The following is a 41,277-nucleotide window of genomic DNA, read 5'->3' as shown; positions in this document are numbered from 1 at the left end:
AATTAAATATTTAAGTAATCCTCCTTAGCTCAGTCGGTAGAGCATGCGGCTGTTAACCGCAGTGTCGTTGGTTCGAGTCCAACAGGGGGAGTTTTTTTATGCCTGTAAACAAGGAATTGTTTACAGGCACTTTTTATATGTTTGTATAAATATCCCTTATATATCGTAATATTTAACCGAATCAAGTAATCCCCTATAGAATGTTTTCTGATAACAGACTGGAAACTATTTCGAAATCATGCTAGAATGAAATTGGTTTGGTTAAGAAAGAATAATTTATGAGAAAGAAGCAGAAAATGGAATTATTTGATATCATAGATGAAAACGGAAATCCCACTGGAAAGATCGTAGAACGGAGTATTGCTCACGCAGAAGGAATCCCTCATCGTACTGCTCATATCTGGATCATCCGTCGGAGGAATGAAAAAACAGAGATCCTTCTTCAGAAAAGATCAAGAAACAAGGACTCCTTTCCTGGAAAATTTGATACTTCATCTGCAGGTCACATACAGGCGGGAGATGAACCAATGGAATCGGCATTACGGGAACTGGAAGAAGAACTGGGAATCCATGCAGAATCAGCTGATCTGCAGTTTGCAGGAAAATTCCCCATATCTTTTGCCAGAGAATTTCATGAAAAAATATTCCGGGATGAAGAAATCGCTTTTGTTTATATTTACGATCACCCGGTAGAGATCGATCATCTTACACTTCAAAAGGAAGAAGTAGAAGAGGTACAGTGGTTTGATCTGGAAGAAACGTATCAGCAATGCAGTCAGCACAGAGATAAATTCTGTGTTCCGCTGGGAGGTCTGCAGCTTGTACGTCAATTTATAAAAAGTAACGGCAATACAATAAAGGAGTGAAAGATCATGAGAAAAGATTTCGGAGCAAAGCCTTACACTTATCCACAGCCGGTATTAATGATCGCTACATATGGTGAAGATGGAAAACCGGATGTTATGAATGCAGCCTGGGGAGGAATCAGCGATGATAAGGAAATTTCCATCTGTGTCAGTGAAAATCATAAAACAACTGAAAACATCCTGAAAAAAGGCGCTTTTACAGTAAGTATGGCAGATGTGGAGCATATGACAGCCTGCGACTATGTAGGAATTGTTTCCGGAAACAAAGAGCCGGATAAATTTGTAAAAGCCGGATTTACAGCAGAAAAATCTGAAAAAGTAGATGCACCTATTATCAAAGAGCTTCCAATCTGTATAGAATGTAAGCTGAAAAGCTATGCCAAAGACACCTGCCGGCTAATCGGTGAGATCGTAAATGTCAGCGTGGATGAGAGCGTTCTGGATGAAAATGGAAACGTAGATGTTGCAAAAGCAGCACCGATCACTTTTGATCCGTTCAACAATGCATATATCCGTCTTGGCGAAAAAGTCGGCGATGCTTTTAAAGCCGGAACGGCACTGAAATTTTTGTAAAAATAAAAAAAGGAGGTATCGACATGCGCTCAATGAGAGAAAAAAATGCATACAGGAGAGCTATATCTTCCTAATGATGATGAAATTTTCCAGGATCAGATCAAAAAACTGGATCGACTTTATGATTTCAATATGACACGTCCAACACAGTTGGATAAAAGAAAAGAAATAGCTGAAAGAGATGTTTGCGGAGATTGGTGAGGATTTTTATATTGAACCACCTCTCCATGCAAATATGGCAGGGGCTTATGTCCATTTTGGAAAAAATATCTATGCCAACTTTAACCTGACACTGGTAGATGACAGCCATATCTACGTAGGAGACTACACTATGATATAAGAGTGGAAGGAATGTCCGGCTTTTGAAAAATCAAAAAGAAGCAGGTTGATAGGAACAGGAATAGATGAGGACCTGTCTGATGCTGAAAGAAAAGAGGATAAATTATGGGAATGAATGAAACACCGTCAGCAGACCGTGTACATATCGGTTTTTTTGGCAGAAGAAATGCAGGAAAATCCAGTATCGTAAATAAGGTGACAGGGCAGGAGCTGGCTGTGGTATCCGATGTAAAGGGAACTACTACAGATCCGGTAAGTAAGGCCATGGAACTACTTCCTATGGGCCCGGTGGTGATCATAGATACACCAGGTATTGATGATGAAGGACATCTTGGAGAACTTCGCGTCCGCAAGGCGAAACAGGTGTTGAACAGAGTGGATGTAGCAGTTCTTGTAGTAGATGCCACTGTGGGAAAAACCAGTGTGGATGAAGAATTGATCCATATTTTTAAAGAGAAGGATATTCCATATCTGGTTGTTTATAACAAGGCAGATCTGCTGAAAACAAAAGATGGGAACCGGCTTTCTTCAGATAATAACTTAAACCGGAATACCCATGCGGGTGCGGTCAAAGAGAGCAGTGTCAGCCAGAAACAGGATCATGAAAACCAGAACACAGAGCAATCTATTTATGCCAGCGCCGCCACCGGTCAGAATATCTACGAATTGAAAGAAAAGATCGCTTCGCTGGCAGTAACGGATGAACTGAAATTGCGTCTGGTAGGGGATCTCCTTGAACCATCAGATTTTGCGATTCTTGTAGTTCCCATAGATAAAGCTGCACCAAAAGGGCGTCTGATCCTTCCGCAGCAGCAGACGATCCGTGATGTGCTGGAAGCCGGAGCAGCAGCTATCGTGATCAAAGAGGATGAGCTTTCCAATACACTGGAAACCCTGGGGAAAAAACCAAAGCTTGTGATCACAGACAGCCAGGTCTTTGCCAGAGTCAGTGAAGAAACTCCAGAAGACATCTGGCTTACTTCATTCTCTATTCTGTTTGCCAGATTTAAAGGAAATCTAAAGACAGCGGCAGCTGGGGCAGCAGCACTGGACCGGCTGAAAGACGGTGACAAGATCCTGATCTCAGAGGGATGTACCCACCACAGGCAGTGTGATGATATCGGAACAGTCAAGCTTCCACGCTGGATCCGTAATTATACGGGGAAAGAGCTGGAATTTGAGTATTCCTCCGGAAGAGATTTCCCGGAGGATGTGACGAAGTACAGTCTGATCGTGCATTGTGGCGGATGTATGCTTAATGAGAGAGAAATGCGTTACCGTCAGAAATGTGCATTGGATCAGGAGATTCCTATCACCAATTACGGAATTGCCATTGCCTACATGCAGGGAATCCTGAAACGTTGTGTGGAAATGTTCCCGGATGTGAGGAAAGAACTGGATCAGTAATTTTTTTCAGGTGTTTACATTTTTTCCGAAAAATGATATAGTAGCGATTGTTCATTTTATAAATTTGCAAAAGGTGACGATAAGGAGTTGCAGATACAATGATCGATCAGACACTTTCACAGGCCCTGCAGAAAGAAATCCCAATACTTACAGCTCAGATCCGAAGTCTCTATGCAGAATTCGATAAAAAATTTCATCTTAACGGAGCAAAGATCCCTATAACTTTTGGCATGGAGCCGGATCTGCTGGGATCTTATACAAGAGGCAGCTGCCACGAAAAAGAGCATTTCCATTTTTCTCTGCTGTTTATCGGCTATGCGGTAAAAAATCCTCTGAAAAAAGAAGACCGGCTGGATCTTTACAAACATGAATATGCTCACTATATGCAGTATAATTTTCACATTCCCTCAGAGTATCAGTGGCAGCACGGAACCCACGGAAGTGCCTGGAAATACTGCTGTTCCCTGACTGGTGCGGCACCAACGCCATATTATAAGGCAGGGGAAGCTCTGATGAAATACAACTATGAGAAAAAACTCCGAAGCCCGATCCATGACCGTACTGTAACGGTGCGGGATACTTACAGAAGAGAGCAGCAGCACAGGAGTACTCAGAACAGTATTGTACGCTATGAGATCGGAGAGGATGTCAGTCATCCGAAATTCGGAACCGGAAATATTGAGCATGTAGAGCAGCTTCCGGGTTCTGTAAGGCTTCACATCCGTTTTGGAGAAGAACTGAAAGTGATCGATCAGAAATGGCTTCTTCGGACAAAATATAAAAAGATCTGAATATAGTTTTATAAAAATAGACATCATCCTGGATATCAAAATAGATATCATATGGAGATGTTTATTTTTTTTATATCATTGATACAGTATAAAAAAATTCTCCGGTACAGAAAATCTGTGTTCCGGAGAATTTTAAGTCAGGCGGATATTTGCGATCCGCATTTAGCCAGTTGCCTGATTCGGTTAAAATCAGCTTATATTATTCAGAAACCTTCACAAACTGGCTGTTATAAAGATTCTGATAGAATCCGCCTTTTGCCATAAGCTCTTCATGGCTTCCCTGTTCGATGATGCTTCCGTTTTTCATGACAAGAATCTCATCTGCATTGCGGATGGTAGAAAGACGGTGTGCAACGATAAAGCTTGTTCGTCCCTGCATCATCCGGTCAAAGGCCTCCTGGATCAGCATTTCTGTTCGGGTATCAATACTGGAGGTTGCCTCGTCAAGGATCAGCATCGGCGGCAGACACAGCATGACACGGGTGATGCAGAGAAGCTGCTTTTGTCCCTGGCTTAAGCTGTCTTCATAAAGAATGGTATCCAGGCCATTTGGAAGACGGCGGATAAATTCCCAGCTGTGGGACATTTTAGCTGCCTGGATCACGTCCTCATCAGAAGAATCCGGCTTTCCGATACAGATGTTGTCACGGACAGTTCCATGCTTGATCCAGGTATCCTGGAGAACCATGCCATAGCTTCCGCGGAGGGCATGTCTGGAAACATCGGTGATGGGGGTTCCGTCCACGGAAATACTTCCACCGGTGACGTCATAGAACCGCATCAGCAAGTTGATAAAAGTTGTCTTGCCACAACCGGTAGGGCCTACGATGGCAATACGTCTGCCTGGTTCTGTATGAAGATTAAAGTTTTTAATGAGAGGTTTGTCCGCTTCGTAGCGGAAGGAAACATTCCGGATATCCACTGCACCTTTTACATCGACAAGAGCTCCGGTCGGATCCAGGCTTTCCGGCTCTTCCTCCAGAAGATCAAAGATCCTGGTAGCGCAGGCCAGAGCGTTCTGAAGCTCTGTGATCACGGAGCTGATATCGTTGAAGGGCTTCATATACTGGTTTGCATAAGCCAGCAGTACGGAAAGTCCACCAACAGTCAGATGACCGCCCGGGATCAGGAATGCACCTGCAAGAGCTACACCTGCGTAAATGATGTTGTTGACACATCGTGTGGACGGGTTGGTGAGGCTGCTGTAAAAAACAGCCTTCTGGCTGGCATCACGGAGTTCTTCATTGATCGCAGCAAAACGTTCGGAAGAACGATTTTCGTAACCAAAGGCCTGAACCACTTTTTGATTTCCGATCATTTCCTCGATCAGTGCAGTCTGACGTCCACGGGCATCACTCTGCGCACGGAACATCTGGAAGGAATGGGAGGAGATGAATTTCGCCACAAAAAAGCTTACAGGTGTCAGGACAATGATCATCAGAGTAATCCACACATTTTTGGAGAACATGAAGAGCAGGGTTCCGATGATGGTGATGACACCGGAAAACAGCTGTGTAAATCCAAGGAGCATACCATCGGAAAGAATATCCGTATCTGCGATGACACGGCTGATGATATCACCGGTGCTGTGTCCGTCCAGGTAGGACAGAGGAAGCTTCTGGATATGGCGGATGGATCTTGCACGGATATCCTGTACTGTGCGGTAGGTCATACGGTTGTTGATGACACTCATGATCCAGGTGGCAATACCGGAAAATACGATCATGACAAGAATACGGGAAAGATAGAATCCCATTCTTGTAAAATCAACTTCGTGGGCAGCAACGACCTCATCAATGGCATAACCAAAAAGTACGGGAACATACAGCTGCAAAATTACAGTGACTGCTGCCAGGATCACACTTAATACGAGAAGAAAACGGTATTTTCCAATGAAACGTAGTACCTTGAAAAAGGTTGCCATGCTGTTTTTGGCGGTTGTATCTGTTTTACTCATGCCAGGACCTCCTTTCCAGTCGCTTTTTCATATTTGGTACGCTCTTCCGGGAACTGTGAGAAAAAGATCTCACGGTAGGTTTCGCAGGTAGAGATCAGTTCCTGATGGGTTCCTTTTCCGGCAAGCTGACCATCGTCCAGTACCAGGATCAGATCGGCCTGGCGGATGCTGGCTGCTCTCTGGGATACCAGGAAGGTGGTGGTGTTTCCACCAAGCTGGTGAAGGGATTTCCGAAGTGCCGCATCTGTGGCAAAGTCAAGAGCACTGGCACTGTCATCCAGGATCAGAATCTCTGGCTTTTTCACAAGGGCGCGGGCAATGGTAAGTCTCTGACGCTGGCCACCGGAAAGATTCCGGCCGTTCTGTTCCAGACGGAAATCCAGCTGACCGTCCTTTTTCTCTACGATTTCACGAGCCTGAGCGGTGGTAAGTGCTTCCCACATTTCTTCGTCCGTGGCATCTTCCCGTCCCCAGCTTAAGTTATCGCGGATGGTTCCCTGGAAAAGTGCTGCTTTTTGAGGAACTACGCCGATTTTTTCCCTGAGTTCCTGCCTGGAATAGGTCTGTACATTCTGACCGTCGAGGGTAATGACTCCGGAGGTTGCGTCGTAGAAACGGGCAATCAGATCCACAAGAGTGGATTTACCGCTTCCGGTACCGCCGATGATTCCGATTGTAGAGCCTTTTTTTGCGGAAAAAGTGATATCAGAAAGGCTAGGTGCGCCGGTTCCTGAATAGGAGAAACTCACATGGTCAAAGGCAACTGCATAGTCACTGTTTTCCGCAGTCGGTAAGGAAGCTTTGTCCGGGTAAGTCATGGTGGAATCGACCTTCAGGATTCCGGCAACGCGCTCCGCACAGGCCATGGATTTGTTCAGGGTGATGATCAGGGACGCAAGCTTGATCAGTTCTACGATCATCTGTGCCATATAGTTGTAAAGAGCAACTATTTCACCCTGCTGCATGTTTCCGAGGTTTACCTGTACACCTGCAGTCCGGATCAGGATTACTGTTGCGATATTGATCAGTACATAAGTTGCAGGATTTAAAAGTGCAGAGATTTTTCCGACAAATTCGTTCAGTCTGGTAAGTGCAAGATTGCTTTCGTCAAACTCCGCAACGGCATCAGCTTCACGGCAAAATGCACGGATCACACGGACACCGGTCAGGTTTTCTCTGGTAAGACGGGTGACGGAATCCAGACGTCCCTGTACTTTTTTGAAAAGCGGGATACTTAAAAACATGATCACAAAGACAACCAGGAACAGTACCGGAATGGCAACAGCGAAGATCAGTGCACAGCGCACATTGATGGTAAAAGCCATTACCATAGAGCCTAGAACAATAAACGGGCTTCGAAGAAGAAGACGGAGTCCCATGTTTACTCCGTTCTGTACCTGATTGACATCGTCTGTAAGACGGGTGATCAGCGTGTCAGTGCCAAGGGTGTCCAGCTCCGTATAGGAAAGCTTCTGGATATGGTCAAATACAGCCTGACGCACTTCTGTGGCAAAGCCTACGCTGGCTTTTGCAGCAAAAAACTGTGCAGTAATGCTGACTGCAAGTCCTGCAGCAGCCATCAGTATCAGAATAAAAAACTTCTGAACGATATAGCCGTGGTCATTATTTGCAATTCCCACATCGATGATCTGGGCGATGACGACAGGCACCAGCAGATCAAATACAACTTCCAGAAACTTGAAAAAAGGAGCCAGAACGCTTTCTTTTTTGTAATTTCGAAGATATTTTGCGAGTGTTCGCATTTCTTTTTCTTCCTCCGTTTCCTTATTTTTCTATAATAAACCTCTGTTATTATACTCCTATGGAGATAATACGTATAATATTGTTTTTAATGTATGATAATATAATTTTGCTATTGCCTGGGACGGAAATCTGTGGGATGATAGAAGTATGGTTTTTCGGATAATTGCGTGGGAAAGATATTCATAGTATTTACAAAGTATTGCAGTTATAGTATTTCTTAACCGAATTAAGAAAGTACTCTGTGGGACAGCGAAAAGCAATAAGCAGTAGATGGGTTTTGCCTGTGTTATATACCAGATAAAGAAAGAAGGATTTATATATGGAAATCAGACAGCTGGAATATTTTCATGAGATCGCAGCAACAGGAAGCATCAATGAAGCCGCAAGGAGACTGAACATGTCCCAGCCGCCGCTGAGCTATCAGATCAAGCAGCTGGAAGCAGAGCTGAAGGTGAAGCTTTTTGAGCGGACCAGGGCAGGCGTGACACTGACAGAAGCCGGAAAGCTTCTTTATGACAGAACAGAGAACATTTTGAGCTACGTTCGTTCCACAGAACTGGAAGTATCCAAAGCAGGGAAAAAACAGGTTTTACGTATCGGGATCACGCCAACCACAGTGACCACCATTATGCCTTATATTTCCAGATTTTCCAGAGAAAATTGTGATGTAAACTTTGAGGTAAGGGATGCGATCACCTTTACACTTCTGAATTATCTGATGGATGGGATCATTGATGTTTCGGTAGTGCGTACACCTATCAAGCTGGAAGGTTTAAATTATCTGGAGCTGGATGAGGAACCCATGATCGCGGTCCTTCCTCCGGAGATCCCGGAAAATGAGACAAAAAAAGAGGGCATCAGCCTTAAAGAGCTGACCGGATGCCCTCTCATTATTTACCGGCGGTACGAAGAATTTCTGATGAAAGCTTTTGGAGAAAAAAATCTCCAGCCGGATATTTTCTGTGTCTGCGATGATCCCAGAGACGCCATGCTCTGGGTGCAGGAAGGTCTTGCAACCGCCGTTTTTCCAAGATCCATGGAAGATCTCTGTACAGATCTTCCGATCCGCATCATTGAAGAAGAGAAGCTGAAGACCAGGATCCTTCTTGCCTGGAAAAAGGATCGCAGGCCTTCTGCCGTGATGCAGGATTTTATCAATATCTGTGAGAAATATGCAGGAAACCCTGCAATCTGATCATGGACCTGGAAAGGGGATGTATGCAGAAATCAGTCTTTGAGATGCTCTTCCTTCCAGTGCTTCCATTTCTGAACAGCTTCCGGATTCTGCTTTTTCAGCCGTTCCTCCAGCTTTTTCCGGCGCTGTTCCAGTCGTTCCAGGACTTCCGGATGCTCGGCAAGGATTTTTTCTTTCAGCTTGCCACGGCGCTTTTCCAGAAGCTGAAGGATCAGTTTCCGGTCGGAAGTTAATTCCTCAGGCAGCTCATCCATATGTAATTCAATTCTTCGAAGCAGTTCATCCTCATCCAGAACACCCAGCCCATGCCAGTTATCCAGAAGCTCTTCCAGACCTTCTTCGGAGAGACGTTGGATATCCGGGATCTGGTGCAGCTGTTCAATAATGTGATGGACAGATTCTTCGATCTCTTTTACTGCATCATCACCAAAAGCCCAGGCGAACTCTTCCAGGGTATTTTCTTCCTCTGCCGGAAGAAAAGCGATACTGCGGCGCAGAAGCTTTGTCTCGTCTTCCTTTGGAACATCCAGTTCATAAGGGGCTTCGATCCCTGCGTCATGGAGAGCAGCAAGAATGGTACGGCGGACCATACCGTCCTTGATCATATGACCGATGCCGAACTGACGCAGCTGGTCATTGATCTGGGTGGAATGCTCTGTGAGGTAAAAACGGATCCCACGTTTTTTCAGGCTTGCGGAGATGGCATCCAGACGGTCTGCTGCTGTGACATCAATGCTGTTGATAGCACTGGCATCTATGATCACTACCCTGGTGTCTTTTCGGATGCTGTTCTCAATATCTTCCTGAAAAATCTTTATATTTGCAAAAAACAGGTTTTCACTGAAACGGTAGATCACAACGCCCTTAATAGGGTAGGCGAAACGGTTTTTGGACAGATCAAAATAAGAATCTCTTCCAGGGATCATACCACGGAAGGAGCGCGGCGGGTTGGTAGCCTTCAGGATCACAGCTACGAAAGAGAGCAGGATACCAATGATAACCCCATAAATGGTTCCAAGACAGAGCACACTGAAACCGGCAGCCATGAAGATGTAGAATTCTGTACGGCTTACTTTGAAAAGACGTACAGCCAGATGGGTTTCCACCACATCCATCAGAGCAGAGATCACAATGGCTGTCAGTACAGGAACCGGAAGATATCCGATAAAACCGGTGCCGAAAAGAAGGATCAGAGCCATGGTGATCCCGGCAGTGATGGAAACAGCCTGAGATTTTCCACCGTACTGTTCATTGAGGGAGGTGCGGGAGATACTGCCGTTTACCGGGCAGCAGCCTACTGCGGCGGCAGCAATATTTCCGGCGGCACAGGCCAGGATTTCCTGACGGTCGTTCAGCTTATAATCATTGCGGAACGCAAAGGTATTCTCTGCAAGAAGAGTTTCTGCCATAATGACAACAGCAACCATAAGACCGCGGCCTGCCGCCTGAGTCAGATCAACATTTCCGAAATCCGGGATCACCAGGGAGGGAAGTCCACGTTCTACAGACTGCAGGAGGACTATGCCTTTTTCGTCCACATGAAAAACAACGGTGGAAAGAACACCCAGAGCCATAATAACGATAGCCATGGGGAATTTCGGCGCCAGCTTTTTAAATGTGCGGATCAGCACCAGAGCACCAAGCCCCATGAAGAGGGAAAGCCAGCTGATATTTTTGGCAGCAGCGAAGATATGCTCTGCCAGTTCCAGGAGCTCTCCGGATCCTGCAGGACTTCCCATAAGTTTCGGGATCTGCATCAGGATGATGGTAACTGCGATACCGCTGATAAAACCGCCCATAACAGGTGTGGAGATAAAGTCCACGATCTTATCTGCGTGAAGCAGAAAGAAGATAAACAGCCACAGACCTGCAAAAAGTGCGATGGCAGGAACATAATCCATGGCAGCTTCTGACTCTGCAGCAATGCCAAGAGTGGACAGTGCACCACCTACAATGGCAGCAGGTGCCGCATCAACTCCGAAGATAAACTGTCTTGAAGTGGAAAATAGAGCAAACAAAAGGATCGGCAGAACAGAACCGTACAGTCCGTATACCGCCGGGATCCCGGAAATCTGGGCATATCCCATGGAGATAGGGATGGAAACAGCTGCCATGATGATGCCGGAGAAAATATCTTTGGGAAGGTATTCCTTCCGATATCCTTGCAGCGTGGAAAACAGGGAAAGCTTCATATAGTCACATCCTTTTCTGAAAAATATTTTCTATTATATACCAAAGAGAGCCTGCAGGAAAGAAGCAAAGCAAAGGTTCCGGGTGAAAAATCGTGGACAAAGAATAACTGCCATATTATAATAAATGCGAAATTGCAGTAACCGTAAGAGAATACATACTGCAAAGCTGAGAAATCATCAATCATCAGGAAAGGTTAAGATATAAATGAAAAAAGCGATCATAGCAATGAGCGGCGGTGTAGACAGCTCCGTGGCAGCTCTTTTGACAAAGGAATCCGGTGACGAGTGCATCGGCGCTACCATGAAACTTTACAACAACGAAGATATCGGTGTCCACAGGGAAAAGACCTGCTGTTCCCTGGATGATGTTGAGGATGCCAGAAGCGTAGCCTATCAGATGGATATGCCTTACTACGTGTTTAATTTTACCGCAGATTTCCATACAGAGGTTATGGACAGGTTTGTAGATGCCTACGAAAACGGCTGCACCCCTAATCCATGTATCGACTGTAACCGATATCTGAAATTTGATAAAATGTTTCACCGCATGCAGGAGATTGGCTACGATTATATTGTAACCGGACATTATGCAAGAGTGGAGTACGATGAGAAACGGGACCGCTACCTTCTGAAAAAAGCAGTGGACGATACAAAGGATCAGTCATACGTTCTCTATATGCTGACCCAGGAACAGCTGGCACATGTAAAGCTTCCGCTTGGAGGTCTCCGGAAGGACCAGGTTCGTGTCATTGCCGAAAAACATGGCTTTATCAATGCCAGAAAGCATGACAGTCAGGATATCTGCTTTGTGCCGGACGGCGACTATGCGAAATTTATTGAGAAGTACACAGGCAAAAAAACACCGGAGGGTGATTTTGTAGATAAAGATGGAAACTATATCGGACGCCATAAGGGAATCATCCATTACACGATCGGCCAGCGCCGCGGCCTTGGCATTCCGGCGGCCAGCCGTCTTTATGTCTGTGAGATCTCTCCGAAGACCAATACGGTAGTTCTCGGGGACAACGAAGATCTTTTCAGCAGTGAACTGGAGGCAGACAATGTAAACCTGATTTCTGTGGACAGCTTAACTGAGCCGAAAAGAGTGACTGCCAAGATCCGTTACCGTCACAAAGAGCAGCCTGCCACTGCATGGCAGACACCGGATGGCATCCTTCATGTGAAATTTGATGAACCGCAGAGAGCCATCACAAAAGGCCAGGCTGTGGTGATGTATGACGGAGATGAGGTTGTAGGCGGTGGCGTTATAAATAAAATCTATAGCCAGTCATAAATAAAGGTGAGAACCTAAATAGATAAACCCCATTGACATACTAGGAAAAGGGTGATATGATTGCATCATCAAAAAACGGAGCACACAAAACAAGGTGAGCAACGTGATGATCAGGAGGAAATCATGAAGGTTTTACAGAAGTCAACAAGGGTGTTTATCGAAGAAAAGCGAATGTGTTGTTGTCGCTGATAAGCAGATGATCATAAGATAAGAAATTACTATTTTACCGAATATAACAATAAAAGAAAAGAGGACAGACACATGAGCAAAATTACAAGAGATCAGAGAAAATTCAAATTTGAGACATTACAGCTTCACGTAGGACAGGAACAGCCGGATCCGGTTACAGATGCAAGAGCAGTACCAATCTACCAGACATCTTCCTATGTATTCCGCAACTGCGATCATGCAGCAGCACGTTTCGGACTTGCAGATGCCGGTAACATTTACGGACGTCTTACAAACCCGACAGAGGACGTATTCGAGAAGAGGATCGCAGCACTTGAGGGTGGTTCTGCAGCACTTGCAGTAGCATCCGGTGCAGCAGCTATCACATACACGATCGAGAATCTTGCACAGCAGGGAGATCACATTGTAGCAGCCAAAAATATTTACGGCGGTACAACAAACCTTCTGGAGCATACGCTTCCGGCATACGGAATCACAACAACATTTGTTGATGTATTCAATCTCGAGGAAGTGGAGAATGCGATCCAGGAGAACACAAAAGCTGTTTATATTGAGACTCTTGGAAACCCAAATTCTGATGTTGTAGATATTGAGGCTCTTGCAAAAATCGCTCACAAACATAAAATTCCGCTTGTTGTAGATAATACATTTGCAACACCATACCTCGTAAGACCAATTGAGTACGGCGCAGATATCGTTGTTCATTCCGCAACAAAATTCATCGGTGGCCACGGAACTACTATCGGTGGTGTGATCGTAGAGAGTGGTAAGTTTGACTGGGAGGCATCCGGCAAATTTGCATCTCTTACAGAGCCAAACCCAAGCTATCATGGCGTAAGCTTCACAAAAGCATGCGGACCGGCTGCATTTGTTACAAAGATCCGTGCGATCCTTCTTCGTGACACAGGAGCAACAATTTCTCCGGTGAGCTCCTTTATCTTCCTTCAGGGACTTGAGACACTGTCTCTCCGTGTAGAGCGTCATGTTGAGAACGCACTGAAGGTTGTACAGTATCTGAATGATCATCCGCAGGTAGAGAAGGTTCATCATCCGTCTGTATCCACAGATCCAAGCCAGCAGGAACTTTATAAGAAATATTTCCCTAACGGCGGCGGTTCCATCTTTACATTCGAGATCAAGGGAGATGCACAGAAGGCAAAGGATTTCATTGATAACCTTGAACTGTTCTCACTTCTTGCAAACGTTGCAGATGTGAAATCCCTTGTTATCCATCCGGCTACTACAACACACAGCCAGTGCACAGAGGAAGAGCTTCTTGATCAGGGAATCAAGCCAAACACGATCCGTCTTTCCATCGGAACTGAGAATATCGATGATATCATCCAGGATCTTGATGAGGCATTCAAGGCTGTCCAGTAAATAAGACAATTAAATAAGAAGAACACTTTCTGAAATCAATAGCACAGAAAAATCTGCTCCGGAACATATGAGAACATAGTCCCGGGGCAGATTTTTTGTGTGCTTATCTGGAGAATCCAAAAAGCGGGAAGAACCGTGTTGATGGCACTGAGAATGCATGGATCATGTGCGACTTTTCTTCAGGCGGATCCCGATGCCACAAGTTCTTCTAATGTTCCAAAGATATATCCCATCTCTTCCCATTTTGTCAGCAGCTCATCCAGAATGGAAGCATTGGTGGAAGAGGTGCTGTGCAACAGCACGATGGCACCCGGATGGATCCGTCCCAGAAGTTTTTCAAAAGCTTCTTCTTTCGAAGGCTGCTTATCCTGATACCAGTCCACATAAGCCAGACTCCAGAAAAAGGTGTGGTATCCCATCTCTTTTGCCATCTCTAAATTTTCCACGTTGTAAATGCCCTGGGGCGGGCGATAAAATTTTGTCATTTCTTTTCCGGTGGCTTCCTTATAAAGAACCTCCACATCTTCAAGCTGCTTCTGAAAGGCTTCCTTTGTGGAGATGCCGGACATATCCGGGTGTGTCATGGTGTGGTTGCCTATGGTATGGCCTGCATCTACGATCTCACGGATCAGTTCCGGTTTTTCACGGATCAGAGTCCCCACAACAAAAAATGTGGCATGTACCTGATGCTTATGTAAGGCGTTCAGAAGAGAAGGCATATTTCCATTGTCATAGCCTGCGTCAAAGGTAAGATAGATTTTTTTTTCATCGGTATCGGCTGCATACCAGGCATTGTATTTTTTTAATTCTTCCATAGAAGCATTTCCTGTGGGCCGTTTGCCTTCTTCCTGAAAACCGAGCCCCCAGTTTTCATTTTGGAATGTCATAGAAGCAGAAGAGGTCTGGCTGCTTTTGGCAGAATTCGGATCGGATCGTGGGTTGGAAGTAAAATGAGAATAGATCTTTCCTGCAAGACTGCCAAGAGCAAAAGCCATGACAAAGAAAAAAATAAGACGGTAGATGTGTTTTTGTTTCATGGGAACCTCAGAGAAAATGGAGTTATTAATATGTTTATGAACACGAAGAAGAAGATATGAAAGCAGAAGATCATGAGATCATGTCTGTGAGATAGAGGTCAAAATAAGCAAAAAATAAGAGCCATCAGCGATTGATTTCTTCTGCCGATGACTCTTTTAATTTTCATTATCCAATGGAATATACCTCTCATTTCTTAGATTTAAAACTTATACGGAATTAAAATTTACGTTCTCGGTGGTCCGTACCTCCTTGTTTTAATTATGATGGAAAATCGTTAAATCTTCTGGTGGACTGTACCTCTCTTTCTTAGATTATGGGAAGTAAGTTATGTTTTCGGTGGGTTCACGCTCCTTTTTGATTTAGTTTTTTGTTTTCCGTTTGTTTTATTTGATGATTAAACTATAACAGATAAAATAGATATTGTCAATACTAAATTTGAAAAACAATAAAAATAAATTAAAAAAGAAATATAATAACGGCTATACATGCGAAATAATCAGATAATATTAAAGCGTCAACAATACAGGAAAAATAAATAGATGTTTTATTAATAGCGCAAAAGAATGACAGATTCAAAAGTGTTTCCATAGTCATGCCATTGCCAGCTTCCGTCATACTTGTGGCAGATATCTTCAATAATAGAAAGTCCTAATCCGTGATTAAAAGAATCTTTTTTTGTAGTAGTATGATCAAATACTGTTTGCGGATTTTTACTATTTTTAACCAGGATAGAAATAAATCCTTTAGAGGTTGTCAAGGACAGGGAAAGATATGGTTCCGAAGATTCAGAAGAACGGCATGCTTCAATAGCATTATCTAATATGTTAAATAAAACACTGCATAAATCTGAGGACTGAATATTTGATTTTTCAAGAAGAAAAATCTTGTAGTCTGTATGGATACCTAAATGCTGGGCAAACAGTCGTTTGGATTCCAGAATGGCAAGAATAAGATTATCTTCGCAATAAGGATGAAAGCGGTCACGCTGGAAAGCTTCAAGGACCTCGTAAACGAGTTTCTGAGCATTTTCGCAATCATTTTCATGCAGAAGTTTTTGTATTGAATGGAGATTTTCTGAAAATTGTTTCTGGGCTTTAAGTGAGGTGGCTTCCTGTTGATTCATTAATAACAGATGTTCAGAGTTTAAAAGTTGTTGCTTTTTTAACAGATTAAGCTCGGTCTCTACTTTTTCGCTTGTAAAAAGCTGCATTAAAAGCTGATATAAATTGTAACATAAGATAGCTGCAGTCAGGCAGGTCAGTAAAAAAAATGAATTCAAATATTGTCCGGTATAATTAGACAGAAGATAAAATATCTGAAAAAAAGCTAAAGATATAATAAAAACTATTTTTTGTTTAAAAGTCATAATATAGAATCCTCCTGATTGAGTGATTTACAGACTGATGTATGATTATTATGGTCTATGTTATTGCTTAACACAGAATTACAATATTTTTCTGCTGCATCTGTTTTTTTCATATCTATAAGATAAGCTAACGAAAACAGATGGTTTTCTATATCATGATTCCATTTGCGGATTTTAATGTATTCTTGTTTCATTTCTTCTGATACTTCCATTTGTTTTTTCAGTAATTCCATTTTATGGAGATTTTGTTTGAAATTTATCTGCTCTTGTTCTAAGGATTTAAGACCATGTATAAATAAAAGAAAACTTATACAGCAGCAAGTGATATATAAAATAACAGGAATAAACTGGTTACTGAATTTATAATGCTGTAGGAATTCTGTTGCAATCAGGGGCAGGAAAATAGGAAGAATAATAAACAGCAGTAAAGTAAACTTCAGATAATTTATACATTCCCGTAAAAGAGAGAAAACATTTTTATAAAATAGATAAGCAAAAGAAAAAATGAGCAATTGTATGATCAGTTTTTCATGGAAAGTGCATAAAGAATAAATATTTATTGCAGTATATGTATGCTGGTGAATAAACCGGTTGTAAATTTGTATGTAAATATCAGTGCCAGAAGTTCAGTTAATATACTGGTAAAAAGAATGATAAAGTAAGCTATCAGCTTTTTTTTAATGGAGCCTCTGAATAAAGAAAAAAGATTCAGAAACATGACTATTTGTGTTAACATCGTCATTTCGTTATTGTGCCCATATATTTTGATCATATGAAAAGAAGACAGTAAAACAAAACAAACTAAAATATGGACAAAAGCTTTCGCTTTTGAATTTATTCGTCTGGGAAAAAGCTGCATGAAACAATATACAGGCATAGTTGAATGATATGCAGCAATAAGCATTGCAAATAACAGGTTTTTTAACATTACAGAACCTCACTTGAATTTCGGAGTAACAATTGTGCAAAGGCATCTTTAGTTGCCTGGTAATAGTTTCGGCTTACAGGAATATGGGTTCCATCAGAAAGTTCAATGCCAGCATGGCTGAAAGTATGTATGGTATTTATGTTGACCGCAAAACTTTTATGACATATACAAAAATCAGGTTTTAATTGTTCGATAAGAATCGGAATTTTTTCACGACAATAGTAAATCTGTGATTTGGTATGTATTTCAGTATTTCGTAGTTTTCGTTCCATATAAAAAATATCGGATCGAAGGAGACGGTAATCTCGGGACTGATAATTAAAACAAAAATACTGTTGACGGAGTTTATTCAGTTTGCGGCAGGAAGCAGAAAGTGCTTTAGGAAGATATTCTTCCATTTGCTGTTTATAAACAAAATAAATATGATCTGTTTCATAAACAGAAGATGCATATTGCAGATATTGGCTGATAAAAATTATCTGTGTATTCGGATTTAATAAATTGATTCTCTGAGCAAGTTTGATTCCAGACACAGATTCAGATCCAAGTTCAATATCCATGAGAATAATATGATAAGGACATTGCTCATTGGAAATTTGATTGAGAAAATCAGTGGCCGAAGAAAAGGTATCAATTTCGACTGGAATTTCAAGAGAAGAACAGGATAATGTATGAATTTGCCTGCGTTGAATGTCATTATCTTCACATATTGCGAGTTTCAGCATAGGAATCTCTCCTTGAAATAAGTGATTTTGAAAGTATTATAACACAATTTTTCAATTGATAGTGAATATTTAAGCAAAAAATCTATGACAAATGAAATGAAAAATTAAAAAAACTGATGCTTGTAGAAATAATAAATGGTTAATTATGTACTTTACTATGTCTGTTTATACAAATGGCTAAAAAAAAGAAAAAAGTATGGTAAAATTAAAGTTACAAAAATTCATTGTATTAGGTATTAGGGGGGAAGAGAAGATGGATAAAATAAAAAGATGTTTGCAATGTGGAAGAGAGGTGTCTCAGATTCTGTGGACAATGTGGTAAGAGAGTAAATTGAGAAAAGGAGGAGAGATTTTATGTATTCAAGGATGAAAAGAAAATGTAGTTTTATAGTATTAGTAGTAATGGTAGTTAGTCTACTTATGGTTTCTGGAACGCTGGTACAGGCTGATAGTTATAGCTGGATGGAGAGTGCAAAGAAGGTAAAGATCAATAGTACGATCAAAGGAGTGGCACGGAATAATCAGCCCCCGACTCTCATGGATCCATGGGATAGCTATGAAGAATACTTTTATTTTAAGGCTCCGGTAAAAATGAATATCACTATTACAGTAACTATGAAAGGAACACAAGGTGTTTCAGTGTCGCTATATAATAGCCGGGGAAATTATCTGATGGATAGTAATGATTGGTTATATAACAGATCTAAAAAACAGAATAGTACAATTCTGCGGAGTACTTGTAATGCAGGAGAATATTATATTCGTCTAATGGAACTTTATAATTCTAATTCAGAAAAACATCCGTATTCATTAACAGTCCAGGGAAAACTTTTAAATTCTGCAAAGATAACTAAAATACGAAAAGTTTCTTCCACAAAAGCTAAAATAATATGGAAAAATCTTGGAAATGTTACGGGATATGAGTTATTTAGAAAGAATTATGGAGGCAGTTATAAGAAGGTTGCAACAATAACGAGAAGAAGAAATTATTACATAGATAAAGGATTAAAACGCAAAAAGAACTATTATTATGTTGTTCGTGCTTACAAAACAATTGATGGTAAAAAGGTATACAGTAATAATTCTGCAGTAACAAGGATTAAAATGTAGATACTCTAATCGAACCAAGTAGTCTCCTGCTTCAATTGTGAAAAGAAATAAGCAGTGGTTGGGGACTTTCTTGTATCAGGGTGGCCTGGTTCACAGGGAATACGTGTTTCCTTTATGAGCTGTTTGTTCGTTTCATCTATGCAGACGACAGGACGGAGAGGGTCATACGGGCGCTGATATACCTCCAGCACGTCCTCCATCTTCGCTACGAACTCGGCGTCTGCTTCCGGAATGCACCATTCCTTTACGAGCCACGGCTTGATTTCGTTTTTTTCATAACCTCGCAGACGGTACTGTCCGTAATGTAATCGACCACTTCCAGGCGGATCAGTTCATCCGCGATTGCCTGCATAGTCCAGCGTGAGGCTCCTTCCGGCGGTTCCGAACAGGCTATGGCACATATCCTGGCTTCCACATCGCCCGTCACCTTGCGACGGCGGTTTTCTTGTACCTTCCGCCCAAGGGCTGCCTCCATCCCTCCCATGACAAACCGTTGCGCAATACCTGCAATGGTGGAACGGGCGGCTCCATACGCATCTTTGATGCGGTCATATGTCCATGCCTTGTTTTCAGGCTTCTGGTCCAACTTTAGCAGTATCTGTGCATGCTTTATGCGGTAGCCCTTTCCGCCTTTTTGTATTATTGCTTTCAGCTCCTGTATTTCATCGTTTGTCAGCGTGACAATGTAGCGTGGCATAACTGCGTCCTCCAATACCGTTTTTGATGGAGTATAGCAAATTTTTTCAGTACTGTAAAGTATTGTTACTAACCGGATACAGTACTAGCCCTCTTTCACAATTCTTTTCAGGCATCAAAACGTTTTTCAAAATTACCAATGATCTCCAGATGATCGGTGTATGTAATAAATGCGTCAGGGTCTTCAGAAGCTACAATCTGTTTCAGCTGCTGACTTTCATATTTGGAAATAATAGTCATAATTACCTGAATAGGTTCCTTTTTATAGCCGCTTTCTCCCGTCCAGGTAGTATAGCTGCGATTAAGATCAGAAATGATCTGATTTCCTATAAGATTGGGGTTGGTCTTTGTTATGATAAAGGCATTTGTCATAATATTCTGATAATGGATTTTATCCATCATAACGCTGGCAGCATAACAGAAAATAATAGAATAAATAGCTGTCTCCAGACTGTTATTCAATGCTCCGAAAGAATAAATAGCTGCATTGACCAGAAGCGTGAGTTTTCCAACGCTGAAATCAGGGAATTTCTTTGAACAGTAAATACCTACAATATCTGTACCACCACCGGAACTGCCGCATTTCAGAGTGAGTCCTACGCCAAATCCCGAAACAGCTCCGCCAACAAGGCAACATACCAGCTTATCAGAAACAACCGGAGTCTGTGCTGCCGGGATTACAGCCATGAAGAAAGACTGTAAAAAAACAGTGCATACTGTTTTTAAAAAAAATGTGCGGCTGACTGTTTTCCAGGCAAGAAAGAAAAGAGGAATATTGAGTATCCAGAGAAAAATACCGGTAAAATCAATTCCTGTAGGAAATGTAATATGAAATATTTTTTCCAGTAAAGTCATAAGTACCTGAGAAATACCGGTGAAACCACCACTGTACAGATTCAGTGGAACAAGGATGATACGAAAAGCAGCGGCGTAGAGAAATACACCCAAAATAGCGCCAGCCATTTTCAGTATATCGGAGTAGACTTTTTTTGTCATAATAAGATACCTCCCTAATGATCCGTATTTTCTTGATATATGTATTGATAGAGATATTATATGACAACCTAAAACGCGAGTCAATGAACAATTCAAAAATAGAAGGATTTTAAGATATCATACGAGAAAATACATAATACAATATATGAAAGTTGTATTAAAAGTGCGAAAATATAACATATACAATATGCATAAAAATAAAAAGTACAGCAAAAAATGGTTGAAATATATAATACGTCATGATACAATATGTTACATCAATAAACAATCGAAAATCGAAAGCGTAGGAGGATTGAACAATGTTTAATTTTAATGAAGAGGCAGTCAGAAAAGAACACGAAAACGGAGTTGGCATTATAGCAAAGACACAGGAAGTAGTAGACCAGATCTGCAAAGAAGGATTCAAAAATATCTTTTATATCGGAATCGGAGGAACTATCCTTTATGCAGGACAGATGGAACACATTGTAAAAGATGCAGGATCTACAATTCCGCTGATTCTTGAAAATGCAGCTGATTTTAACTGGGTTGGTAATCCTCATTTCGGAAAAGATTCTATTGTTGCCATTGCATCTATCTCCGGAGATACAAAAGAAGTAGTGGAGGCAGTAGATAAAGCCCATGAAGTAGGTGCGAAAGTAATTGGATATGTAGAAAAAGAAGGAAGCCCGCTGTATGAAAAATGTGATTATGTGATCAGTACTGTTGGCGGTGAATATTATTTCTGGTATACAGTAACTCTTCGCTTTATGGCTAATGCAGGACAGTTCCCGAAATATGACCAGTTCATGAAAGAAATTGTTAATATGCCGGAAAATGTTGTAAACATTTATAAAAAATCTGATGAAAAAGCAAAAGAATTTGCAGACAAATATTGTGATTCACCACTGACTTATCTGGTAGGTTCAGGAAACCTGGAAGACTGGGCTACCTGCTATGGTATGTGTATTATGGAAGAAATGCAGTGGATGCGCACAAGACCGATTTCAGCTGCAAACTTCTTCCATGGAACTCTGGAAGTGATCGAAAGAGATATTCCGGTGATTCTGATCAAGGGAGAAGACAAAACCAGACCGGAAATGGATCGTGTGGAAAAATTCGTAAATACAATCAGTGCAAATGTTACAGTATTTGATTCAAAAGATTTTGAACTTCAGGGAATCAGTGATGAATTCAGAGGTATGCTGGCACCGATCGTTATGAGAAGTGCATTCCAGAGAGTATCTACACATCTGGAACATAATCGTCGTCACCCACTTGCAATCAGAAGATATTACAGAAGACTTGACTACTAATTAAATAGTTGACCTGTAAACAGTAACATTAAATATCCTTGCACACTGGAATCATTGTATGTTATATTTGTATTGATTACTTGTATAATTGGACTTAATACATCATAAGATATGAAAGTGAGATTTTTATGAAAAAGTTGAATAAAGATTCCAGTGTTGCATTGTATCAACAGCTGATAAACGAAATTAAAGAAAGCATACAGACAGGTGAACTGAAATCCGGAGACCGGTTGATGACTGAAGGTGAATTCAGTAAGGAATACGATGTCAGTCGGATTACGGTAAGAAAAGCAATTGAGGTTTTGGTTGAAGAGGGAATCCTGATCAAAAAACAGGGAATAGGAACTTTTGTAGCTGACAAGAAGCTGACAAGAGATGGAAGTATTTTTATGGGATTTACTGAGAGCTGCCGTCTGGATGGAAAGGTTCCCAGCAGCAGACTTTTATCAGCAGATCTTTCAGAGGCTTCCGGTGTGGATCAGAGAAATCTGAATCTGGAAGAGGGAGAAATGGTTATCAGGGTGCGTCGTCTCCGTTTTTGTGATGGAACACCGACAGTTCTGGAAATGAATCATTTTTCTCAGAAATACGCATTCCTTCTTGGTGCTAATCTGGATGGCTCTCTTTATGAGATACTGGAGCAGCATGGGATTTATGTGGTTGCAGGCAAAAGAAAAATTACCATATGTTATGCAACAAAAGAAGAAGCGGAGTTGCTTAATGTAAATGAAAACGACGCCCTTCTTATGATGAAAGATCTATGTCTGGATGCACATGGAGAAGTGATCCACAGCTGCAAAAGTATTATAAATCCTCAGTATTATGATCTTACTTTTATAAGTTCAGCTGAACGTGTGAAATGGGAAAAAATATGATAACAATCCAAAAATCACAGCTTTCTGTGATGAATATCCAGTACAGATATTTTTCGCTGGATAAATTTCTGGACGATGCGGTCAGTAATGAAGTATCTAATGTGGAACTGTGGGGAGCTATGCCTTTTTTTAATATAGAAGACATGACTTACCAGGAAGTGAAAGAAGTACGCCATCAGATTGAAAGCAGGGGACTGAAGCTGGTGTGCCTTACTCCGGAACAGTGCGTATATCCTGTGAATCTCGCAGCACCGTCAGAGGCAGCAAGAAGAAGAAGTCTGAAATTCTTTGAAGATAATATAAGGGCTGCGTCTGAACTTGGCACAGATAAAATGCTGGTAACAACTGGATATGGATTTTTCGATGAGAGCAATCATGAAGAAGCGTGGAAGTGGGCCAGAGATGGAATTTATGATCTGGCAGAACTGGCAAAGATACATGGTATTACCCTTGCCTTGGAAGTGCTACGCAGAGATGAGAGTAATCTGGTATATAATCTGCCTACGCTGACTCAGATGCTGGCTGAACTGAAACACGACAGTGTTGGAGGAATGATCGATACAATTCCAATGGCACTGGCAGGAGAGCGACCGGCTGATTATCTGCAGGCACTTGGTGAACAGCTTGTGCATGTCCATTTTATTGACGGAGCACCCAGAGGACATCTTGCATGGGGGGACGGAATACTGGATATGGAGGGATACCTGGAGGAGTTTTCCAGATATCATTATAAAGGATATTTGTCTCTGGAAATTACAGATGGCAGATATTATATGGATCCGACGCAATCCGTGCAGCAAAGCGTTAATGCCCTGTATAAAGTTTTGAAATAAAATAAACAATTAAAGTATGTTGTATTATGTGGTTCTAAATGATGCAACATACTTTTTTTAGTGAAAATTAAAAGAATAATGCCGAAAAGACAAGGATTATTGGCGATGAATAACCTTCGATAATATATGTTTTTTAAGAATAATTGTGTATAATGCATAAAAATATACGTAAATATTTTTGTAAATAGACAAAAAACACATACGAGGCGAAAAAGTAGTTGAAACCAGATATATAACGTTATATAATGTATATACAAGATATGTTATGAACGTTGAACAGGAGGAGCTGGAATGATAAAGGTTCTTGGACTTGGAGATAACGTAGTAGACAAGTATATGCATATTAAAACCATGTATCCAGGTGGAAATGCTCTTAATATTGCAGTACTGGCCAGGTTATCCGGAATTGAAGTTGGATATTTGGGTGTATTTGGAGATGATGAGGCAGCGAAACATGTCTATAAAACAATCTCAGATATGGGAATTGATGTTTCACACTGCAGATTCTATCATGGTGAGAATGGTTATGCAGAGGTAAGACTTGATGATGGGGACCGCGTATTTATCGGTTCCAATCAGGGTGGAGTAAGCAAAGAACATCCTATAGATTTTCTTACCGATATAGAGCTGGATTATATTGCAGAGTATGATGTGTGTCATACAAGTATTTTCAGCTATGTGGAAGAATCACTTCCGCAGATCCGCAAAGCTTCCGGATTTGTATCATTTGATTTTTCAAACAGATATGATGAGGAATATCTGAAAAAAGTCTGCCCGTACATTGATATGGCTGCAATTTCCTGTGGCGATATGCCAAAAGAAGAAATAATCGAGGAAATGAAACGTATTGAAGAATATGGCTGCAAACATGTTGTTATGGCAACCAGAGGTTCAAAGGGAGCATTCCTCAGGATTGACGGTAAACTTTATGAGCAGTCACCTTATCTGGTAGATGCAGTCGATACTATGGCAGCAGGAGATTCCTTTATTACAAGTTTCCTGATCAACTATATAAGCGGAATGAAAGACTGTGTGGATTTTCCTGAAAAGGCAGGACACAGAGGAATTACCACGAAAGAAGAATATCAGGACGCACTGATAAAAACCTGTCTGTACAGAGCTGCTGTATTTGCAGCAGGAAACTGTCAGAGAGACGGTTCTTTCGGATACGGAAAAAAATTTGATTAAATAAAGAAACCTGACACAGAAAATAATTGTCTGGTCAATATCAGAGAATATTAAAAGCGCGGCTTTTGATATAAACGTATAATTTAACCAAGGAGGTTACACAATGAAAAAGAGACTTTTTAGCGTATTACTCGCAACAGCCATGGTTGCATCAATGGCAGCCGGTGCAACCTGCACAACTGTATCAGCAGCAGAGAAGAAAACAATCAAATTCTTCCACAGATTCCCAGATGAGCCATTTAACAGCTTTATCGAGGACAAAATTGCTCAGTACGAAGAAGAGCATCCGGACATTGATATTGTTGTAGAAAGTGCTCAGAATGACCCGTACAAAGAAAAACTGAAGGTAGTGGTTGGTGGAGATGACTGCCCGGATATTTTCTTTAGCTGGTGTGGAGAATTTACAGAACGTTTTATTCGTGAAGATTTAATTCTGGATCTTACTCCATATCTTGATGCTGATCAGGAGTGGAAAGATTCCCTTATGGAATCTCAGATGGTTAACTACACTCTGGATGATGGCATGGTTTATGGAATTCCGTTCCGTCTTGATGCAAAACTGTTCTTCTACAACATTGATCAGTTTGAAGAAGCAGGCGTAGAAGTACCAACTACATTTGATGAACTGATTGAAGCCTGCAAGAAACTGCAGGATGCAGGATTTACTCCAATTGCTTATGGTAACCAGGAAAAATGGCCGGCTTCCCATTACATTGGAACAATCAACCAGATGACTGTTAGTGATGAAGTAAGAGCAAAAGATTATACACCTATAACTGGTGAATTTACAGATCCTGGATATCAGGAAGCTCTGGAATACTATGAGCAGCTGATCCCATACTTCAATGAAAACAGCAACGGTATTGCAGCAGATATGGCTCGTACAAACTTCTGCATGGGTAATGGAGCAATGTATTACGCAGAAGTAATTGAGATTCCTTATATTAACAACCCGGATACAGGTATTAATCCAGATCTGAATTTTGGTATGTTTAAATTCCCTGAAATTGAAGGCGCTGGTAACCCGAACATTCTTACAGGTGTTCCGGAAGGCTTCGTTGTTTCTTCCAAGACAGAGTACCCGGATGAATGTGTTGAATTCCTGAAATGGTTCCTTGGAAAAGATGTTGGTACAGAACAGGCACAGACAATCGGATGGTTTAATGCTTCCAAAGGCACAACTGATGGAGTTGAAAATCAGTCTCTCCTTGATGCATATGATGTAATTACATCTGCAGAAAAAATGGGACCATGGTTCGACAACGCTCTGTATTCCACATTATGTGATGAGTATCTGACAGATGTTTCAGATCTTACAAATGGTGATATTACTCCGGAAGAGGCTATGACCAAGATCCAGGCAAAAGCGAAAGAAGCACAGAAACTGGCAGCCTCCGGTGAATCTGAAGAATAACTTAGATAAAAGAAATTTGATAACATAAAATAAGAAAAGCGGGCTCCTGTCCGTAGGAAGCCCGCTTTTTCTTTGAAAAAATCTGAAATTAGTATTTAGAAAGCTGGTGCGTACATTATGAGAACAAAGAAAACAACTCCTTATTTATATATGTTACCTGGCTGTGCGATGGTTCTGGTGTTTGTGTACATTCCGGTTATAGCCAATTGTGTTTATAGCTTTTTTAGATTATCATCCTATTCAGCTGGAATGAAGTTTGTCGGACTGGACAATTATATAAGATTTTTTCACAATGAATCATTAGGTATTATGCTTCGAAACAACCTGTTATACTGTGTGATTTCACTGATCGTGCAGGTTGGATTTGGTACTGTAATAGCTTTGTTGCTCGAAAGTAAACTGGCCAGCAGCAGATTTCGTAATGCTTTTCGTAACATCTATTATATCCCGGCACTGATTTCTCTTACAGCTGTCGGTCTGATGTTCACATTTATTTATGAACCTAATCTTGGTCTTCTTAATTCCGCTTTCAAGGCACTGGGGCTTACGAGCATGACACAGTCCTGGCTGGGAGATTCCAAGATCGCAATCTATTGTATCATTGCAATGAGTCAGTGGCAGTATACCGGTTATATTACATTGTTAATGGTTGTGGCATTCCAGAACGTGTCACCGGATTATATTGAGGCAGCTTCTATTGATGGAGCAGGACCTGTGCGCAGAGCGATCAGCGTAGTGCTTCCTCTGGCAAAAGAACAGTTACTGGTATGTTCTATTATTACTGTTATTGGTGCGTTTAAACTGTTTACAGAGGTTTATTCTACAACCGCTGGTGGACCTGGAAACAGTACGCAGGTGCTTGGTTTGTTCCTGTATCAGAATGCGTTCCTGCATGATGATCTGGGTATGGCAGCTGTGACCGGTGTATTTATCTTCGTGATTACTATGGTACTTTCTGTTATTCAGCTGAAAGTTACCAAATCAGGTGAAGTATAATAAAGGAGGCATAAAAATGAAAAAACATACAATTCTAAAAATTTTACTGAATGCATTTTTTGTTATCCTTGCACTGATCATTTTACTTCCTATGGCATGGATGATACTAAACTCACTTAAGACAAATCAGGAACTTTTCAGAGATTCACTTGCTCTGCCGGCTGTACCTCAGTTCAAGAACTGGGTAAATGCATGGAATCAGGGACTTTATAAGTATTTTGGTAACTCTCTGATCGTCAGTGGATCTTCACTTATTGGAATTCTTATATTCTCATCTTTCCTTGCTTATGGTCTTACACGTTTTAAAGCAAAAGGAAGTGGGATTATATTCCTGATAGTTCTTGGTGGTATGGCTTTATCAGAACAGGTGGCACTGGTTCCACTGTACAAAATGCTTAAAGCCGTTCATCTGTACAATACATACTGGGCAGTTATTCTTCCTTATATTGCCTTCCGTATTCCATTTACAGTATTTCTGATGAGATCTTATTTCATTTCTATTCCAAAAGAACTGGAAGAAGCAGCAGTAGTAGATGGATATAACAGTCTTCAGATATTTACAAAAATTATTGTGCCAATCAGCAAGCCTATTTTTGCTTCCTGCGCAATTGTTTGTCTGAACCATGTATGGAATGAATTCCTGTTTGCAAATGTATTTCTTGAAAGTAAAAAGCTGATGACAATCCCGATTGGTCTTATGACATTTAAGGGTGACCTTCGTGCAGATTATGTTACAATGCTTGCAGGTATTATTATTGCATCGCTGCCAATGATCATTTTGTTCCTGTGTATGTCCAAACAGTTTGTTCGTGGTCTTACAGCAGGAGCTGTTAAAGGTTGATCATTCTATATTAAAAAATGGAAACCGTCGGTGATGCACCGACGGTTTTGGTTTTTGTCCGTTTTGTGTTTGCATCTGTAAGGATGCTGAATAGTAAAAAAGAATATAAGAAAGAGGCTGGTTACGAAATGAAGATTTTATATGATTATCATATGCACAGTGAAATTTCTCCGGATGCACATTTCACAATGGAGGCGATGTGTGAATCTGCCCTGGAGAATGGAATGAGGGAGATTGCTTTTACAGATCATTATGAATTCTATGTAAATGGGGTGGTAAGGCCCTGGTTTAACGAGAGATATGTGGAAAAATATTTTGAGACACTGGAAGAGTGCAGAAAGAAATTTGAAGGTCGTTTATCCATAAAAAGCGGCATGGAATTTGGACAGCTTGACATCAGTCCGGAGTGTAATAAAACGGTCCGGAGATATCCTTTTGATTTTGTGCTTGGATCTGTTCACAAGTTGGAAAATATTGATCTGACGCATCTGATCGTAACAGAAAAGAACGCCAGAAGTATCGGAGATGCTTATTATTACCATCTTCTGAAGCTTTCTGAAGAAGGGGATTTTGACTGCCTGGCACATATGGATTATTTTAAGAAACACTGTGCAAAGCAGAACCTTCCGGATCTTTATGAAGAGTATCAGTCAACAATTAAAAAAGTCCTGGAAAACGTGATCAGAAGGGGAAAAGGTATTGAGATAAATACAGCCTGTATGGGCGGTATTCTGGAAGATACAATGCCTGGAATGGAAATATTGAGAATGTATAAAGAACTTGGGGGCAGGATTATCACTGTAGGATCTGATTCACACAGACCTGAAAGAATAGGCTATGGATTTGACAGAGTATACCAGATGCTTAAAGAAGCAGGATTTGACAGTATTTCCGTATATAAAAACAGAAAAAATATACAGCAGCCAATTTAATGGCTGCTGTACTTTTTTCTGTTTATCTGAAATACTGGTGATAAGGATTAGTATTCCAGTTTCCACATATATCTTCTCTGGCTCAGCGGATGATCACGAACGATTGACAGCTGTTCTGCGTATACTCTGAGAACGCCTGTGATAACCATCGGGCTGAAGTATTCAGCAACTGAAGATGGAACGAAATTGCTGAGACCAAAATCTTTTGCATCGATAACTGTTGTTTTTGCATCGAATCTGTTAAGGAAATCCAGTGCTCTGGAATCCATTTTACGGGTTCTGCCGTCATTCATAAGAAGAAGGAATGGAACATCTTTTTCTACAATTTCGAATGGTCCATGGAAGAATTCACCATCATGGAAGGAACCGGAGTTGATCCACTGCATTTCCATAAGCAGGCAGATGGAGAAAGAATAAGCAACTTTCTGGGTTGCACCGGAACTCATAACATAGATAACAGGTGAATCTTTGTATGCTTCTGCAAATGCTTTTGCAGGTGTGAGAGAATAGGATACAGCATCTTCGATTGCTGCATAGATGTTCTCAGAACCTTTTACCATGTCTTCATAGTGATCATATCCTTCATACTGATTCAGGACTTCAACAGCAAGCATCAGGATGTTGTTCATTTTTTCAAGTTTAGCTGCATAGTCTTTTTCGAATCCATGAACGATAACATAATCTGCATTTTTTGCAAGAGGTGAATTTCCATCATGTGTAACAGCGATTACTTTTGCTCCTTTTTCCTGGGAGAGTTTGGCAGCTGCTACAGTTTCCGGTGTTGTTCCACCAAGGGAGCATGCGATTACAATTGCTGTTTCATCAAGGGAAACAGGAGTTGCATAGTTGAATTCGTTTGCTGTGTAGAAGCTTGTACGGATTTTTCTTGCATTACAGTCCATAAAATACTGTGCAGGATACTGTTCAGCAGATGATGCACCACATCCAACAAAAAATAAGGTGTTGATTTCCGGGCGTTCTGCTTTGATAGCTTCAATAATCTGTTTTGGTGTCATGGTATACGTACCTCCTTGATATGATTAATTTGTATGTTGTATGCATACATTATATGATGAATTTGAAGATATGTCAATACAAATTTCTCCGGCAATGTCTACTGAGAAATATTCTTTAATTTCACGAAGATTATCAGTCTGTCCAAGAACCCACATTAGTTTTGTCATTGCTGCTTCTGTGGTCATATCGTATGCCTGGATTACTCCTTTTTCAAGTGCCAGGCGCCCGGTCTCATATACAGACAGGTTACTTCCTTCGTATCGACACTGGCTTCCTGCAAGAACCAGCATACCTTTTTCTATAACTTCGCCTACTTTGCCTATAAAATCATTATTTACGAAAGGCATTCCTCCAAGACCGAAACCTTCTATAAAGACACCACGGCAGCCTCTGTCACAGAGAATATCCAGAATGTTCGGTTTGATTCCGGGGTAAAGCTTCAGAAGTGACACGTTATCAGAATAGGCTGTCCGGGGCTGAAAAATTCCTTTTTTTTCAACAAGATTGTTTTTAAATACTCTTAAACCTAAAGAGCTTATTTCGCCAACGTATGGATAGTTGATACTTTCAAAAGCATCAAAACTCATAGTCCGGACCTTGGAGGCCCGGCAGCCCAGCATTACTTTGCGATTAAAAGCAACAAAAATACCAGGATAACCGCTTGCGGCCATATGAATTCCGCAGCGACAGTTTTCCAGTGCATCGGCAACAGGATTGGCGATGGAAAGCTGGCTGCCGGTGATAACCACAGGGATGGAAATGTTCTGAAGCATAAATGATAACATGGATGAAGTATATGCCATAGTATCTGTTCCGTGGATTACTACGATACCATGGTAATCATAGCTTTTCTGACTGATCAGTTTTGCCAGTCCTGCCCAGTCAGCGGGGCCTATATTGGCACTGTCCAGAGAACAGAAATCCTCTGTTTCCAGTTCCAGGTTTTTGGAAACCATACGGAGTTCTTCAAGCATATCGTTACTGCTCATTCCTGGTATGAGTCCGTTTGTGCCTTTTACTGAAGAAAGGGTTCCCCCCGTATTTATGATCAGAATTTTTTTTGACATGTTTGCCTACCTCCAGTGTATATTGATAAAATTGCAGTCGGGAATTATTCCCCTGTCATTAACTATTATCTTATAGCATGATGTACACAAAGTAAAGATGATAATATGTAATATGATGTATAAAATATTGTTGACATACGTTATAATACATGTTAATATTAGCTTATCAAAACATCCGGATGATAATTGTAAAGAATAACAAGAATATATCAGGAGGGTATGAAGCGTGGAGAAAGTAAGAAAGATTATATCTGAAATTGTTGAAAAACAGGAAATTAATACAGTGTATTTTGTAGGTTGTGGAGGATCTTTAAGCGGATTTTTCCCTGCTAAATATTTCCTCAGTGAAGAAACAAAGAAAATTAAAGTAGGATACATGAATGCAAATGAATTTGTTCATGCAACACCTAAAGAGATAGGCAAGGACACAGTGGTTATTACAGCATCTCAGAGGGGAAATACTGCCGAAACTGTAAAAGCAACAGCTGTGGCTAATGAGTTGGGAGCTGCAACGGTAGGTCTTACTTTCCAGGTACCGTCTCCTCTTTCTGATACTGCACAGTATGTGATCCAGTATGAATTCGGTCCGGAATCTGTTGTGGAAAATCAGAAGGTTTCTTACGGATTTAAGCTTGCACTGGAAATCCTCAACGAAGAAGAAGGATATGAAAAATACGATGAAATGGTGCAGGCACTTGCAAAATTAAATGATATTGTAGTACAGGCAAAGAAAGATGTAGTTCCTGATGCTATTAAATGGGCATGGGAATTTAAAGATGATTCTGTAATCTATACGATGGGAAGCGGTGCCTGCTGGGGACCGGCACATCAGGAAGCAATCTGTATCTTTATGGAGATGCAGTGGATTAATGCAAGTGTTATCCATTCCGGTGAATTTTTCCATGGCCCATTTGAAATTACAGACAAAAATACAGCATTTCTTATGATGAAATCCTGTGGTCACACACGTCCGCTGGATGACAGAGCACTTGATTTCATCAAAAAATTTAACAACCGTATTTTTGTACTTGATGCATCTCAGTATGGAATCAATGAACTGGGTGAACTTGCTGAATATCTTGAACCAATGTTTTATAATAATGTGATCGGTGTCTTTAATAATCTCATTGCAGATGCAAGAAAACATCCACTGACCACCAGAAGATATATGTGGAAATTCCCATATTAATATAAGGAATTGGATACTCAAAGGGGGGACGTGTTCCCCCTTTTTATGTTTTTGAAGGAAAATGCTGAAAGAAAGGGAACAATATGCTGAACCAGAATTCAACAATACCGTTATACGAACAGGTAAAAGAAGCAATAAAACTGAAGATAGAACAGAAAGAATGGAAGGAAAATACCAGAGTTCCATCGGAAACTGAATTAATGAAAATCTATGAAGTAAGTCGTGTTACTGTACGTAATGCTCTGGCGCTTCTGGTAGATGAAGGATATCTGGAGAAAAAGCAGGGAATAGGTACTTTTGTTTCCAAACCCAGAATCAAAAAAATCATTTTCCATCGTGCAAGTTTTACACAGAGTTGTGCAGGTGCAGGTCTGGTGCCTGGAACGCAGGTCCTCAAAAAAGAAGTGGTTGAAGGAAAAAACAGCTATCGTAAAAGCCTGCAGCTGGAAGCGGACGACAAAGTAGTTCACATTGAAAGGTTAAGATTTGCTGATAATGAACCTGTATCATTGGAGCATATGTTCTTTTCTTATAAAAAATATGGATTTCTTTTATGGGAAGATCTTGAAAAGTCAGTTTATTCTATTATAAAAGAAAGAATGAAAGTGGATCTGACTTTTGAAAACAAAAAAAACAGAAATGTTCTTTCCGTAGAAAAGGCTGGAAGTCGTATGGCAAAGATTTTTGGTGTAGCGCCCTCAGAACCGGTATTTATAATGGAAACTCTGATCTATTCAGGAGATGCCCCGGTATATATAGGAAAGGATTACTGTCTTGGAAGCAGATTCTGTTATGAAGTGACACCTGGAGAACATGGGGAAAAAATTTGATATTTGATTGGGGACGAGAGATGAGACGTGCATTGGCTTATGGTTTGCTGGCATCATTGTTTTTTGCTTTTACATTTATTTTCAACAGAAGTATGAACCTGGATGGCGGATACTGGCTGTGGAGTGCTGCTCTTCGATTTATTTTTATGCTGCCGATCATGGGAGTGATCGTGTGGAAACAGAAAGGGATCAGGGAGGTTTTGGAGGCTGTTCAAAGTGACCCTGTGCCATGGATTCTATGGAGTACAGTGGGATTTGGATTTTTTTACATGCCTCTGTCTATGGCCTCTGTTTATGGTGAATCATGGTTTGTAGCGGCAACCTGGCAGATTACGATTGTAGCGGGAGCATTACTAACCCCTTTATTTGGTAAAAGAGTTCCCGTAAAAAATCTTATTTGTTCAGCAATAATACTTGGAGGGATTTTTCTTCTCCAGGTCTCTCATTTTAAGAATATTCATACAGAAGGACTGGTGACAGCACTTTTGCTGATCATAGTGGCAGGTTTTTCTTATCCACTTGGAAACCGAAAAATGCTTCAGTACTGCCCGGCGGAATTGTCCACAACACAGAGAGTTTTTGGAATGAATCTCTGCAGCATGCCTTTCTGGCTGATCTGTTCTGTTTATGCACTGGGAACACATGGATTGCCATCAGGAGGACAGATATTTCAATCAGTAATTGTAGCTGTTTTTTCGGGAGTGATCGCAACAATTTTATTTTTTGAAGCAACCAATATGGTAAAAAATAACCCGAAACATCTGGCCATTATAGAAGCTACACAGTCAGGTGAGGTGATTTTTACACTGATTGGAGGTATTCTTTTTCTTGGGGATGCAATGCCTGCAGGAAGTGGATTAGTGGGAATTTTGATCATAGTGGCAGGAATGGTACTGAATAGTTTTTTGAGATAAATACATATATAAAAAACAGACACTGATAGAAATGCAGGAGCCTGTTTTTTTATGGTATACATCTGCTAAAACAGATTTGTCCGCTTTGTTTTTATCTGTTGTAGGATTTTTCGTATTCGTGTATACTGTAGGGAACAGAGATTGTAGCGGCATTCTTGAATTGCTGCAAAAGTATCATATAGGAGTGATCATAATGCGTGAAAAACTTACAGAAAGAGACGTACAGAAAATTGAAGAAGAGATTGAACATAGAAAACTCGTGATCAGGAAAGAAGCCATCGAGGCAGTAAAAGAAGCAAGGGCACAGGGAGATCTGAGTGAAAATTTTGAATATTATGCTGCAAAAAAACACAAAAACCAGAATGAGAGCCGTATTCGTTATCTGGAAAGAATGCTGAAAACAGCAGATATTGTGGAAGATACTTCCAGGTCTGACGAAGTTGGAATGGATGATATTGTAGAAGTGGAATTTGAAGAAGACGGGGAAATTGAGAAATATAAACTGGTTACTTCTATCCGGGGCAATTCCATGGAAAACAGGGTCAGCATAGAATCGCCTATCGGAATGGCACTGAAAGGCCACAAAGTTGGCGACAGGGTAAAAGTGCAGGTTAATGAGAATGTAAGCTATTATCTGAAAATCCGTTCCATTGACAAAACAGGGGATGAAGGCGAAGATATCCGGAGTTTCTAAAGGGAATGTCGTCTGGCGACGACATATTGATACTATGTTAAAAGTGGATTGTTACGCACTTATGTGCTTTCGCAGGACAGGACTTTTAACATAGATTTAACATAAAGCTGGTGATAACTTTACAGGCGGTCCATATGATAGGGTTAAGTAAAAAACACGTAAAGGAGAAAAATCATGGATTTTTTTAGTGTACTGACCTTAATCGGCGGTCTTGCCCTGTTCTTATATGGAATGCAGGTAATGGGAGACGGCCTTGCAAAAGTATCAGGAGGTAAGCTTGAACAGATTCTTGAAAATCTTACTTCCAGTAAATGGAAAGCAGTCCTTCTTGGAATGTGTGTGACTGCTGTGATCCAGTCATCATCGGCAACAACTGTAATGGTAGTCGGTTTTGTAAACTCCGGGATCATGAAACTGACACAGGTAGTCGGGATCATCATGGGAGCCAATATCGGTACAACAATTACTTCCTGGATTTTGAGTCTTGCCGGGCTGCAGAGCAGCAACTTTTTTATCAGTCTTCTGAAACCTGCATCTTTTTCCCCGATCCTTGCAATGATCGGAATTATCCTTCTTTCTTCAAAGAATTCACGTAAGAAAGATGTCGGATCAATCCTGCTTGGATTTGCAGTACTGATGTTTGGTATGGAAACAATGAGTGGCGCAGTAAAACCGCTTGCAGATGTTCCTGAATTTACAGGACTTCTTCTGAAATTTTCCAATCCTGTGGCAGGTATTGTGGCAGGTGCAGTACTTACAGCAATCATTCAGTCATCATCAGCGTCTGTCGGTATTCTGCAGGCCCTCTGTCTTACAGGTGCAGTTCCGTACAGTGCAGCATTCCCGATCATCATGGGACAGAATATCGGTACCTGTGTGACAGCACTTCTGTCAGCAATCGGTGCGAACAAAAATGCCAAACGTGCAGCCATGATCCATCTGTACTTTAACCTGATCGGAACCGTTGTATTTATGTCAGTATTCTATCTTATTAATACAGCAGTACATTTTTCGTTTATGGCGCAGATGGCTACACCGGCAACAATCGCCATTACACACAGTATCTTTAATATAACAGCAACGGTTGTATGGTATCCGTTCTCTAATCTTCTGGTGAAACTTGCCTGTCTTACGATCAGAGATACAGAAGAAAAACCGGTCAGCACAGACGATCAGGAGTTCCTTATTCTGGAGTCACGTTTCCTCGAAAAACCGGCATTTGCAGTTGAGCAGGGAAGAAATGCAGCCAGACACATGGAGCAGGATTCCAGAAAAGCTCTCCGCATTGCCCTGGATCTGGTGCATAATTATACGAAAGACGGAGCCAGACGTGTTCAGGAAATGGAATCAAAGGTAGACCGCTATGAAGATGAACTTGGCACATATCTTGTAAAACTGAACAATAAAGATCTGTCAGAAAGAGACAGTCACAGTGTATCCATGATGCTCCACTGTATCGGAGATTTTGAGAGAATTTCCGATCATGCGGTAAACATTATGGAATCAGCGCAGGAACTTTATGAGAAAAAACTCAGCTTTTCCATGCAGGCCCGAAACGAACTTCAGGTTCTGATAAGTGTCGTTGATCGTATTGTGGATACGGCATATACGATCTTTGACAAAAAAGATCTGAATCTTGTAAATGATGTGGAACCTCTGGAAGAGGTAGTTGATGAACTGAGTAAAGAACTGAAAAGACGTCATATAAACAGACTCCGTTCCGGAGAGTGTACGATCGAGATGGGATTTATACTTACAGATCTGCTCACAAGCCTGGAACGTATCGCAGACCATTGTTCCAATATCAGTGTCTGTGTAACACAGGTAAGAGAAAATCTTTATGATACTCACAGTCATCTGGAAAGTATCAAAAATGAATCTGATGAGAATTATATCGGACGTCTTGATGATTTCCGCATGGAATATGCGCTTCCGTAAAGAAGCCAGAGTTACGTTATGTGAAACTTAAAGAAGGAGATGATCCATATGATTTATTGTGTGGAGGATGAGAAAAATATCAGGGAACTGCTGGTATATACGCTTGAGACAACAGGATTTACAGCAAAAGGCTTTGCTGATGGCAAAGAACTGAAAGCAGCACTGAAAGAAGAAATTCCAAACCTGATTCTTCTGGACATTATGCTTCCGGGAGATGACGGCTACACAATTCTTGGGAAACTGAAGTCATCTCCTGATACAAAAAGTATTCCGGTGATCATGGTCACAGCAAAAGAGGCAGAATATGACAAAGTCAGATAGCTTGCATTAGGAATTATTGCTACAATTAGCATAGGTGGATATATTAACCAGAATGTTCAGGCTTCAGATATAGTGTTTGAAGATGGAGAAGAAGAGCCGGTATCCGTAGATGAAGAAATTACAGTACCGGAAACGGAAGATTCGAACCAAAGCGATTTTGGGGCGGAAACAACTGATGAAGATGGAGAAGAAGAGCCGGTATCCGTAGATGAAGAAATTACAGTACCGGAAACGGAAGATTCAAACCAAAGCGATTTTGGGGCGGAAATAACTGATGAAACGGAAGTGGAAATTGAAGATGATTCAGATGTTGAAGATTCCGAAGAGGTGTCTTATGGAGAGAATTTAGATGCAAGTGAAGATTTCGAAGATGAACAGGTTGAATTGGAAGAAAAAAATGGAGAGTGTGGTGTAGGAGAAAATAAAATTTATTGGACACTTGGCAATGATCATGTACTTAAAATTGAAGGACAGGGGGAGATGCAGGACTGGAATATAGAAACGGATGTTCCATGGAATAAATACCAGTTGGAAATTGAGCAAATTGAAGTTGACAATGGGATTACATCTATAGGAGCATATGCATTTTACGATTGTGTAAATGCAATGAAAGTAGAAATTCCTGAGAGTGTCGATAAAATAGGAATGTGTGCTTTCTTCAATTGTAATGGCCTGTCAACATTAACTATTGGCTAAAATACTCTGGTGTTAAAACCTGGAGGAACAGCAATGGCTGTATCCTCCAGGTTAGTATGGAAGGTGCCATACAGATTTATCTAAATATGACGGTTGAAAATAAATTTCAGAGGAGAGCTAAGGATCCTGATAATATATAAAAATCGGGTAAAAGTTTTGGCTGTGTTGCAGGCATCTTCATGGAGTGAACCAGATGTTTGTTATAACAAGAGGACAAATACATTTACAATTATAACAATGATTACTGCCAGAAGCGTTTCAAGAAATGTCTATAGAATACGAAAAGGAAAATTGTATCGTGTAGCGACACTGTCGGATCATTTGGGAATGGTGATGAATATAAAAGGCTATCAGCCAATTTTCAGATACTTAAATGGCAAAAAGGTTTCCAAAAATAAATATTACAAATACTACAATAAATATTGTAAAAATATGAGCTGTATTAACTGGACAGCAAGCCAGGGATAAAGAAAAAGGGGAAGGGGCATTTATCTATGAAAATAAGAAAAAAATCTTTATGCAGTGGAACAATTTTATTTCTGAGTGTATTTCTGCTATTCCTTGTATTTACAGTAAGGCCTGTTAAGGCATATTCAAATACAACTATAATCAGTGTAAAAGGAAAGACGTTTTATTTGGTAGAACAGTCTTCACGTACGCAGTATAAAAATATTACCAAGTTGTATCAGAGAACCAATTATGGGAATAAACTAGTTGCTAGCATAAATTATAGTGGAAATGCAGGAATAACTTATAGTCTTAATTATGAAAATAAAATGTATTTTTGTGTTGAAGAATCAGGGCTTTATTACAACACATATACCTATACGATTGGTAAAAAAGGATTTCGAAAAGAAAGAAATGGCCTTAAGCTTATAGATAGAAGAGGAAAATATGCAATTGCGTATATACATGAGGCGACAGATGTAGCTCCTAACAGATACTGCCTGTACAATCTTTCATCAAAGAAATCTCAATCTGTGGGTTATGGGTATGGCATCAGATTTATAGGAAAGCAGATATATTATGTGAAATCATCCTGGGATATGAAACAGGCTCAAATAATCCGTTGTAATTACAACGGTTCAGGAAAAAGAGTTTTGAAGAGGATGAAAAGTTCATGGAATATGCATGGATTTAGATTTATAAACGCACATAAGGTGCAATATCATATTAGCAGTAATTATAATCAACCGTATATGATTGCAAATAAAACTGTAAAGTTTTAAAGAAAGCGACTAAAGACTAAAAAGAAGCAATTAAAAGGGCCATATGCATTCTGTAATTAGAAATGCAAAGAAATAGAGAAAAAATATATATAAATTACATAGCAATTTCGGAAAAGCGAGTAATGCTAAAAAATATATAAAACAGTGTAACCCTCTATTGGAAGTAGTAATAAATAAATTAGTGTAATATCCTCGCCCTTATCAACAGAACACGTATAGACCAAACCCTTTTCGGACAAGCTACCCTCATAAACATAAGAAGAGAATCACAAAGTGCAGGAGATCATAAACAGTATTATTATTTTCAAGGAGGGAAAAACTTATGCTACGTTATCTGCCTGTTCGAAAAGTTCATGCAAGACAGGTCCTTGATTCCAGGGGGAATCCTACGGTGGAAGCGGAAGTGACGGTAGGTGAAGGAATTGTGGGGATTAACGGATACACAGGAAGAGCCATGGTGCCGTCCGGAGCATCCACAGGTAAATTTGAGGCTGTGGAGTTGCGGGACGGAAACCGGGAGGAATATCTGGGACAGAGTGTGAAAAAAGCAGTGGAAAATATCAATACACGTCTGGCAGATGCCATTATCGGAGAGAATGCCCTGAACCAGGCATGGATCGATCATCTTCTGATCGAAACCGACGGAACGGAGAACAAAAGCAGCGCAGGAGCCAATGCCACGCTGGCAGTATCTCTGGCAGCAGCCCGTGCAGCAGCCGGGGCCCTTCGGCTTCCTCTTTATCAGTATCTGGGCGGCTGTCATACCCTGCAGCTCCCGGTGCCGATGATGAATATTTTAAACGGGGGTGCTTGTGTTATTATAATGACACAAGGCAGAACCCCTTATAATACAAGGGCTCTAGCGATTTAGTCCTAAATAAATTTCGTAACCAATCAACGAATTTATGAAGGAAAGGCCTCTCTTTTATAAATAACACAGTACAGAAGTAATAGAATTTCAGAACTCTGCTGAGATGTATTTACTATACCACGAAAGCGGTGATAATTGAATAAAAATATGTTTTGGACTGAATTAGCTCGCATGAGATTTATATCTCAGCTGTCTGATTCAGTCTTTTTATTTGACAAGAAAGAAGGGAAAGATTATGGCAAAAGTAATTTCTATTGTAAACCAAAAAGGGGGAACGGGAAAATCAGCATGTACAGCTAATTTAGCAGCAGGATTAGCACAAAAGAATATGAAAGTGTTAATCGTTGATGCCGATCCACAGTCTGATGTATCCGCAGGATTTGGATATCGTGGTTGTGATGAAAGTAATGAAACACTTACAGCTCTTATGGATGCAGTAATGAAAGATGAATATATTCCTTCAGACTGTTATATCAGGCATCAGGCAGAAGGAATAGGCATTATCTGTTCTAACATTGGACTGGCAGGTACGGAAGTACAGTTGGTAAATGCAATGAGCAGGGAATATGTATTGAAACAGATTTTATATGGTATCAAGGATCAATATGATGCAATTATCATTGATTGTATGCCATCATTGGGAATGATCACAATCAATGCACTGGCTGCATCAGATGAAGTACTAATTCCGGTTGAAGCGTCTTACCTGCCAATCAAAGGATTGCAGCAGTTATTAAAAACAATCGGTAAGGTCCGTAAGCAGATCAATCCGAAGCTGCAAGTCGGTGGAATTCTGTTTACGATGGTCGATGCTCATACGAATGATGCCAGGAATAATATGGAACTTCTCAGAAATGTATATGGAAGTCAAATTCATATCTTCGATAATTATATTCCATTTTCTGTAAGAATGAAGGAAGCAGTCAGAGAAGGACAGAGTATTTTCTCTTATGATTCGAAAGGCAAAGCTACAGAAGCTTATCGGAGAGTGACGGAGGAGGTGCTGAAAGATGCCATCTAAAAAAAGAGCAACTCCCGTTTCCTTACAGCCGCTTGATGCATTGTTTGGAACAAACGAAGAGGCAACCAATGGAATTAGTGAGATAGCAATAGGAAGTCTTCATCCATTTACGAATCACCCGTTTCAAGTAAGAGATGATAAGAAAATGGAAGAATTAGCAGAAAGTATTACACAATATGGCGTGTTGGTTCCTGGTATTGTGCGTTTGAGAGAGTCCGGTGGTCCTATGTCAAGATTTAGTACAAATTAAAATGAGAAGTTCTGCCTGCTAAGCAGCAGACAGTAACATACCCCTCTCATACAGCTTTTC

General features: G+C 40.7%; 37 protein-coding genes, 1 tRNA gene and 2 pseudogenes. 30 read left to right on the top strand and 10 right to left on the bottom strand.

Annotation, left to right across the window (positions count from 1 at the left end; translation table 11 throughout):
* Nucleotides 1-18: 18 nt before the first annotated feature.
* From ACTNDQ_RS11880 to ACTNDQ_RS11850, 7 genes are all read left to right on the top strand, one after another.
* A tRNA-Asn gene (locus tag ACTNDQ_RS11880) sits at nt 19-91 on the top strand.
* 187 nt (nt 92-278) lie between these two features.
* The gene (locus tag ACTNDQ_RS11875) at nt 279-866 is read left to right on the top strand and encodes an NUDIX domain-containing protein (RefSeq protein ID WP_330664887.1); all 588 of its coding nucleotides are present in this window, start codon (nt 279-281) and stop codon (nt 864-866) included.
* Nucleotides 867-872: 6 nt separating this feature from the next.
* Entirely contained in the window at nt 873-1,439 is a 567-nt protein-coding gene (locus ACTNDQ_RS11870; protein WP_278797039.1) for a flavin reductase family protein, read from the top strand.
* A 45-nt stretch (nt 1,440-1,484) separates the two neighbouring features.
* Nucleotides 1,485-1,640: a maltose acetyltransferase domain-containing protein gene (locus ACTNDQ_RS11865; RefSeq protein ID WP_334303514.1), complete on the top strand. Its 156-nt coding sequence runs from the start codon at nt 1,485-1,487 to the stop codon at nt 1,638-1,640.
* Nucleotides 1,621-1,779, top strand: a complete 159-nt coding sequence (locus ACTNDQ_RS11860; protein ID WP_441064693.1) for a hypothetical protein — start codon at nt 1,621-1,623, stop codon at nt 1,777-1,779. The genes ACTNDQ_RS11865 and ACTNDQ_RS11860 overlap by 20 nt, the downstream gene beginning before the upstream one ends.
* 104 nt (nt 1,780-1,883) lie before the next feature.
* Nucleotides 1,884-3,185, top strand: a complete 1,302-nt coding sequence (gene hydF / locus ACTNDQ_RS11855; protein ID WP_441064692.1) for a [FeFe] hydrogenase H-cluster maturation GTPase HydF — start codon at nt 1,884-1,886, stop codon at nt 3,183-3,185.
* 98 nt (nt 3,186-3,283) lie between these two features.
* Nucleotides 3,284-3,976, top strand: a complete 693-nt coding sequence (locus tag ACTNDQ_RS11850) for a hypothetical protein (protein WP_279200836.1) — start codon at nt 3,284-3,286, stop codon at nt 3,974-3,976.
* 199 nt (nt 3,977-4,175) lie between these two features.
* Here ACTNDQ_RS11850 and ACTNDQ_RS11845 read toward each other — a convergent pair whose 3' ends face one another.
* Together ACTNDQ_RS11845 and ACTNDQ_RS11840 are read right to left on the bottom strand one after the other, a co-directional pair.
* Complete coding sequence (locus tag ACTNDQ_RS11845) at nt 4,176-5,933, bottom strand: ABC transporter ATP-binding protein (protein ID WP_441064691.1); 1,758 nt, start codon at nt 5,931-5,933, stop codon at nt 4,176-4,178.
* Nucleotides 5,930-7,696, bottom strand: a complete 1,767-nt coding sequence (locus ACTNDQ_RS11840; protein WP_441064690.1) for an ABC transporter ATP-binding protein — start codon at nt 7,694-7,696, stop codon at nt 5,930-5,932. Before ACTNDQ_RS11840 ends, ACTNDQ_RS11845 begins: the two co-directional genes overlap by 4 nt.
* Before the next feature lie 320 nt (nt 7,697-8,016).
* On the opposite strand from ACTNDQ_RS11840, the gene ACTNDQ_RS11835 reads away from it, so the two are divergent.
* Nucleotides 8,017-8,892: a LysR family transcriptional regulator gene (locus ACTNDQ_RS11835; protein ID WP_021652963.1), complete on the top strand. Its 876-nt coding sequence runs from the start codon at nt 8,017-8,019 to the stop codon at nt 8,890-8,892.
* 32 nt (nt 8,893-8,924) lie between these two features.
* Here ACTNDQ_RS11835 and ACTNDQ_RS11830 read toward each other — a convergent pair whose 3' ends face one another.
* Nucleotides 8,925-11,084 carry a SulP family inorganic anion transporter gene (locus ACTNDQ_RS11830; RefSeq protein WP_279200831.1) on the bottom strand — a complete coding sequence of 720 codons (2,160 nt, stop codon included), beginning with the start codon at nt 11,082-11,084 and terminating at the stop codon, nt 8,925-8,927.
* 205 nt (nt 11,085-11,289) lie between these two features.
* On the opposite strand from ACTNDQ_RS11830, the gene mnmA reads away from it, so the two are divergent.
* Both mnmA and ACTNDQ_RS11820 read left to right on the top strand, forming a co-directional pair.
* Complete coding sequence (gene mnmA / locus ACTNDQ_RS11825; protein WP_441064689.1) at nt 11,290-12,378, top strand: tRNA 2-thiouridine(34) synthase MnmA; 1,089 nt, start codon at nt 11,290-11,292, stop codon at nt 12,376-12,378.
* A gap of 261 nt (nt 12,379-12,639) precedes the next feature.
* Entirely contained in the window at nt 12,640-13,947 is a 1,308-nt protein-coding gene (locus ACTNDQ_RS11820; protein ID WP_015526804.1) for an O-acetylhomoserine aminocarboxypropyltransferase/cysteine synthase family protein, read from the top strand.
* Nucleotides 13,948-14,126: 179 nt separating this feature from the next.
* Here ACTNDQ_RS11820 and ACTNDQ_RS11815 read toward each other — a convergent pair whose 3' ends face one another.
* The 3 genes from ACTNDQ_RS11815 to ACTNDQ_RS11805 form a co-directional block, all read right to left on the bottom strand.
* The gene (locus tag ACTNDQ_RS11815; RefSeq protein ID WP_441064688.1) at nt 14,127-14,984 is read right to left on the bottom strand and encodes a polysaccharide deacetylase family protein; all 858 of its coding nucleotides are present in this window, start codon (nt 14,982-14,984) and stop codon (nt 14,127-14,129) included.
* Nucleotides 14,985-15,532: 548 nt separating this feature from the next.
* Nucleotides 15,533-16,351 carry a sensor histidine kinase gene (locus ACTNDQ_RS11810; RefSeq protein WP_441064687.1) on the bottom strand — a complete coding sequence of 273 codons (819 nt, stop codon included), beginning with the start codon at nt 16,349-16,351 and terminating at the stop codon, nt 15,533-15,535.
* A gap of 927 nt (nt 16,352-17,278) precedes the next feature.
* Entirely contained in the window at nt 17,279-18,004 is a 726-nt protein-coding gene (locus ACTNDQ_RS11805) for a LytR/AlgR family response regulator transcription factor (protein ID WP_278797056.1), read from the bottom strand.
* 354 nt (nt 18,005-18,358) lie between these two features.
* On the opposite strand from ACTNDQ_RS11805, the gene ACTNDQ_RS11800 reads away from it, so the two are divergent.
* Entirely contained in the window at nt 18,359-19,114 is a 756-nt protein-coding gene (locus tag ACTNDQ_RS11800; RefSeq protein ID WP_441064686.1) for a hypothetical protein, read from the top strand.
* A 244-nt stretch (nt 19,115-19,358) separates the two neighbouring features.
* Here the strand turns inward: ACTNDQ_RS11800 and ACTNDQ_RS11795 are convergent, their stop codons facing one another.
* Together ACTNDQ_RS11795 and ACTNDQ_RS11790 are read right to left on the bottom strand one after the other, a co-directional pair.
* On the bottom strand, nt 19,359-19,811 hold the full coding sequence (locus tag ACTNDQ_RS11795) for a helix-turn-helix domain-containing protein (protein ID WP_026650321.1): 453 nt from the start codon (nt 19,809-19,811) through the stop codon (nt 19,359-19,361).
* 107 nt (nt 19,812-19,918) lie between these two features.
* Nucleotides 19,919-20,806, bottom strand: coding sequence for a YitT family protein (locus tag ACTNDQ_RS11790; protein WP_441064685.1), 888 nt, complete (start codon nt 20,804-20,806; stop codon nt 19,919-19,921).
* 299 nt (nt 20,807-21,105) lie between these two features.
* Here ACTNDQ_RS11790 and ACTNDQ_RS11785 point away from each other — a divergent pair, with 299 nt between their 5' ends.
* The 8 genes from ACTNDQ_RS11785 to ACTNDQ_RS11750 all read left to right on the top strand — a co-directional run bounded on the left by ACTNDQ_RS11785 (nt 21,106) and on the right by ACTNDQ_RS11750 (nt 29,180).
* Nucleotides 21,106-22,101: an SIS domain-containing protein gene (locus ACTNDQ_RS11785; RefSeq protein WP_441064684.1), complete on the top strand. Its 996-nt coding sequence runs from the start codon at nt 21,106-21,108 to the stop codon at nt 22,099-22,101.
* 128 nt (nt 22,102-22,229) lie between these two features.
* The gene (locus ACTNDQ_RS11780) at nt 22,230-22,976 is read left to right on the top strand and encodes a GntR family transcriptional regulator (protein WP_441064683.1); all 747 of its coding nucleotides are present in this window, start codon (nt 22,230-22,232) and stop codon (nt 22,974-22,976) included.
* Nucleotides 22,973-23,809, top strand: coding sequence for a sugar phosphate isomerase/epimerase family protein (locus tag ACTNDQ_RS11775; RefSeq protein WP_441064682.1), 837 nt, complete (start codon nt 22,973-22,975; stop codon nt 23,807-23,809). Before ACTNDQ_RS11780 ends, ACTNDQ_RS11775 begins: the two co-directional genes overlap by 4 nt.
* Before the next feature lie 291 nt (nt 23,810-24,100).
* Complete coding sequence (locus ACTNDQ_RS11770; RefSeq protein WP_441064681.1) at nt 24,101-24,997, top strand: PfkB family carbohydrate kinase; 897 nt, start codon at nt 24,101-24,103, stop codon at nt 24,995-24,997.
* A gap of 103 nt (nt 24,998-25,100) precedes the next feature.
* Nucleotides 25,101-26,411 (top strand): ABC transporter substrate-binding protein, encoded by a 1,311-nt coding sequence (locus ACTNDQ_RS11765; protein WP_441064680.1) that lies wholly within the window; start codon nt 25,101-25,103, stop codon nt 26,409-26,411.
* Nucleotides 26,412-26,720: 309 nt separating this feature from the next.
* Nucleotides 26,721-27,407: a carbohydrate ABC transporter permease gene (locus tag ACTNDQ_RS11760; protein WP_441064679.1), complete on the top strand. Its 687-nt coding sequence runs from the start codon at nt 26,721-26,723 to the stop codon at nt 27,405-27,407.
* A gap of 16 nt (nt 27,408-27,423) precedes the next feature.
* Nucleotides 27,424-28,248, top strand: a complete 825-nt coding sequence (locus ACTNDQ_RS11755; protein ID WP_441064678.1) for a carbohydrate ABC transporter permease — start codon at nt 27,424-27,426, stop codon at nt 28,246-28,248.
* A 128-nt stretch (nt 28,249-28,376) separates the two neighbouring features.
* Nucleotides 28,377-29,180 carry a histidinol-phosphatase HisJ family protein gene (locus ACTNDQ_RS11750; protein WP_441064677.1) on the top strand — a complete coding sequence of 268 codons (804 nt, stop codon included), beginning with the start codon at nt 28,377-28,379 and terminating at the stop codon, nt 29,178-29,180.
* A 47-nt stretch (nt 29,181-29,227) separates the two neighbouring features.
* Here the strand turns inward: ACTNDQ_RS11750 and ACTNDQ_RS11745 are convergent, their stop codons facing one another.
* Together ACTNDQ_RS11745 and ACTNDQ_RS11740 are read right to left on the bottom strand one after the other, a co-directional pair.
* Nucleotides 29,228-30,196, bottom strand: a complete 969-nt coding sequence (locus tag ACTNDQ_RS11745) for an SIS domain-containing protein (RefSeq protein ID WP_118041408.1) — start codon at nt 30,194-30,196, stop codon at nt 29,228-29,230.
* Between the two features lie 24 nt (nt 30,197-30,220).
* A complete protein-coding gene (locus ACTNDQ_RS11740) occupies nt 30,221-31,264 on the bottom strand; it encodes an asparaginase (protein WP_441064676.1) in 1,044 nt (347 codons plus the stop codon).
* A 226-nt stretch (nt 31,265-31,490) separates the two neighbouring features.
* Here ACTNDQ_RS11740 and ACTNDQ_RS11735 point away from each other — a divergent pair, with 226 nt between their 5' ends.
* From ACTNDQ_RS11735 to ACTNDQ_RS11685, 11 genes and pseudogenes are all read left to right on the top strand, one after another.
* Nucleotides 31,491-32,453, top strand: a complete 963-nt coding sequence (locus ACTNDQ_RS11735) for an SIS domain-containing protein (protein WP_296155856.1) — start codon at nt 31,491-31,493, stop codon at nt 32,451-32,453.
* An 83-nt stretch (nt 32,454-32,536) separates the two neighbouring features.
* Nucleotides 32,537-33,283: a GntR family transcriptional regulator gene (locus ACTNDQ_RS11730; protein WP_441052237.1), complete on the top strand. Its 747-nt coding sequence runs from the start codon at nt 32,537-32,539 to the stop codon at nt 33,281-33,283.
* 20 nt (nt 33,284-33,303) lie between these two features.
* Nucleotides 33,304-34,197, top strand: coding sequence for a DMT family transporter (locus ACTNDQ_RS11725; protein ID WP_441064675.1), 894 nt, complete (start codon nt 33,304-33,306; stop codon nt 34,195-34,197).
* Nucleotides 34,198-34,390: 193 nt separating this feature from the next.
* A complete protein-coding gene (locus ACTNDQ_RS11720; RefSeq protein WP_296155851.1) occupies nt 34,391-34,891 on the top strand; it encodes a GreA/GreB family elongation factor in 501 nt (166 codons plus the stop codon).
* A gap of 174 nt (nt 34,892-35,065) precedes the next feature.
* Nucleotides 35,066-36,829: a Na/Pi cotransporter family protein gene (locus tag ACTNDQ_RS11715; protein WP_441064674.1), complete on the top strand. Its 1,764-nt coding sequence runs from the start codon at nt 35,066-35,068 to the stop codon at nt 36,827-36,829.
* A 48-nt stretch (nt 36,830-36,877) separates the two neighbouring features.
* Nucleotides 36,878-37,147 (top strand): annotated as a pseudogene (locus ACTNDQ_RS11710) (response regulator); the annotation flags it as partial.
* Between the two features lie 75 nt (nt 37,148-37,222).
* On the top strand, nt 37,223-37,846 hold the full coding sequence (locus tag ACTNDQ_RS11705; protein WP_441064673.1) for a leucine-rich repeat domain-containing protein: 624 nt from the start codon (nt 37,223-37,225) through the stop codon (nt 37,844-37,846).
* 494 nt (nt 37,847-38,340) lie between these two features.
* The gene (locus tag ACTNDQ_RS11700) at nt 38,341-39,075 is read left to right on the top strand and encodes a hypothetical protein (protein ID WP_288787924.1); all 735 of its coding nucleotides are present in this window, start codon (nt 38,341-38,343) and stop codon (nt 39,073-39,075) included.
* Nucleotides 39,076-39,397: 322 nt separating this feature from the next.
* Nucleotides 39,398-39,883 (top strand): annotated as a pseudogene (gene eno / locus ACTNDQ_RS11695) (phosphopyruvate hydratase); the annotation flags it as partial.
* 298 nt (nt 39,884-40,181) lie between these two features.
* Complete coding sequence (locus tag ACTNDQ_RS11690; protein ID WP_441064672.1) at nt 40,182-40,967, top strand: ParA family protein; 786 nt, start codon at nt 40,182-40,184, stop codon at nt 40,965-40,967.
* The gene (locus ACTNDQ_RS11685) at nt 40,957-41,217 is read left to right on the top strand and encodes a hypothetical protein (protein ID WP_441064671.1); all 261 of its coding nucleotides are present in this window, start codon (nt 40,957-40,959) and stop codon (nt 41,215-41,217) included. Before ACTNDQ_RS11690 ends, ACTNDQ_RS11685 begins: the two co-directional genes overlap by 11 nt.
* The last annotated feature ends 60 nt before the right edge of the window (nt 41,218-41,277 follow it).

It is taken from the genome of Blautia massiliensis (ex Liu et al. 2021) (assembly GCF_052064225.1).
Lineage (GTDB): Bacteria > Bacillota > Clostridia > Lachnospirales > Lachnospiraceae > Blautia_A > Blautia_A fusiformis.
This window is presented reverse-complemented; position numbering and strand designations above follow the sequence as displayed.

What these genes read in the sequence shown, in the direction of transcription:
- ACTNDQ_RS11875 (WP_330664887.1), top strand. Translation starts at nt 279, where the DNA reads ATGAGAAAGAAGCAGAAAATGGAATTATTTGATATCATAGATGAAAAC.
- ACTNDQ_RS11870 (WP_278797039.1), top strand. Translation starts at nt 873, where the DNA reads ATGAGAAAAGATTTCGGAGCAAAGCCTTACACTTATCCACAGCCGGTA.
- ACTNDQ_RS11865 (WP_334303514.1), top strand. Translation starts at nt 1,485, where the DNA reads ATGCATACAGGAGAGCTATATCTTCCTAATGATGATGAAATTTTCCAG.
- ACTNDQ_RS11860 (WP_441064693.1), top strand. Translation starts at nt 1,621, where the DNA reads ATGTTTGCGGAGATTGGTGAGGATTTTTATATTGAACCACCTCTCCAT.
- hydF (WP_441064692.1), top strand. Translation starts at nt 1,884, where the DNA reads ATGGGAATGAATGAAACACCGTCAGCAGACCGTGTACATATCGGTTTT.
- ACTNDQ_RS11850 (WP_279200836.1), top strand. Translation starts at nt 3,284, where the DNA reads ATGATCGATCAGACACTTTCACAGGCCCTGCAGAAAGAAATCCCAATA.
- ACTNDQ_RS11845 (WP_441064691.1), bottom strand. Translation starts at nt 5,933, where the DNA reads ATGAGTAAAACAGATACAACCGCCAAAAACAGCATGGCAACCTTTTTC.
- ACTNDQ_RS11840 (WP_441064690.1), bottom strand. Translation starts at nt 7,696, where the DNA reads ATGCGAACACTCGCAAAATATCTTCGAAATTACAAAAAAGAAAGCGTT.
- ACTNDQ_RS11835 (WP_021652963.1), top strand. Translation starts at nt 8,017, where the DNA reads ATGGAAATCAGACAGCTGGAATATTTTCATGAGATCGCAGCAACAGGA.
- ACTNDQ_RS11830 (WP_279200831.1), bottom strand. Translation starts at nt 11,084, where the DNA reads ATGAAGCTTTCCCTGTTTTCCACGCTGCAAGGATATCGGAAGGAATAC.
- mnmA (WP_441064689.1), top strand. Translation starts at nt 11,290, where the DNA reads ATGAAAAAAGCGATCATAGCAATGAGCGGCGGTGTAGACAGCTCCGTG.
- ACTNDQ_RS11820 (WP_015526804.1), top strand. Translation starts at nt 12,640, where the DNA reads ATGAGCAAAATTACAAGAGATCAGAGAAAATTCAAATTTGAGACATTA.
- ACTNDQ_RS11815 (WP_441064688.1), bottom strand. Translation starts at nt 14,984, where the DNA reads ATGAAACAAAAACACATCTACCGTCTTATTTTTTTCTTTGTCATGGCT.
- ACTNDQ_RS11810 (WP_441064687.1), bottom strand. Translation starts at nt 16,351, where the DNA reads ATGACTTTTAAACAAAAAATAGTTTTTATTATATCTTTAGCTTTTTTT.
- ACTNDQ_RS11805 (WP_278797056.1), bottom strand. Translation starts at nt 18,004, where the DNA reads ATGCTGAAACTCGCAATATGTGAAGATAATGACATTCAACGCAGGCAA.
- ACTNDQ_RS11800 (WP_441064686.1), top strand. Translation starts at nt 18,359, where the DNA reads ATGTATTCAAGGATGAAAAGAAAATGTAGTTTTATAGTATTAGTAGTA.
- ACTNDQ_RS11795 (WP_026650321.1), bottom strand. Translation starts at nt 19,811, where the DNA reads ATGCCACGCTACATTGTCACGCTGACAAACGATGAAATACAGGAGCTG.
- ACTNDQ_RS11790 (WP_441064685.1), bottom strand. Translation starts at nt 20,806, where the DNA reads ATGACAAAAAAAGTCTACTCCGATATACTGAAAATGGCTGGCGCTATT.
- ACTNDQ_RS11785 (WP_441064684.1), top strand. Translation starts at nt 21,106, where the DNA reads ATGTTTAATTTTAATGAAGAGGCAGTCAGAAAAGAACACGAAAACGGA.
- ACTNDQ_RS11780 (WP_441064683.1), top strand. Translation starts at nt 22,230, where the DNA reads ATGAAAAAGTTGAATAAAGATTCCAGTGTTGCATTGTATCAACAGCTG.
- ACTNDQ_RS11775 (WP_441064682.1), top strand. Translation starts at nt 22,973, where the DNA reads ATGATAACAATCCAAAAATCACAGCTTTCTGTGATGAATATCCAGTAC.
- ACTNDQ_RS11770 (WP_441064681.1), top strand. Translation starts at nt 24,101, where the DNA reads ATGATAAAGGTTCTTGGACTTGGAGATAACGTAGTAGACAAGTATATG.
- ACTNDQ_RS11765 (WP_441064680.1), top strand. Translation starts at nt 25,101, where the DNA reads ATGAAAAAGAGACTTTTTAGCGTATTACTCGCAACAGCCATGGTTGCA.
- ACTNDQ_RS11760 (WP_441064679.1), top strand. Translation starts at nt 26,721, where the DNA reads ATGCTTCGAAACAACCTGTTATACTGTGTGATTTCACTGATCGTGCAG.
- ACTNDQ_RS11755 (WP_441064678.1), top strand. Translation starts at nt 27,424, where the DNA reads ATGAAAAAACATACAATTCTAAAAATTTTACTGAATGCATTTTTTGTT.
- ACTNDQ_RS11750 (WP_441064677.1), top strand. Translation starts at nt 28,377, where the DNA reads ATGAAGATTTTATATGATTATCATATGCACAGTGAAATTTCTCCGGAT.
- ACTNDQ_RS11745 (WP_118041408.1), bottom strand. Translation starts at nt 30,196, where the DNA reads ATGACACCAAAACAGATTATTGAAGCTATCAAAGCAGAACGCCCGGAA.
- ACTNDQ_RS11740 (WP_441064676.1), bottom strand. Translation starts at nt 31,264, where the DNA reads ATGTCAAAAAAAATTCTGATCATAAATACGGGGGGAACCCTTTCTTCA.
- ACTNDQ_RS11730 (WP_441052237.1), top strand. Translation starts at nt 32,537, where the DNA reads ATGCTGAACCAGAATTCAACAATACCGTTATACGAACAGGTAAAAGAA.
- ACTNDQ_RS11725 (WP_441064675.1), top strand. Translation starts at nt 33,304, where the DNA reads ATGAGACGTGCATTGGCTTATGGTTTGCTGGCATCATTGTTTTTTGCT.
- ACTNDQ_RS11720 (WP_296155851.1), top strand. Translation starts at nt 34,391, where the DNA reads ATGCGTGAAAAACTTACAGAAAGAGACGTACAGAAAATTGAAGAAGAG.
- ACTNDQ_RS11715 (WP_441064674.1), top strand. Translation starts at nt 35,066, where the DNA reads ATGGATTTTTTTAGTGTACTGACCTTAATCGGCGGTCTTGCCCTGTTC.
- ACTNDQ_RS11700 (WP_288787924.1), top strand. Translation starts at nt 38,341, where the DNA reads ATGAAAATAAGAAAAAAATCTTTATGCAGTGGAACAATTTTATTTCTG.
- ACTNDQ_RS11690 (WP_441064672.1), top strand. Translation starts at nt 40,182, where the DNA reads ATGGCAAAAGTAATTTCTATTGTAAACCAAAAAGGGGGAACGGGAAAA.
- ACTNDQ_RS11685 (WP_441064671.1), top strand. Translation starts at nt 40,957, where the DNA reads ATGCCATCTAAAAAAAGAGCAACTCCCGTTTCCTTACAGCCGCTTGAT.